Source organism: Pseudomonas sp. BS3767, from assembly GCF_900099665.1.
Taxonomy (GTDB): Bacteria; Pseudomonadota; Gammaproteobacteria; order Pseudomonadales; family Pseudomonadaceae; genus Aquipseudomonas; species Aquipseudomonas cerasi.
Map to the genome: position 1 here is coordinate 1 of NZ_FNCX01000014.1, position 57,190 is coordinate 57,190.

Below are 57,190 nucleotides of genomic sequence, written 5' to 3' on the forward strand. Positions count from 1 at the left end.
TCAGGGCTGTAGCACACGACACGGCTGCGTCGGCCTTTGGTCGTTTCTGCGCGCACTGAAATGAGTCGATGGGCGAGATCCAGGTCTTCGATTCTCAGGCCCACCAGTTCGGCACGACGGAGCGCACCGCAGTACGCCAACGAGAGCATAAGTCGATCACGAATAGACGACCTAGTCGCGATGCTGAGAAAGTAACGCCACTGCTCATCCGTGGGGATGTCGGGCAGCTTTATCAGGCGAGGCACCAGCCCTCTCACAAAGCCTGAATGTCCAGGGATCTGACACAGGCGGCCGTGCTGGCCGCGAGGTACCGGATTCTGTGCGCAACGCCCCTGAAACACCAGGTGGTCGTACCACAGGCGGATCGCGGTGAGGCGCTGGTGCAAGGTCGAGTTCGCCACCGCGTTTTCCTGGCCCGGTAATAGCCGCCGGATGTAGAGGGTGACTTGCTCGAACGTGACGGATTCAGCCTCCAGACCAGAGGCTTCGCAGTGGCCCAGGTAATGCGCCAGACCCCGCGCATACGCATCGAGCGTCGCCGGTGCACGGCCCAGGTTACCGAGCAGTTGCAGCCACTCGTTAACACTGGGGTAGCGGTTTAGCATCACTGCATAGGAGGGGGTGGAAGTCATGGGTGTCTCCCCAGAGCGTCAGAGGGTTGAGCCAAGCGCACGAAAAAGCATTCCACCTAACTTACTACAGGGCGTAATTGCTGCTGAAAACCTTGATCCCGTTGCGGCGCAGCAGTTCTTTGATCTGGAAATAGGGCGCGCCCATTTTTACAAACGGCTTGGCATCGTAACTTCGAGCTATGACACAACCGTCGTTATTGCTGAGTACCACGATGGGCGTCTTCTCCAGATCTGGACGAAAAACACGCTCGCAGCTGGCATAGAAGCAGTTGCAATCGATAAGCGCGAAAATAGGCTCATGCTTTTCCATGACGGCGCATGCTGTAGTTCACTACGCCCCAGATGACGAGGTTGTCACCCTCAAGGATGTGCTTGGACGGGTAGGCACTATTTTCGGATTGAAGTTTGACAACCCCATCCATCATGAAGAGCCGCTTGCAAATCGGCTCCGAATTGTTAAGCGCTGCCACGACGATCTCTCCATGCTCGGCAGTGCGACTGCGATCGACGACGATCAGATCCTTATCAAAAATACCTGCCCCAATCATGCTGTCTCCGAGAATTTTCGCCAGGTACACATGCGGTGCTCGTACCTCGGCCAGCTCGTCCAGGGACACGTGCTTCTCGATGTAATCGACAGCGGGAGAGGCAAACCCAGCTGGCACCTGAAATGAGTAAAGCGGTAGCTTGATACCCCCTTCAGACAACGGACCAAGAATGACTACGCTCATGAGGAAGACCTTTCGATAAAGTTAGCTGTATAGATATACAGTTAACTCTTTGACCCGCGCGCGGTCAATCGTACTGAAGGGCATTTTCGACGAGTGACATTAGGGGTGACATCATGTGCGGACGCTACTCGATCTACGAATCCATGGACCACTACCTCAAGGAACTTGCCCCAGAGCAGCTCGTGATCAATGGTTACGACCTCCGCCCCATAGAGCGCTACAACGTGGCTCCTAGCACTCGGGTTGAGATCATCCGTCACACCGATGAGGGCCTAAGTGTCGACAAGGTTCGGTGGGGGTGGGAGCCCTTCTGGGCGAAAGGCAAACGACCGGCCCCAATCAACGCTCGAGTCGAAACCGTGATGACGGGAAAGTTCTTCAAAGAGCTCTGGCCTAGCGGCCGGGCAGTTGTCCCAGCGAACGGGTGGTTTGAATGGGTGAAGGACCCGGATGACCCCAAGAAAAAGCAGCCCTACTTCATCCGCCTTAAGAGTGAAAAGCCCATGTTTTTTGCTGCGTTGGCCCAATTGCACAGAGAGATTGAGCCGCATGATGGCGACGGGTTCGTGATCATTACGTCGGCAAGCGATTCGGGAATGGTGGACATTCATGATCGCCGCCCGGTGGTACTGACGGCAGCAGATGCACGGGAATGGCTTGATTCCGAAACTACACCGCAGAAAGCCGAAGCGTTGGCAAAAGAGCACTGCAGGATTGTTGACGATTTCGAATGGTTCCCGGTTGATCGCGCAGTGGGGAACGTGCGGAATCAAGGACCGGAGCTCATCCAGCCCGTTGAGCTTTGACTGCCCCACGCCTTTGACTTCGACCCGACAAACGGCTGTCCATCTTCGTCCACCCCGAAAGGGGCTAAATGGGCTGAAGCAAATGGCAGAGCGAAGGGTTTGAATGGAATGGGGGAATAAGGGTAAGTGCCTTACCCGAAAGGGCCGGCGAGTCCGCCGGAAATGGATGCCGAAAGGGCTCGAAAGGCATTTTCAATAAAAAAGAAATTCACAATAAATGTTACTTAACAGTCACTTGGAGGCTACATTTTTTTACGCGAGCGTGGCAACATCCAATTCTGTCACTGTTTGGATCCCAGCCAATCAAGCGACGGCTATGTATATAACCTTTCCAGGATGGATATAGGTTTCGACTTGTCACGCTGAGCCATATAAAGCAAAAGGCCCACCAATGACTTCATCATGGGTGCCTAAATGCTTAGTTTCTTCACGCGAAGAAAAGCGTCTCCGATATCGTCCAATGCTGCTGCAGGCTTTTTCAAACCAGAATCTCCCGACGCGTTGCTGTCGACTTCCCGACGGCGCCAGTTGATTGAAAACATCTGGCAGCGGACCTCTCTGCCGCGTGAGCAGTTCGAGACGCTTTACATGCAGGCATTCAAGAGCTACGCAGCCTTGGTGCAGCATCTCCCTGCCTCTGAAAATCATCACCATGCATATCATGGTGGCATGCTGGATCACGGTCTCGAAATCGTCGCCTACGCATTGAAGATAAGGCAAATGTATCTGCTCCCCATCGGAGCGCCCCCCGAGTCGCAGGCGGCTCAGTCAGAAGCATGGTCTGCAGCATCGGCCTATGGTGCGCTCGTCCACGACTTGGGCAAGATTGCGGTAGACGTCAAGGTTGAACTCGCGGATGGCACTATCTGGCATCCATGGCACGGGCCTATGGATCAGCCATACCGATTCAAGTACGTGAAAGGTCGAGACTATCGGTTGCATGGAGCCGCTTCGTCGCTGATCTACTCCAACGTGATTCCGGCGAAGGCATTGGACTGGCTCAGCGGGTTTCCCGAGCTCTGGTCTCAACTCGTGTTCGCGTTCGCTGGTCAGTATGAGCATGCCGATATCCTTGGTGAAATTGTCTCCCAAGCTGACCAGGCTTCCGTGGCACAGGAACTCGGAGGCAATCCTGGCCGGGCGATGTCCGCGCCCAAACAGTCTATCCAAAGGCAGCTGGCTGAAGGCCTTAGGATGCTCGTGGCGGATAAATTCAAGTTGAACCAGCCTGACGGCCCCTCAGACGGATGGCTGACTCAGGAAGGCTTGTGGCTTGTCAGCAAGCCAGCCGTAGATCAGCTCCGAGCTCTTCTACTGTCTCAGGGTATCGAACACGTCCCCTCGTCCAACGCCCCTATGTTTGACCTGCTCCAGGATCAGGCCATCATTCAGCCCAACGGAGAGGGAAAAGCCATTTGGAAGGCCAGCATCGACAATGGTCGTGGCTGGAAGAACACGTTCACAGTGCTGAAAATAGCGCCGGCACTGATCTGGCCAAACACTAATGATAGACCTGAGACGTACACAGGCACGCTGACCGTGGAATCTGCACCAATGGCGGATGACAACGAGTCAGCTCCTGCAGGAGGCGACGAATCTCAACCGGTGAACAGCAAAAATACGCCAGAAGCACCAGCAGCGCGGCCTGCACCTAAGCAAGCACCTGCTGCAGCAAAAGATTTTGATGCGCTGGACGAACTGCTCGATCTGTTCCCGGACCCGGTAGCGACAGCACCGACTCAACCAACACCCGAGCCGGCAGGCGATGATGATGATGATCATGATGATCAGATTCCGTTTTTGCCCCCTCCTCCGGCAGCTACCCGTCTTAGCCAACCTCGGCAGCTTGTGGGAGATAAGGCAGAGAACCACACAGCCCTAGTCGAAGAGCCGGCAAAAGTCTCGCCGGAAGGTGGCTCAAGCCACGGCTTGAATTTCCTCACCTGGCTGAAGGGGGGCGTGATCTCCCACAGGATCATCATCAATGACGCCAAGGCACGTGTGCATACCGTGGATGGCACTGCGTTCCTGGTGAGCCCGGACATATTCAAACGTTACGCACTTGAGCACCCAGATATAGGGCGTGAGGCTAAAGAGCGTGATCTGGAAGCTTGGCAGGTCGTTCAGCGTTCTTTTGAGAAGCTGAAAAAACATCGCAAGACTGGCGCAGGCCTGAACATCTGGACATGTCTGGTCAAAGGACCACGAAAAAGCAAGCAACTGCGGGGCTATCTGCTCATAGAGCCTACCGACGTTTTCAGCGAGGTGCCCTATGACAACCCGGTCATCAGCTTGGCAGAATTGGTAGACAAGGACACATCTGAATGAAACCGATGACGCTTCCGGAACTGACCCAGGAATATGTACTCACTCATGATCTTAGGCCCGACACCGTCAAGATCTACTGGGCTGCCACAAAATCCTATGTCAGATTCTTCGGCGACTGCCTTGCCTGTGAGACGACCCACCGCGACATGCTTGACTGGCGTAGGTCTGAGCTTGAGCGGATCTCCAAGCGCAGCTGGAACACGTATTCCAGCCATTTGCGCACCATATACGGTTATGCAATTGAGCACGGTCTGCTGGATCTGGTTGTTAACCCACTTAAAAACACGCGTGTGATGCCGCCCAAGCGCCCAAAAAAGACAGTTGCGAACGACGCAAGCGTCCGCGCTCGTAACTGGCTGAGGATGCTGGCGGCAGAGGAGCGTGCCACCGCTAAACGGACAGAAATAACACCTGCCTGGTTCTGGCTGTGCGTGTTCGAAACTTTCTACTACACGGGGATCAGGCTCAATGCGCTGCTATGCCTGAGATATGCGGATGTATACCTGCGCGACCGACTGATCAGAGTCAGAGGCGAAACGGAGAAGACTCATCGTGAGTTCCTGATTCCTATCCCGGACGGCCTGATGGCTCAGCTAGAAACGCTTATGCACGCAGCGAAGGCCTTGAGGTTCCAGCCTGGTGACCAGTTGTTCAACGTAAACAGATTTTCAGGCCACTACCGCCGCCACGAGATGAACTCCAACCAAGTTGAGGCGATGTATAAAAAACTCACTGCGATGACCGGCATACGCATGACGCCTCACCGCTTCCGACACACGATCGCCAGTGAGCTAATGACGCTACCGGAGCGCAACATCTATCTGACCAAGAAATTGCTGAACCACTCGAATATAGCTACCACGATGGATTACATCGAACCCGACTACGACATGATGCGGGAGGTGATGAATGAACGAGGAAAGCGGCCGGCCAAAATCAGCTACATGGCAAAACCGGATGCGACGCTGCGTGCTGATAGACACCGATCAATATCTGCTCCAGTTAAGGACTTGACTCCGTCGACTACGACTCGCGAAACAACTGCAAAAGCCGAAAGCGCAGCTGTCCGGGCCTTGACCAAGCCCCGCGCACTGCCTAAACCGGTCTCTACCATGAGCCCATCAACTGCTCCAGATGCCAGGACAGCGAACCGCGACGAGACGCCCTCACCCGCTAGTGACCGCGACACCGCAGTCAGCCAGCTACCTTTAGGCTGCTCCAATCCAGAAGATCTGTTGAGAAGCTTGGGAGAACTCACCAGGTGGGTACAGAACAACATTGCCGGCGGTGGAACTGGTGCTGAACCAGCAATTGAGGAAAGACCTGTCCCAAGCCAGGATGCTCGGCAGCTACGCCCGGAAATGCTGGAACTGGCCGGATGGATCGGCAGGTCGGGAACTTAAGTCTATGTAATCAATCACTATTTAGAGCGCAGTTATTCGGTCATGCTGTGCCGCGCCGAGACTATCGTCGGGAGAGGACGATTTGCTCCGGCGCGATTTCGCGTCAGGGAGATGATGCAAAACCATCAACGACCGATTAGCAACTCCAATGCGAGGTCAAACTCCGTGATTGATTCGATAATTGTCCGCACTGTAGCGCGATCAAATTCATGGTCTCGTTGTGAATCGTGCACTCCGCTGTTGAGATAACCCCACTCAATGCTCCCCGCACCAACACCTAATAAACGGTCAAGTGCGGTTACGACATTTGTGGTGGCGGGGTACTGAACCGCAAGGCGGGCCAAAGCCGACCGCAGCTTGGTACATTTATTATTAAGCTCCCACTGTGCGCGTGGACCTCCGAGCTTCAGCTCAATGCGACCATCAGCCCGTCGGCCAAGCCAATTCCAGATACGGTCAGTCAGGCTCTCCAGCGCTGGACGCGCTTGACGCAGCGCCTCCCGTTTTTCGTCCACCGCAAACGCCTGTTGGGCCAGCAGAACATAATTCTTTACCGGCGGATCGCTATCGACGCGAAGCTGATGCTCACCGTGGTGCGGAAGAAACTTGTAACGCTTTATGGCCGAAGCGCGCCGCGCACCAAGCTCTTGTTGGATGCGGTGCAGAAACTCTTCGGCATGGGATGTAAGGATGACTTGCTTGCCATCTAGAACACCGTCCTCGAAGAAAGTGCGCCATATACCGTCGCGATGTTCATCATCAATCGCATTGACGACGTCGTCGAAGATAACAACAGGGCATCGCTGTTCGATATTTTTGGCGAGCAATATCGCTAGGCCCAAGCACTTGATGTGACCTTCGCTCAAAACGATTAGTGCGTCATATCGGGTGCCTGGTTCGGAGACGAACTCTACATCGATCCTGCCGTTTTCTGCCACTGGCAGCCAAAGTGCATGCAGCAAATCACCGGGCGAATCACCACGATTGAATGCGTTGTATAAATTTCGGGTCTGTTCCCCCATCCCTTGAAGAAGAACTCCCGGTAGTGCAGCCACGTACTCCTGGATCACCGGCAGAAAACCGTCATAGGCTGCTTTGATACGGTGATGTTTCGCGACAACTGACACTTCTTGAGTTGCAGCTTGGATCAGTTCGAGGTTCGTTTCATCAAATTGGGCTACGGTCTGATGGGCTGCCGCCAAGTCTTGGTCAGCTGCTGCTCGCAACGTCCTTAACCGTTCGACATCCAATCGATTCTGGTCAAGCCTTTCTCGCTCCTCGGCAAGCGCAATACGTTGCGCGTTCGCTTCACGAGCTTGGGTATCAAGCCCTTCGATAATCTCGGCAATGCGAAGTAAGCCCTTCCATGCGAGCTGCTCACCCTCAACCCATTCGGCCAACCAGGAACCACCAAAAGCTAAGGGTAATAAAGGCAGACTATGCGCGCGTAGATCTTGTAAACATACGGTTGCTGCGACGCTTACTACCCTGTGCATCTCTTCCCATAGCGTTCGGACTGCGTCGCTTAACTCAGCGCGCAGGTTGCTCTCACGCTGCTGAAGGGTGGCTAGTTGAGCGAGTTGCTCGATGCCAGCGCGCGCCTTCGTGAAAGGGTTTTGGGCGACCGTGGCCAACCCGGTCCCGCATGCTGGGCAGGTAGTAGCCCCTTCGGCTAAGGCCAGCACCGCTTCGTAAAGTTTGGCGTATGACACCTCACTTGCACGAGCGGAGAGCTGGCCAGATGCCTCATTCCACAAGTCCTGAGCGCGACATGAATCTGCAAGTAACGCGAGCAGCCTGTCTCGGCTTATCCCATGGACGGTGGGCGAAACGGCATTCAGTTGCGCTTGAACATAAGGCAGCCGCCCCTGATTCTGGGGCGTACCAAGCAGCCATTCTACACAGGACAAATAGGTGGACCCTGGCGACATGCGTTGCGCGAGCAAGCACTCTTGCTCCTCGATACCCGCAATTCTTTGAGGATAAGCAGCGATGCCCTGCTCGGAACTAGAAAGCTGAAGTCGACGCAATGTCAATTGAGAGGCTTGAGCGCCGACAAGCATCAGATCCTGATCAAGTGACGGATTGAAGCCACGAACGAACTCGGCGAACTGCTCCATACCAAACAGTGTCGCGATAAGCTGACGCTGATCTCCGGGAGTGCGTGCTGCGATGCGGGCGAAGTCATCAAGGCGATTTTTTTCGATAAAGCAGAAACGGTACTTCGCCTCATCGGGCTGCACGACCCTATCGCCGTCTGCGTCTCTGGACGAGAGCACCGGTGGAATATGCCGACGTAAACGAGCATTGTTGCAATACTGCCGTTGGTCTAGGCGCTTGACTTGGGCTTCGCTGATGGACCCTAGCATCGCAACTTCTAGCGCCTCGAAAAAACTGCTCTTACCGGTGCCGTTGGCTCCGTATACCAATGTGATGTCGTGGCTGAGGTCGAAGGCCTCCGGACGCATAAAACCACGGAAAGGTCCGACCTGTAGCTGGTGCAGACGCCCAAGCTCTGAAACAGCGTCTGCCTCGCGAGGATTTTCCTCGTAAGCGACTGGCATCTGAGCCAAATGCGCAATAGCTAAAGGTGCCAGACGTGTAGACCGCCCTCGGCGTGCCGCACCGACCGCGGCAAGTGGCTCAAGATGATTGAGCACCAGGAGCGCGAGCCGGCGCACGTCGTCGTGCACCTCACGCTGGGACAGATATGTTAGGAACCGATGGTACTCCGACTGAATGCTCGCCATGCCAATATCCTTTTAAGCAATGATGAAGCCAAGGTAATGTGGGGGAGTGGTGTTAATCGCACCTGCGCGACTTGCGCCGGTGAGCTGTTGATTCCGTCCGGTGTAAGAGGTTACAGACTTCTATGCAAAAAATTGATCGGCCGAGCCTCGCAGTCTCTATTGCAGAAGCGCCTCTGCTCTCCAACGCGAATAGAAGCAGCATATGGCTTGGATGATGGTATGCATAGCGGGCGGATGCTGTCAGCCAATCATGCACAGTTCGGTATGCAGGTGCACTGACGCTTGCTGACTAGCACGTTCACCTGTGTCCGGATGCTGAGCTGGGCTTGAGAGAAAACTCAAAAATACTCAATCTGCCATTATCAGCAGATGCATCGCGGTGCCGATTATTTAATTATCAGGCCTAATGACTGCTTCATATGGGCCGATACACGCGCAGCACAGCATTTTTTGCCAAAAAAAACGCCCCGTACACAAGCTTTCGCTTGGTACGGGGCGCTCCAATTTGACATCACAGCTTGCTGGCGCTATGTTTCGCGACAGACGGCTGCTTGTTTGGGTATAAGACCCCTCATACGGTAAAGCCTGCCTCAAACTGAGACATGAACACCCATCAAGGTCCTAAAGATACAGCCACAACAGTGTTTGGTCGGGGTAAGGGGATTCGAACTCCTGACATCCTGCTCCCAAAGCAGGCGCGCTACCGGACTGCGCTATACCCCGGTAAATCAAGGCACCTCAACCAGCTGCCTGCGACCTGATACGAGTGGCATCAGATCTTTAAGATTCGGCTCCAAGGTGAACCTTGGAACCAAAAATGGTGGGTCGTGTGGGATTCGAACCTACGACCAATTGGTTAAAAGCCAACTGCTCTACCAACTGAGCTAACGACCCAAATATGGTCGGGGTAAGGGGATTCGAACTCCTGACATCCTGCTCCCAAAGCAGGCGCGCTACCGGACTGCGCTATACCCCGACTGAAACTGCATTGAACCTTGCGAAATCTGGCTCCACGACCTGGACTCGAACCAGGGACCCAGTGATTAACAGTCACTTGCTCTACCAACTGAGCTATCGCGGAACTATCGATTTCAGATTCAACTTTACAACCTGTCGCCTTGAAATCAGCTTGCTGTTAACTCGTTGATTTCAATCTCATCGACCTTTCCGCTTCGTTTGTATCGTTGCGTTCACGTCTCTGAGGCGCGCTATTCTACAATTTTAAAAACACCTGTCAACCCTATAAATTGCTTTTTAAGACAATGATTTGCGATTTTTTTTCAGATCGCCTCTCGGGCCTGATTCTACTGCTGACCACGCCTCAAAAAAAGGCCCTCGGTTCGAGGGCCCTTCTATAGAGCGTTGACGAGCGCTGTCAGACAAACGTGATCTCGTCGTCGACCACCTTGCCGGTGATGGTCGTACCGGGCATGAAGCTGCCCGAGAGGATCATCTGCGCCAGCGGGTTCTCGATCCAGCGCTGAATCGCCCGCTTCAGCGGCCGTGCGCCATAGACCGGGTCGTAACCAACGGCGATCAGCTTGTCCAGCGCCTCGGGGCTCAGGGTCATCGACAGCTCGCGCTCGGCCAGACGCTTGCGCAGGCGGCCCAGCTGGATGTCGGTGATACCGGCGATCTGGTCACGCGCCAGCGGTTCGAAGATCACCACTTCGTCGATCCGGTTAACGAACTCCGGACGGAAGTGCGTACCGACTGCGTCCATCACTGCAGCACGCTGCGCCTCACGGTCACCGACCAGCTCCTGGATCTGCGCAGAGCCCAGGTTGGAAGTCATGACGATCACGGTATTGCGGAAGTCCACCGTGCGCCCGTGGCTGTCCGTCAGACGTCCGTCTTCAAGCACCTGCAAGAGGATGTTGAACACATCGGAATGCGCCTTCTCGACCTCATCGAGCAGAATCAGCGAATACGGTTTGCGACGCACGGCTTCGGTCAGGTAGCCGCCCTCTTCGTAACCAACATAGCCTGGCGGCGCACCGATCAGGCGAGCCACGGAATGTTTCTCCATGAACTCGGACATGTCGATACGCACCATCGCCTCTTCGGTGTCGAACAGGAATTCGGCCAGCGCCTTGCACAGTTCGGTCTTGCCCACGCCGGTCGGGCCGAGGAACATGAAGGATCCGCTCGGACGGTTAGGGTCGGAGAGCCCGGCACGCGAACGACGCACGGCATTGGAGACGGCGACCACCGCTTCTTCCTGGCCGATCACCCGGTTGTGCAGCAGGGTTTCCATGCGCAACAGCTTCTCGCGCTCGCCTTCGAGCATCTTCGACACCGGGATACCGGTCCACTTCGACACGACCTCGGCAATTTCTTCCTCGGTCACCTTGCTGCGCAGCAACTGGTTTTCCGGCTTGCCGTGCTGGTCGACCATTTGCAGGCTGCGCTCCAGGTCGGGAATGATCCCGTACTGCAACTCGGCCATGCGGTTCAGATCGCCACGGCGGCGAGCGGCTTCCAGCTCCTGGCGAGACTGTTCGATTTTCTGCTGGATCTGTGCCGAGCCGGTGACCTCGGCTTTTTCCGAGGTCCAGATTTCTTCAAGGTCCGCGTACTCAAGCTCAAGACGCTGGATTTCACCCTGAAGTTTTTCCAGGCGCTTGATCGCCGCCTCGTCTTTTTCCTTTTTGAGGGCCTGAGCCTCTACTTTCAGCTGGATCAGGCGACGCTCAAGGCGGTCGAGCACTTCAGGCTTGGAGTCGATCTCCATGCGAATGCGGCTGGCCGCTTCGTCGATCAGGTCGATGGCCTTGTCCGGCAACTGGCGGTCGGTGATATAGCGATGGCTCAGCTTGGCCGCTGCGATGATCGCGCCGTCAGTGATGGCGACCTTGTGGTGCACTTCGTAGCGCTCCTTCAGGCCACGCAGGATCGCAATGGTGTCTTCTTCGCTTGGCTCGTCGACCAGGACTTTCTGGAATCGACGCTCAAGCGCCGCATCCTTCTCTATATATTGGCGGTACTCGTTGAGCGTGGTGGCGCCGACACAATGCAGCTCGCCGCGCGCCAGTGCAGGTTTGAGCATGTTGCCAGCGTCCATCGAGCCTTCGCCCTTGCCCGCGCCGACCATGGTGTGCAGCTCGTCGATGAACAGGATGATCTGGCCTTCCTGCTTGGACAGTTCGTTGAGCAGCGATTTGAGGCGCTCCTCGAACTCGCCACGGTACTTGGCACCGGCGATCAGCGCGCCCATGTCCAGCGACAGCAAGCGCTTGCCGCGCAGGCCATCGGGCACTTCACCATTGATGATGCGCTGCGCCAGGCCCTCGGCAATGGCGGTCTTGCCCACGCCTGGTTCGCCGATCAGCACCGGGTTGTTCTTGGTGCGGCGCTGCAGGACCTGAATGGTGCGACGAATCTCGTCATCACGACCGATCACCGGGTCGAGCTTGCCCTCTTCGGCACGCTTGGTCAGGTCAACGGTGTACTTGTCCAGCGCCTGACGCGACTCTTCGACGTTCGGGTCATTCACGGCACCTTCGCCGCGCAGGTTGTTGATGGCGTTTTCCAGAGCTTTCTTGCTGACGCCCTGCCCCAGCAACAATTTGCCGAGCTTGCTGTTCTCGTCCATTGCCGCGAGCAGCACCAGCTCGCTGGAAATGAACTGGTCGCCTTTCTGCTGCGCCAGACGGTCAGCCTGATTGAGCAGGCGCGCCAGATCCTGCGACATGTTGACGTCGCCGGTCGGGTTCTGGATTTTTGGCAACCGATCCAGCTCTGCACTCAGTTCCTTGCGCAGGCTGTTGATGTCGAAGCCTACCTGCAACAGCAAAGGCTTGATGGAACCGCCCTGCTGCTCAAGCAGCGCCTGCATCAAGTGCGCAGGTTCGATGGCGGGATGGTCGAGGCCAACGGCCAGCGACTGGGAATCGGATAACGCTAACTGTAATTTACTGGTCAATCTGTCGATACGCATTAGTCACCTTCCTTTAATGCAGGCCGGAGCAATGAACACACCTATAAAGAAAACCTGCTGAATAGCCAGTTAGATGCGGACGATTCTGCGCGTTTCAAGCGGGCCGGGGTTGATACAGATCAGACGAGTGTTCAGGCAAGTCTAGCTGGAATGTGCAAAACAGCCCGGCAATCAGGCGTGTTCGATCCAGATCAGCGAAGCGAAGCGGCCAGTGCGCGCGGCACGCCTGTAGGAAAAGAAGCGCGGGTCGGTGAAGGTATCCAGCCCGCCGCCATACACGGCAGAGACACCTTGGGCTGCCAGTCTTAACCGGGCGAGCGCATAGATGTCGGCCATGAAACGATCAGGATTCGAACTGGCGACAAACGCAGCGGCTGTCTGCGGGTGGCTGGCGGTAAAGGCCTCGCGCACCTCGGGACCGACTTCGAACGACGGCTGGCCGATGGCCGGCCCCAGCCAGACCATGATGTCTTCGGCAGCACTCTGCAGGCTGTCGGCCGTCGCTTCCAGCACCCCGGCCACCAGCCCACGCCAGCCGGCATGCGCGGCAGCCACACGCGTACCGTCACGACGACAGAACAGCGCGGGCAGGCAGTCGGCGGTCATGATGGTGCAGGCCACGCCAGGCGTGCTCGTCCAGCTGGCATCGGCCTCGACGACGCGGGATGGATCGGCAGGTACGACGTCTACGCCGTGCACCTGCTTCAACCAGGCGGGCTGAGCCTTGAGACTGGCGGTCAGGCGCTGGCGATTGCTCGCCACGGCCTGCGGGCTGTCATCGACGTGATCGCCCAGATTGAAGCTGTCGAACGGAGCCAGGCTGACCCCACCCGAGCGAGTGGTAACGCAGGACTTGATCTGTGCTGGCGCAGGCCAGTCAGGTATCAGCCAGTCATTCACCCGATGAACGCCTCGCGATCCTGCTTGAGCAGGGACAGCAACCAGACGAAATCGTCCGGCAATGGCGATTCCCAGCTCATGCGCTTACCGGTGGTCGGATGATCCAGCTCCAGGAAGCGGGCATGCAACGCCTGCCGCGGGAAGGTCTTGAGCGAATCGACCATGGTCAGGCTGGCCGCTGGCGGAATACGGAAACGACCGCCGTAGGCAGGGTCGCCGACCAACGGATAGTTGATATGCGCCATGTGCACGCGAATCTGGTGGGTACGCCCGGTTTCCAGCTTGACCCGTACATGGGTGTGCGAACGGAAGCGCTCCAGCACGCGGTAATGACTGACCGCCTGCTTGCCGCCCTCCATCACCGCCATGCGCTGGCGCTGCTGACCGTGACGGCCGATGGGCGCGTCGATCTTGCCGCCTGCGGTCACCACGCCGATCACGATGCACTCGTAGATACGGCTGACACTGCGACTCTGCAACTGGGTAACCAGCTGTGTCTGCGCCTGAATGGTCTTGGCGACCACCATCAGGCCGGTGGTGTCCTTGTCCAGACGGTGCACGATGCCGGCACGCGGAACATTGATGATGTCCGGCACGTGGTGCAGCAGGGCGTTGAGCAGCGTGCCGTCGGCATGACCGGCAGCCGGGTGCACCACCAGCCCTGCGGGCTTGTTGATGACGAGGATCTGGTCGTCTTCATAGATGATGTCGAGTTCGATGTCCTGAGCGACCCATTCACCCTGGGCCTCCTGCTCGGCAATCAGCTCGAGAACAGCGCCACCGTGCACGATGTCGCGAGGGCGCAGAACGCCTCCGTCCACAGTCAGGCGGCCGTCCTTGATCCAGGCGGAAAGGCGCGAGCGCGAGTGCTCAGCGAATAATTGTGCGGCGACTTGATCGAGGCGTTGACCGCCCAATTCGGACGGCACCTCTGCGCGAAGTTCTATATTTTCGGACATGACCAGACTAGGTGGCGGCTAGCCTTTGGTTTCGGCAGCGCGCTTGTGGTTAAATACGGCGTCTTTTGTCCCGCCGGTATCGCGGGGCGCTCATCATAACAGGACGGCCCCGCCCAAGACAGCAGGCCGTTATAGGGACGCAAGCCGCCATGCAAGTGAAACACCTGCTGCTGATCGCCATCCTCGCATTGACTGCGGCCTGTTCGTCGAAGGAAGTCATCGACGAAAACCTCAGCGAAGTCGAGCTGTACCAGCAGGCGCAGGCCGACCTGGGAAATAACAGCTATAACAGTGCCACTGAGAAGCTCAAGGCGCTGGAATCTCGCTATCCGTTCGGTCGCTACGCCGATCAGGCTCAGCTCGAGTTGATCTACTCGAACTACAAGAATGGTGAACCCGAAGCAGCCAAATCCGCTGCCGAGCGTTTCATCCGCCTGCATCCGCAGCACCCGAACGTCGACTATGCGTATTACATGAAGGGCCTGACCTCCTTCGACCAGGACGTGGGCCTCCTGGCGCGCTTCCTGCCGCTGGACCAGACCAAGCGTGACCCGGGTGCTGCGCGTGACTCGTTCAACGAATTCGCCCAGTTGACCAGCCGCTTTCCGAACAGTCGCTATGCGCCTGACGCCAAGCAGCGCATGATTTACCTGCGCAACCTGCTGGCGTCCTACGAAATCCACGTAGCCGACTACTACCTGACCCGTCAGGCCTATGTCGCCGCCGCCAACCGTGGCCGCTATGTAGTGGAAAACTTCCAGGAGACGCCTTCGGTCGGCGACGGTCTGGCGGTGATGGTCGAGTCCTATCAGCGTCTGCACCTTGACGACCTGGCTGCCACCAGCCTGGAAGTGCTGAAGACCAACTACCCGAACCACCCGCAACTGGCTGACGGCAAGTTCACCCCGCGTGAAGCCGAGGCCGATAACCGCTCATGGCTGTCGAAAGCGACCCTTGGCCTGATCGACGGCAGCGCTCCGCTGCCACCGGGCCAGACCCGCGCCGATCAGGACATGAAGAAGCAGTACCAGGACGCCAAGGATTCCATTCCGAAAGAACTACTGCCGGAGAATCAGGCCGAGCTGGACGAACAGGCGGAAAAAGACGCCGAAGCGAAAGGCACCAAGAGCCGTTCGTGGTTCAGCTACATGACCCTGGGTCTGTTCGACTGATCCTGAGTGCATAAAAAAAAGAGGCCTTCGGGCCTCTTTTTTTGTGCATCAATTTTGCCCCTGTGCGCCCGCTCGCGGCTTGGCTACACTGCGCCATCGTCAATCACTAAGCTGGTAGTCATGGTTCGCTTACTTATGTGGGTCGCGTTGATCGCGGCGTTGGTCTGGTTCGTCAAGCGTCTGATCAATCCCCCCAAGCCGAAATCCCGCGCCGAGCCGCCTGAACTGGCTTCGACACCCATGGTGCGATGCGCGCAGTGTGGCGTTCATCTGCCGCAGGATCGTGCGCTGAGCCAGGCACAGCAATGGTATTGCAGCGAGGCACACCGGCTGCAGGGCCCCGCGGCACGTGACCGCTGACTCACCGTCCCTTGTCAGCCCGCAGGCGCAGCGGATTCTGCGGCTGTACCACCTCTATCGACTGACCATCGGCGTCGTACTGGTCCTGTTGATTTCCAGCAGCCTGGAAACCGAGCTGCTGCAACTGGCCAACCCGAACCTGTTCCGCTCGGGCTGCTGGTTGTATCTGGTGTTCAACATTCTGGTCGTCGTGCTGCTGGAACGCCCCAGCCGTCAGGCACAGTTTTTCGGCCTGGCGATGACAGACGCGATCATGCTCTCCGCGCTGTTCTATGCAGCCGGCGGGCCCTCCAGCGGTATCGGCAACCTGTTGATTGCCTCGGTAGCGATCAGCAATGTGTTGCTGCGCGGCCGTATCGGCTTGTTGATCGCTGCGGTTTCGGCCATCGGCATCATCTACCTGACGTTCTACATCAGCTTCGGCACACCCTCGGTTTCCAACGACTACGTACAGGCTGGCTCGCTGGGCGCCCTGTGCTTCGCCGCCGCCCTACTGGTGCAGGCGCTGACAGCGCGCATGCAGGTCAGCGAGGTACTGGCCGAGCAGCGTGCGGCGGATGTCGACAGCCTGGAGGCACTCAACGCACTCATTCTGCAACGCATGCGTACCGGCATTCTGGTGCTGGATGCCAACCATCAGGTGCTGCTGGCCAATCAGGGGGCCTTGCACCTGCTGGGCCAGGAACAACTGGTCGGCCAGCTCATCGACACCTGCTCGCCACAACTGGTCGAACGCCTGCGCCAGTGGCTCGTCAATCCGATCATGGTGCCGCGCAGCATCACCACCGCCCCCGTGGGTCTGGTACTGCAACCGAGCTTCGCCAGACTCAACCGTGGCGATCAGCGTCAGACGCTGGTTTTTCTCGAAGACCTGTCGCAGATTGCTCATCAGGCGCAGCAGCTCAAGCTTGCCGCACTGGGACGCCTCACCGCCGGGATTGCCCACGAAATACGCAACCCGCTGGGTGCCGTCAGTCATGCGGCGCAGTTGCTTAATGAATCGGAAGAGCTCAGTGCAGCGGATCGACGCCTGGGGCAGATCATTCATGAGCAGTCGGGACGCATTGATCGGGTCATCGAAAATGTCCTGCAATTGTCGCGCAGGCGCGAAGCACAGCCCGAACTGCTCGACCTGAAAACCTGGCTGGAACACTTTGTTGCTGAATTTCGCAGTTCCGCTGCGCCCAATCAGTCGATTCATGTCGACATAAGCCCCGGCACGCTGACAACCCGCATGGATTCTGGACAACTGACGCAAATCATGACCAACCTGTTGCAGAACGGCCTGCGCTACAGCGGCAAAAATCATCCATCAGCACAGGTCTGGCTGAAACTGCACAATGACCCCAGAAGCGAGCTGCCTACGCTGGAAGTGCTGGACGACGGGCCGGGGGTCAGCGAGCAACACCTGAGCAAGATCTTCGAACCGTTTTTCACCACAGAGAGCAAAGGCACCGGCCTTGGTCTATATCTGTCACGTGAACTGTGCGAAAGCAATCAGGCGCACCTGGAATATGCGCCCCGCCCCACGGGTGGCAGTTGCCTGCGCATTACCTTCGCCCACCCGTTCAAGACGAGCTGAGCATGACCCAACGGCAAAAAATCCTGATAGTCGATGATGAGCCGGATATTCGCGAACTCCTGGAGATCACGCTGGGGCGCATGAAACTCGACACCCGCAGTGCCCGTAACGTCGCCGAAGCGCACGACTGGCTGGCCCGCGAACCGTTCGACATGTGCCTGACCGACATGCGTTTGCCTGACGGTAATGGCCTTGAGCTGGTGCAACACATACAGCACGGCTACCCCCACGTGCCGGTGGCGATGATCACTGCCCACGGCAATCTGGACACGGCGATCAACGCGCTGAAGGCCGGGGCTTTCGACTTTGTGACCAAGCCGGTCGACCTCGGCAGGTTGCGCGAGCTGGTCAATAGCGCGCTGAGCCTGCCCGGCGCACCACCGACGCGAAGCATCGACAACCGCCTGCTGGGCGACTCGCTGGCAATGCGTACCTTGCGCAATCAGATCGGCAAGCTGGCCCGCAGCCAGGCGCCGATCTACATCAGCGGCGAGTCGGGCAGCGGCAAGGAGCTTGTAGCGCGTCTGATCCACGAGCAGGGTCCGCGCATCGACAAACCTTTCATACCGGTGAACTGCGGCGCCATTCCTTCCGAGCTGATGGAGAGCGAATTCTTCGGTCATCGCAAAGGCAGCTTCAGCGGTGCCCACGAAGACAAGCCCGGTCTGTTTCAGGCGGCGCACACAGGCACGCTGTTTCTCGATGAGGTCGCCGACCTGCCGCTGGCCATGCAGGTCAAACTGCTGCGCGCCATTCAGGAAAAATCCATCCGCAGCGTCGGCGGCCAGCAAGAGCAGATTGTCGACGTACGTATTCTGTGTGCCACCCACAAGAACCTGAATGCAGAGGTCGCGGCCGGTCGGTTTCGTCAGGATCTTTATTACCGATTGAACGTGATCGAAGTGCGTGTGCCCCCGTTGCGCGAGCGCCGTGAGGATATCGACCAACTGGCAGCCAGCGTGCTCAAGCGCCTTGCCGGGAACGGCGCACAACCCGTCGCACGCCTGAACGCGCAGGCGCTGGAAACGCTGAAGAGCTACCGCTTCCCCGGTAACGTGCGCGAACTGGAAAACATGCTGGAGCGCGCCTACACGCTGTGCGAGAACGATGAAATCCACGCCAGCGACCTGCGCCTGACAGAGTCCGCCAGCCCTCAGGAGAGCGACGGCCCGAGCCTGGCCGACATCGACAACCTTGAAGACTACCTGGAAAGCATCGAACGCCAGCTCATCCTGCAGGCACTGGAAGAAACACGCTGGAATCGCACTGCGGCGGCAGAAAGGCTCAGTTTGTCGTTCAGGTCACTGCGCTATCGCCTGAAGAAGCTGGGCCTGGATTGAATGCGTTGCGCGGCGAAAAACGTGTGACGCAGAGCGTCACGAAAGGCGTTCCCACGCGGGAGCGTGCGGAACGATAGGTGCGCGAGAGAACACCATCGTGCCCCACGCTCCGAATGACCGAGAGGATGGCTAGCCTGCCAGGCGCCCCGCAGGCGCGTAGGGTGCGGGGTCGATGATGGGCTCGCGGTCCAGCAGCAGGTCAGTGATCAACTGGCAGGACGCCGGAGCCAGCACCAGACCGTTGCGGTAATGCCCGCAGTTGAGCCACAGGCCGTCAAAACCTTCCAGCGGGCCAATGAACGGGATGCCCTCAGGCGAACCAGGGCGCAGGCCTGCCCATTGGGCGACGGGCTCGGCGTGGGCCAATGGCGGAAGCAATTCGACGGCCGACGCCTTCAAACTTTCCAATGCGGCCTGCGTAGTGGTTTTGTCGAACCCTTCATGCTCCAGGGTGCTGCCGATCAGGATATGCCCGTCGCGACGCGGGATCGCGTAGCGCCCTTTCGCCAGCACCATGCTCGACAGAAAGTCCGATGCACACTTGTAGAGAATCATCTGGCCTTTTACCGGCTCGACCGGCAGTTCCAGACTCAGGGTTTTGAGCAACTCGCCGCTCCACGCACCCGCCGCCAGAATCACCCGATCACCGGTGATATCCCCTGCAGACGTCTGCACACCCGAAATCCTGCTGCCTTCACGGGTAAAGCCGCTGACTTCACAGTGCTCGCGAATCTCGACATTGGGCAATGCCAGCAAGGCGGCCTTGAGCGATTTGACCAGACGGGGATTACGTACGTTGGCCACATCGGCCATGTAGATCGCCCGCGAATAGCCCTCACCCAGCACCGGCACGGCATCATTCACCGCCGAGATATCCACGCGGTTCAACGAACGTTTTTCGCGGGCAGCCCATTCAAGCGCAGACTGCTCGTCATCAAGATCGAGCCAGTACAGGCCGGTCCTGTGCACTTCAGGGTCGATACCGGTCTGTGCGAGCAAACGCTCGGCGAGGTGCGGGTAGAAATCCTGCGACCAGTGCGCCAGCGCGGTGACCGCAGTGCTGTAGCGCCACGGGTAAAGCGGCGAGACAATCCCGCCGCCTGCCCAGGAAGACTCCTGGCCAACGCCCGAACGATCCAGCAGCACGACGCTGACCTGCTCGGAGGCGAGATTGAAGGCGGTCAGCAGACCTATGACGCCACCGCCTACGATGACTACTTTCTGCTTGGACATCTTGGTCTCGTGACAAGGAAACGGTTTAGCGGCCCCAACAATCTTTGGCAGTGACGCCGCTGGTTGCGCCCGTGTTGGTACGCGCCCCGGTGTTAGTGATCACGAAACTGCCGCACTTGTCGCCAGCCATAAGCGTACCTGCGCGAGGGTCAGCTGTCAGGGTGAAGTCGGTGGCAGTTAGGGTCGGCGTTATACTGTAGTACGTATTACCTCCGCTCACGGTGGCCCCTACGTAAGTGGCCGCTCGTGAATAATACCGCTCCAGCGCCTGGCTTTGCTCGGACAGCAGGCTGGCAATCGCCGACCGCTGGGTGCGCTTCACGTATTCGGTGTAACTGGGGTACGCGATGGCCGCCAGAATACCGACAATCGCCACGACGATCATGAGTTCGATCAACGTAAAGCCCCTGGATGTCACTCGCATGTCTAGTTTCCCTATTGGATTTGTCGCCACATGATGCGCTGGAAGACGTTAGCGCTACCGCCCTTCTCAGTAATCTTGGTGGGCGGGCCGCCGCTGGAGTCAATCACGTACTTGTTATCGTTGGCCCCATTGGTACCGGCAACGATAGAAGCCACTACCGGGATACCGGTACCGATACCGAGACCGCCAATGATCAAATCCGAAGAGTTGATATCGCCGTCATTGTTGGTATCCAGTACCTGGTAATTAAGCATGCTGCCAGTCGCGGCGTTCAGCTCGAACAAGCGCCCGGTCCCGGTGCTTTCGCAAGGGTCGGTAGAGTTGACGGCTGCCGTGGTGAAGATGATACGACCGCGAGAGGTTTGTGCCGGATAGATAATCCGCTCGCCGACATAGGGGGCCGTGGTTGCCAACGGCAGGTACCAGCCTTTCTTGGTGCCCCAATCCACATCATTGGAAGTCGTGGTGTAATACGTATTGCCACTTCCGACTACCGTCCCGTTAATGGCCTGGGGCTGCAGATTGGCCTCAACGATGTTGCCTGAACCGTTGTCGCCATCCCAGATGGCATAGAAATCCTGCAACGAGCTGGTCTGCTTGTCCGCAGTTTCGCTGAATTTCCCGGTACCGAAATACACGATCTTGCCGTTGAGTGGATGGTCCAGCAACAAGGGCTGAACGGTAATCGACTGACTGGCTCCCTGAGGTGCAGTGAACAGGGGTGAGCCATTGAAAGCGACTTTCCAGCTGGATGCTGCGGCCCCGCTCATGTCGAACTTCCACAGGCGGCCCTTGAGATCGCCCGCATAGGCTGCTTGAACGACATTCTGCGAATTGACCCGAAGTTTCACCGAAGACAACCCGTTATCCGTTTCGCTGCCAGTGACCGGAGTCGGAATTTCGGCAATGAACTGTCCGGTGTTGGCGTTGAGTACATACAGAGACGCCCTCCCGGTAAAACTGCCGTAACCGTTGCCCACAACAACGATCCCGGTGCCATCGGCCATACGTGCTACATCCGGCTTGGAGTAGGTGTATCCAAGGTTGTTGAACTTGTTGTTGGTGTCTGAAGTGTCGGGAGCCTTGACCTCCCACAATGCCCCGATGCTGTCTGCCGAACCTTCGAAAAGCTTGATCGCAAAAAAAGCCTTGCCGCCAGCGCCCAGCCCGGAATACGCCACCGTGCGCCATACACTCCCTGCGGATGCCTGCGTATCGAAGACTGCAATCTGACCATCCACCGTGAAACGGTGAACGCCGGAACCGTAGGAAGAGGATGAAATGGTCGCCAATGAACTCAGAGACGTGGACGGCATATACGCGTATTTACGCGCACCGGAGCTGGCGTCGATCACATTGAAGAAGCCATCGTTGGCGTTGGCCAGCAGACTGGAACTCATGTTGCTGGACTTGGCAGAAAGGTACGTCGTGTAAGTGGTGTCGCCGAGCAAATCAGACGCCGTCTTCTCTGTCGGCAGCCCGGCACCCAATGATGAATTGACGATATCGCCCAAGAGCGTGGCACGAGTACGAAGCTTGGCATTGGCCGTGCCTTTGGCCCAGGCAATAACCTCCGCGCCGGTCACTCCGCTCGGCAGCGTAGCGGTAAAGGCATCGCGTTGCGCCTGCGTGAAATTCAGAAAATCCAGAGTGATTTTCGTCGGTGTCGCCGCTGTGCTCCATGACTCGAACACAGGCGCCTTGGTGCTGCTGGTGATCGTGGTATCGGTGGTCCAGACAGGGGCGCTCAGCGCTCCTGTCGTAGCGTCCAGATTGTAAGCCTTGATCGTGCCATGCCAGTCCGTCGGGTCATAAAGCGTCTGGTAGAAGCGGCTGCCCGCCTGAAGGGTAGACGAGTTTGCCACGCCACCGCCGCCCGAACCGGCCTTGGCATAGATATCGCTCAATGCGAGGTTCAAGGCGTTGTTCAAACCGGCGCTGTCATTGGTCTGGAAATACTTGCCGTGCCCATGGTTATTGTCAGCAGCGTCTATCAGCATCTGGTTGGCGGCGGTGAAACCAATGGTGTAGGTAGTCATGTTCTGTTGAGAGAAGCCGTCTGTGTCCCAACTTTTCTTGGTCAGGTCAGTGGCAGGTGTACTGCTCGCTCTTCGCATGTCGATGTCATAGGCGAACTTGGCGAGGTCGTCCAGATAAAGCGTATCGCCCTCACCATCACCATTAAGATTGGCCCCGTCATTGGCCGCATTCAAGTCCCAATTGGGCAGTGAGCGTGAGGTATTGAGTACATCCTCCGGATCGTTGGTCGGGAACGTCCGATCGTATGTCGGCAAGCCGTCAGTGATCACCACGCCAAAGTTTTTCTGGCACCGGTACTGTATAGGGCTGGTGTAGGTCGTCGGTGCCCCGCTATAACCGTAATACGGGGTCATGCCCCGAAAGTAGCGGGTTATCTCATAATACGTTTCGGCCAACGGCGTATTGGAGTCGCCTCGCAGTGCATTGATGGCCGCATTGAGGGCAGTGACATTATCGTTTGCATCAGCCTGGCTGACACCGCCGTTGTTGTAAGGGTTACTGGCGACAGGGGACAGGTCTGCAACAGGTCTGGAAATCTTCCCTCCACGCCCGGGATCAGCGTTGGTCGGCGGGTTGAACCCGGCCAGACCGATTCTCAGGGATTTGTTGTTGGCAACGAGGTTCAATGAAACGTTGCGCGCGACATTGATACGGTAATCGTTGGGAATGATGTTATTGACGGTGAAGTCTTTGGTAGTTGTGTTGGCGGCCCGCGTCAGGTCAACCAGATAAGAGAGGTAATCTGCAGTGTAGCGAGTGGTGCTCTCGTTGCCGGCCGGATCGGGCAACTTCAGGCAGTAACCCACGTTGTCACGCGCAACGTAGGTGTAATCGCTTCTGCACGTGTAAGGCCCGGCAGAGTCCAGCGAGAGCGTGTCGTCGCCCTGAATGGAGACGCCTCTGCAGTTAAAAAGACCGCATGACCCAGGCTGCGCATAGATAATCGAGGGACGATTGGTCACCGTCGGATCAAAGCCGGCGGCCCAGATGATGTTGTACATACTCCCGGAGTTATCCACCAGTAGCATCAGGTTAGGCGGCACGGCCGACGCACTGAGCAACGGTACTTGTGCTGGCGTAAACGCATACACGGGCGTAAGGGCATAAAAAGCCAAAAGCGCACCGCCGAGATACTTCAGGCTGCGACGGAGTTTCTCAGCAATTGGCATAAATACTCTCCAGCACCGTGCGCGACGTGCCTTGAATAGCGACTGATGTCACGCGATAGAGCGTTACTGTCCCGGTACAGATCGGTGGCCGATTCACAGGTGTCGCCGTGGTCCCCAGATTCTGTACACCGTAAAAGCCACCACCTGCTGCCAGCCAGCTCACCCCGGACGCCCCCACTCCCGCGGCGGTCAGCGTGGTTGATTCAGCGGGTGGGGCGCAGTTTGTACACTTGGCCAGCGTGTATCCGGCCACCTTGATCGAAGACTCTCCCAGCCTTAATGCCGCTTCGGCCTTCTGGAAGGATTGATTGCGCAGGGTGACGCTTCCCGCCATCTTTTCCTGCAGCGTGGCGTTCTGCATGGAAGAGATACCCAGCAGAGTGAGCAGCAGCAGAAACACCAGACTGACCAGCAACACCATACCGCCCTGCCGTGCAGGGAAAGCCTGTATCGATTTGAATCGCACGATCCTGTTCATGCCCGGCCCGTTCAAAAGCGATTACGCAAGTAAGCGACAACGTTGTACTGCTGAGGCTTGACGATGCCGTTCTGCCCATCCTGCAGCGTCAGGCTGATACGCACACTGCGCACAGCGTCGGCGTTGGCCTTGGTAACAGCCGTGGTATAGGACATCGGGTTACCCGTCATGCCGAAAGAAACACTGAAGTCCGCGACGTTCTGCAACAGCGGCTGCGGAGTGCCATCCGTGCCATATTTTATGGTCAAGTCTGTTCCGCTGAGCGTGTAGACCAACTGCCGCAACGGAAAGGCCGTCTGCCCCGTATCTGGCGCACGAGTACTGGCGTAAAGCTGCGTCTTGGACTGACAGTCTGAAACGATGGTCCAGGTGGGCGTACTGCCTGTGGTCCCCACGTCGGCAGTCACCAGCGTCAGCGTCCTGCTCGGATTATCCCAGAGAATTGGAGTATCCAGTGCGATCGGCCACGGGATAGCAGGAGATACAGGCGTGTAGTTTTTGAAGCTCAGGCAGCCATACATGCCGGTCATCCTGATTTCCTGAATCAGTTTGCTCAGCAGGAAACGCGCATCCTCCTGCATCCGCGCTGCGGCATTCTGGCTCTGGTAGGTGCCTCTGGCAGCCGTGAATATCTGCACGATACCCAGGCTGACCACCAGCCCCAAGACCAGCGCCACCATGATTTCGACCAGACCGAAGCCTCTGGAAAGCTTTCTCATGGGTTGACCCCGATCCGCGAGGTCAGTGTAAAACTCCGGTTGGTCGGGCTGCCGGTCGTGTTCCCGGTTGCCTGATTGCTTGATCCCGCAGCCCTTGTGTCGCTCCAGCCGATGTTAATGGTCACTTCAGGAGCTCCGGTGATATCAATGCTGCCGGTACCGCTCGAGCCTGCAAAGTTGATGATGTTGCCTCTGAAATCAGAGAGATCCTGCGCTCTGGCATCGTTCGGATTGGCCGCTGGCGCCGCATCCAGATTCGCCAAGGCATAAGTCGCCAGTACATTGGTCGACCCATTGGCACTGGCATTACCATCAACATTGGCACGGATGCGGTCCATCATGTCGTAAGCAATGAAGCTCGCCTGACTGCTCATGGTCGCGCTGTCGGTGTACTTGAGCGCGTTGAGCTGAATGGCCGCGGCGCCCAGCAGGCCGATGGCCAGAATCAATACCGAGACCAGTACCTCGATCAAGGTCATACCGGTCTGGCGATATCGGGTTTCACCAGCCATTAGCAGCCTCCACCCAAGGTGATACGACCGGTCAGACAGACCTTTATGGTTTTGCTAATGGTGCCTCGGGTGTAAGTCATGGTCACCGCCGCAGCCGGGGCAATGAGCGCGCCCAAGTTGTTGAAATCAATTGCTGTGGCATTGTTATCGGCCACCAGCGTGGCGCCGCTGCTCATGGCCGCTATTTTTCGCAGCGCAGTGGGCGTCGTCTGAGTATCGGAAACCAGATACACCTGCAATTCGTTGGTCCACGCCGTCCCGCTGGTCGGCGCTATACGCACCGCCACTCCCCTGTTTATCGCCTCGAGTCGCGCATAGTTGAGCGCCCGCTGCAAATCGCTGAGTTCGGTATCGGCCTTGTTGCTCTGGATGGAGCTGGTGAAATTCGGGATAGCGATAGCCGCCAGGATGCCCACCAGGGACACAGTGACTAACAATTCGATGAGGCTGAATCCCTTGGCTATATGACGCATTGAGTGTCTCCTAGACGTTACGACTATAAGGCAGCAACGCCGCTGGAAAATCCATAGCGGGACGTACGGTTGTTTTGCGACGACGAACGCCCGCAGTGTGTTGAAACGGCGGTTTCCAGGGAGGAAAGCATATGAAGCATGCAGGATTCACACTGATCGAATTATTGATCGTCGTTGCACTGGTGGCCATCCTGGCCAACGTCGCAACCCCCTCTTTCAAGGAACTCATCGATTCCAGCCGAGGCCTTGCGACCGCCCGGGAGCTGGCCAGCGGCATTCGTTCGGCGAGAGCGGCCGCAATCACACGCAACCAGATCGTTACGCTTCATGCCATCGAGAACGACTGGAGCAACGGCTGGCGGATCATACTCGACGCAGATGGCAAAGGTCCCGACGAAAACGATCCGGTGCTGATCGAACGCGCCAATGGCGGCACAACGCGAGTGGTCGATAACCGCAAGCGTGTAGAGGAAATCAGTTTCAACGGTTTGGGGACGTTACGGCGCAGAACCGCCAGGACGTTGCACATTTGCTCTGCAGACCAGCCGGTGAGCAACTATCGAGTGATAGTCGCACCGGCCGGCCGCGTGAGAGTCGAGGACACGAAAATCGATGCAGCGCTGTGTGGCTGAATAGCCTCAGAGCAGCGACTTGACGCGCAATTCCTTGGGCATGGAGAAGGTGATGTTCTCCTCGCGGCCGGCAAGCTCATCCGCACCGGTCGCGCCCCAGGCCTGCAATTGCTGGATCACGCCGCGCACCAGCACTTCGGGGGCCGAAGCGCCCGCAGTTATACCAATACGCTCTACACCGTCGAACCAGCCCTGTTGCATGTCTTCGGCGCCGTCGATGAGGTAGGCCGGAGTGGCCATGCGCTCGGCCAGCTCGCGCAGGCGATTGGAGTTGGAGCTGTTCGGGCTGCCCACCACCAACACCACATCGCACTCATCGGCCAGTTGCTTGACCGCGTCCTGACGGTTTTGCGTGGCGTAGCAGATGTCGTCCTTGCGCGGCCCGCCAATGGCCGGAAAGCGCTTGCGCAAGGCATCGATCACCCGGCTGGTGTCATCCATGGACAAGGTGGTCTGGGTCACAAAGGCCAGGGCTTCAGGGTTGCGCACCTGCAGGCTGGCAACATCCTCTTCGTCCTCGACCAGATAGATCGCACCACCATTGGCGGCATCGTACTGGCCCATGGTGCCTTCGACTTCCGGGTGACCGGCGTGGCCGATCAGGATGCACTCGCGGCCGTCGCGGCTGTAACGGGCGACCTCGATATGTACCTTGGTCACCAGCGGACAGGTAGCATCGAACACTTTCAGACCACGGCCTGCAGCTTCGGTACGCACAGCCTGGGAGACACCGTGGGCGCTGAAGATAACGATGACGTCGTCCGGCACCTGATCCAGCTCTTCGACGAAGATCGCACCGCGAGAGCGCAGGTCTTCGACGACAAATTTGTTGTGAACAACTTCATGGCGCACATAAATCGGCGGACCAAACACTTCCAGAGCGCGATTGACGATTTCGATCGCGCGGTCCACTCCGGCACAAAAGCCGCGGGGGTTGGCGAGTTTGATTTGCATGCGGTGCCTCATGGTTGGTACGGGGTAGCCCGGCCTGGGCCGGGCTCGACGGCGAAGGTCAGGAAGCCAGAATCGCCTTCACTTCGAAGATTTCCACTTCAAAGCTCAGAGTTTTGCCTGCCAGCGGGTGATTGAAGTCAATGGTGACCTGATCATCATCGAATGCTTTCACCACGCCGGGCAACTCGGTATTGGCGGCGTCATTGAAGATCACCAGCAACCCTTCGGACAGTTCCATGCCCACGAACTGCGAGCGTGGCATGATCTGCACGTTTTGTGGGTTGGGCTGACCAAAGGCGTTTTCCGGCAGAATCTCGACGGTCTTTCGGTCACCCGCCTTGAAGCCGAAAATCGCCATTTCGAAGCCTGGCAGCAGGTTGCCATCACCGACCTTGAAGGTGGCTGGGGCCTTTTCGAAGGTGCTGTCGACGGTATCGCCGTTTTCCAGACGCAGGGCGAAGTGCAGAGTGACCTGCGTATTCTGACCGATGCGCAGCTCGTTGGACGAGCCTTGAGTCGAAGATTGCTCAGTCATTGACGGTCTCTCCGGTTTTCTTGCTCTTGAACATGTCCAGCGCCAGCATGATTGCCCCGACGGTGATGGCACTGTCCGCGACGTTGAACGCCGGGAAGTACCAGCGGTTCTGCCAGTGGACCAGAATGAAGTCGATCACGTGGCCCAGCACGATACGGTCGTAGAGGTTGCCCAGTGCGCCGCCCAGTACCAGCGCCAGTGCAACGGCCAGCCACGTGTCGTCACGCCCCAGACGCTTGAGCCAGACGACCAGCACAGCGCTGACCACCACTGCGATCAGGGCGAACAACCAGCGCTGCCAGCCGGCACCATCAGCCAGAAAACTGAAGGCGGCACCGGTGTTGTAGGCCAGGGTCCAGCTGAACAGATCCGGAATCACGATGATCTGCTGGTACAGGGTCAATGCGTTCTCGAAGTAATACTTGCTGGCCTGGTCAATGACCAGAACCAGCACGCTCAACCACAGCCAGGCCAGACGGCCAAACGAGGCGTTAGGCATAGTGACGAACCTCGCCTGCACCGCTGATGTTGTCTACGCAACGACCGCAGATTTCCGGATGCTCGGGGTTTACCCCTACATCCTCGCGGTGGTGCCAGCAACGGGCGCATTTGGCATGACTGGACTTGAGCACTTTCAGTTTCAGGCCGGCAACTTCGGTGACCACGGCATCGGCTGGCGCGGACGCGAGCGGCGCCACACTGGCTGTCGAGGTGATCAGCACGAAGCGCAGCTCGTTGCTCAGTTTCGACAGGTCAGCCACCAGCGACTCCTCGGCATACAGGGTCACTTCAGCCTGCAGGTTGCCGCCAATGGCCTTGGCAGCGCGCAGGTTTTCCATTTCCTTGTTGACCGAGGTCTTCACCGCCATGATCCGCTCCCAGTAGGCGCGGTCCATGTCAAAGTCGGCAGGCATTTCGGTCAGGCCTTCGTACCAGGTGTTGAGCATCACCGATTCATTGCGCTCGCCGGGCAGGAACTGCCACAGCTCGTCGGCGGTGAACGCCAGGATCGGCGCGATCCAGCGCACCAGCGCTTCGGAGATGTGGAACAGTGCCGTCTGGCATGAACGACGCGCGGTGCTGTTGGCCGCCGTGGTGTACTGACGATCCTTGATGATGTCGAGGTAGAAACCACCCAGCTCCTGCACGCAGAAGTTGTGGATCTTCGAGTACACGTTCCAGAAGCGGTATTCGCCGTAATGCTCTTGCAGCTCGCGTTGCAGCAGCAGGGTGCGATCCACGGCCCAACGGTCCAGCGCGAGCATTTCCTCGGCAGGCAGGATATCGGTCGCCGGGTTGAAGCCCGTCAGGTTGGAGAGCAGGAAGCGTGCAGTGTTGCGGATACGACGGTAGGCGTCGGCGCTGCGCTGCAGGATCTGGTCGGAAACCGCCATCTCGCCGGAATAATCGGTTGCCGATACCCACAGACGCATGATGTCGGCACCCAGCGAGTCGTTGACCTTCTGCGGCGCTACCACGTTGTTCAGCGATTTGGACATCTTGCGGCCGTTCTCGTCGACCACGAACCCGTGGGTCAGCAGCTCGCGATACGGTGCGTGATCGTCCAGCATGCAGCCGGTCAGCAGTGAGGAGTGGAACCAGCCGCGATGCTGGTCCGAGCCTTCCAGGTACAAGTCGGCACGCGGACCGCTTTCATGGCCCATCGGGTGCGAGCCGCGCAGCACATGCCAGTGCGTGGTGCCCGAGTCGAACCAGACGTCCAGGGTGTCGGAGATCTTGTCGTACTTGCCGGCTTCGTCACCGAGCAACTCGCTGGCGTCGAGCTTGAACCAGGCCTCGATGCCCTCTTTCTCGACACGCTGCGCCACTTCTTCCATCAGCTCGACGGTACGTGGGTGCAGGTCGCCGCTTTCCTTGTGCAGGAAGAACGGAATCGGCACGCCCCAGTTGCGCTGACGCGAGATGCACCAGTCAGGACGGTTGGCGATCATCGAGTGCAGGCGCGCCTGCCCCCATGCCGGAACGAATTCAGTGTCTTCGATGGCCTTGACCGCACGCTTGCGCAGGGTCTCGCCGCTTTCAGGCTGCTTGTCCATGCCCACGAACCACTGCGCCGTGGCGCGATAGATCAAGGGCGACTTGTGGCGCCAGCAGTGCATGTAGCTGTGGCTGATGGTTTCGGTGTCCATCAGGCTGCCGACTTCGACCAGCTTGTCGATGATGTTCTGGTTGGCCTTGAAGATGAACTGGCCACCGAAGAACTCCAGCGACTCGACATACACACCGTTGCTCTGCACCGGGCTGATGATGTCGTCGTTACTCAGGCCATATTGTTTGCAGATAGTGAAGTCGTCTACGCCATAGGCAGGCGAGCAGTGAACGATCCCCGTGCCCGCACCCAGTTCGACGTAGTCAGCCAGATAGACTGGCGACAGGCGGTCGTAGAACGGATGGCGGAAATTGATCAGCTCCAGCGCCTGACCGGTGGTGGTCGCGATGACCGTGCCTTCCAGCTTGTAACGGGCCAGACAGCTTTCGACCAGTTCGGCGGCCAGTACCAGCAGTCTGTCGCCGACATCGACCAGCGCGTATTCGAATTCAGGGTGGACGTTCAGCGCCTGGTTGGCCGGGATCGTCCACGGTGTGGTGGTCCAGATCACGATGGACGCAGGCTTGCCCAGCGACGGCACGCCGAATGCAGCGGCCAGTTTTGCTTCGTCGGCGATCGGGAACGCGACGTCGATGGTCGAGGACTTCTTGTCCTGATACTCGACTTCGGCTTCAGCCAGTGCCGAGCCGCAATCGAAACACCAGTTGACCGGCTTGAGGCCCTTGAAGACGAAACCGCCCTTGACCATCTCGGCCAGCGCGCGGATTTCTCCGGCTTCGTTGGCGAAGTTCATGGTCAGGTACGGGTTGCTCCAGTCGCCGAGCACGCCCAGACGGATGAATTCGGACTTCTGGCCTTCGATCTGCTCGGACGCATAGGCGCGGCACAGCTCACGCGTACGGTCTGCGGAGAGGTTCTTGCCGTGGGTCACTTCGACCTTGTGCTCGATCGGCAGACCATGGCAGTCCCAGCCCGGCACATACGGGGCATCGAAGCCAGCCAGGGTCTTGGAGCGCAGGATCATGTCCTTGAGAATCTTGTTGACCGCATGACCGATGTGAATATTGCCGTTGGCGTACGGAGGACCGTCGTGCAGAACGAACTTGGGACGATCCTTGCCAATCTCGCGCAGCTTCTGGTACAGGCCAATGCTGTCCCAGCGCTGCAGAGTTTGCGGCTCGCGCTGGGGCAGGCCGGCCTTCATAGGGAAGGCGGTGTCCGGAAGGTTTAGCGTGGCTTTATAGTCAGTCATTTCAGGCTCTTGTTTAGCGGTTAGCCATGCCAATGGGCACGGGCGGCGGCGACGTCCGCATTGATCGCCGTCTTGAGCGCCTCCAGTGAGGCGAAACGCTGCTCATCACGCAGCTTGTGGTGGAAAGCCACCGTCAAACGCCGGTCATAAAGATCGCCGGCAAAATCCAGAAGATGCACTTCAAGGTGGGCACTGCCATCACCCGTTACCGTCGGGCGCACACCGATGTTGGCGACCCCCGGCCAGGCTTTGCCATCGATCTCGGTGCTGACCAGATAGACTCCGCTCAGCGGTACACGACGACGCTTGAGTTGCACGTTGGCGGTGGGCGTACCCAGCTGACGTGCCAGCTTCTGGCCGTGCAATACCCGCCCGGCTATCTGGAACGGACGACCGAGCATGCGCTCGGCCAGGGCAAAGTCCGACGCAGCCAAAGCCTTGCGCACCTTGGTACTGCTGACACGGATGCCATCTATTTCAACGGTCTGCGCCGCTTCTACGGTAAAACCATACGTCGTGCCGGCCTGTTGCAGGAAGTCGAAGTCACCGACCCGGTCGAAGCCAAAACGAAAATCGTCGCCCACTTCAAGGTGTTGAACACCCAGACCGTCGATCAGCACGGTTTCGACGAAACTGGCCGCGCTGAGCTTGCACAGACGCTGATTGAAGGACAGGCAAAGTACCCGGTCAACGCCTTCGGCACTGAGCAGCTCGAGCTTGTCACGCAGACGGGCCAGACGGGCCGGCGCCGTTTCGGGCGCAAAAAACTCACGCGGCTGCGGCTCGAAGATCACTACACAACTGGGCACACCCAGTTCGACTGCACGCTCGCGCAGACGCGCCAGGATAGCCTGGTGGCCGCGATGAACGCCGTCGAAATTGCCAATCGTGGCGACGCAGCCCCGATGTTCGGGGCGCAGGTTGTGAAGGCCTCTAACCAGCTGCATAACGCACTTCTTGCTCATAAAGTGGCCGATTATAACCACACACGGCCGTGGACGACAGGCAACACACCAAGACCGGATGAAGGTTCTCGGCGTGTGGCGACAAAAACCGAAGGTCAACCGCTGCGACGCGCCCTACATAATGGCTTTGCGGGCGAAATCCCTGAGGCGGAAGCCTAATAAAAGAAGCATGGCGAAATAGGTCACGACGCCGGCTGCAACCAGCGCACCCAGACGCAGAAAACGCTCCAGCATATGACCTTCGTCCCATGCAGGCATGACATGCATGAGCCCCAACAGCACCGCCGACATCATCGCGACGGCAATTACCAGCTTGAACAGGAACTTCGTCCAGCCAGGCTGCGGCTGAAACAGATCCTGCTTGCGCAACTGCCAGAACAGCAACCCGGCATTGATGCACGCCCCCACACTGATCGCCAGCGCCAGACCGGCATGCTGCAAGGGCACGATGAAGGCCAGGTTGAGCAATTGAGTCACTATGAGGGTGAAGATCGCGATTTTCACCGGGGTGCGGATATTTTGTTGAGCATAAAAACCGGGGGCCAGCACCTTGATCAGGATGATCCCCAGCAACCCGACCGAGTAGGCGACCAGCGCACGCTGAGTCATGGCCGCGTCGAGCGAGTCGAATTTACCATACTGAAACAGCGAAACGGTCAACGGTTCGGCAAGCAGCCCCAGCGCCAGCGTGCAAGGCAGAACCAGCACGAAACACAGTCGCAGGCCCCAGTCGAGAATCCGCGAGTATTCCTGGCGATCCCGCTGCGCGTAGGTTTTGGACAGTATCGGCAGCAGAATCGTCCCCAGCGCCACACCCAGCACGCCGGAAGGCAGCTCCATCAGGCGGTCGGCGTAGTACATCCATGACACCGAGCCGGCGACGAGGAACGAGGCAAAGATCGTGTTGATGATCAGAGAAATCTGACTGACAGAAACGCCAAGGATGGCAGGCAGCATCTGTTTCATTACCCGCCATACTCCGGTGTCGCGCAGATTCAGACGCGGCAGCACCAGCATGCCGATCTTTTTCAGGTGCGGCAGTTGGTAAAGCAGTTGCAGCAGGCCACCGACCAGAACCGCCCAGCCCAGCGCCATGACCGGCGGATCGAAATACGGCGTCAGGAACAGCGCGAAGAAAATCATGCTGACGTTGAGCAGCGTAGGCACGAACGCCGGCACCGAGAAGCGGTTCCAGGTATTGAGGATCGCGCCGGCCATCGAGGACAGGGAGATCAGCAATATATAAGGAAAGGTCACGCGCAGCAGGTCCGAGGTGAGCGCGAATTTCTCGGGGGTGTCGACAAAGCCGGGCGCGGTGGCCCAGATCACCCAGGGCGCAAAAATCACCCCGAGCAGCGTCACCAGGGCCAGCGCCAGGGTCAGCAGTCCGGTGACATAAGAAATGAAGGTACGCGTCGCCTCCTCCCCCTGCTGGCTCTTGTATTCGGCCAGGATCGGCACGAATGCCTGGGAAAAGGCACCCTCGGCGAAAATACGGCGCAGCAGATTGGGCAGTTTGAAGGCGATGAAGAACGCATCCGTGGCCATTCCGGCCCCGAAAGTGCGCGCGATAATGGTGTCGCGAACAAAGCCCAGAACCCTGGAAACCATGGTGATAGAGCTGACGGCGGCGAGTGACTTGAGTAGATTCATTGAAAGAGTTGTGCGCCTCGGCAAAGGATGGGCGATAAAGCCAGCCATTTATGCAATACTTCGCGCCGCAAAAATGCCCGAAGCAAAGGCCGCGAGTTTACAGGTCACAGGCCGGAAATAAATCCTCCAGTCAAATGTAGCAACCACTCAGCGGAACACCTTAACTGCCCTTGACAAGACTTCAACTCATCGGCATGATTCGCGGCCTATTTTGTTTGCTATTTCACAAAGTCTTTCGAGGAGCTCGACGGTGGCCAACACACCTTCCGCCAAAAAACGTGCAAAACAGGCTGAGAAGCGTCGCAGCCACAACGCCAGCCTGCGTTCCATGGTTCGTACCTACATCAAGAATGTAGTTAAAGCCATCGACGCAAAAGACGCAGAAAAAGCGCAAGCCGCTTATGTTCTGGCTGTTCCTGTTATCGACCGTATGGCCGATAAAGGCATCATCCACAAGAACAAGGCTGCTCGCCATAAAGGTCGTCTGAACGGTCACATCAAGGCTCTGAGCCTTGCTGCTGCAGCCTAAGCGACCCGCTTGTTAAAAAACCGACCTCAGGGTCGGTTTTTTATTGCCTGCTGGAAAGTAGCCGGTGCAACGGAAACTTGTGATGCAGAGCGTCACGACAGGCATTCCCACACTGGAGCGTGAGGAACGATAATTCAACTATCGTGCGACGCTCCGCATCGGCATGCCGTTCTGGACGCTCTGCGTCCACCCCTGAGCCACATCAAGGCGCGGGCGCGGTTGTCCATGGCAGGATAGGAATGGCGGTCACGGCATTCTGCGGGCTGCCTTCGATGACCCGGTCGCTATAGACCAGGTACACCAGCGCATTGCGCTTCTTGTCGAAGAAACGCACCACCTGCATGGTCTTGAAGACCAGCGAGGTACGCTCCTTGAACACCTCGTCGCCGTCCTTGAGGGTTTCCTTGAAACGGATCGGCCCGACCTGACGACAGGCGATAGACGCCTCGGCACGGTCCTCGGCCAATCCCAGACCGCCCCTCACGCCACCCGTCTTGGCGCGTGACAGGTAGCACGTCACCCCGTCCACCTTGGGATCATCAAACGCCTCGACCACAATTCGATCGTTGGGCCCGACCATCTTGAACACGGTCGACACCTGACCGATCTCTTCGGCCGAAACCAGCACCGGCATCAGCAACGCGGCCGCTAATAAACCTTTAATGAAACGCATCAAATAGTCCTTTTTTGCAGCCTTGAGTCAGACGAGGATCAGGTTATCCCGATGAATCAGCTCGGGCTCGGCCATATAGCCCAGCTCGCGCACGATGGATTCGGAAGAGTGACCAATGATTTTCTGGGCTTCGATGGCACTGTAGTTACTCAGGCCACGAGCGATCTCGCGACCGTCCGGGGCGACGCATACCACCATCTCGCCACGCCGGAAGCTGCCCTGGACCAGTTTGACGCCCACCGGCAGCAGGCTTTTCTGATCCTTGGCCAGCGCCGCAACCGCGCCATCATCCAGCACCAGCGTACCGCGGGTCTGCAGATGCCCTGCCAGCCACTGCTTGCGCGCTGCGAGCATGCCACGCTCAGGGGACAGCAGCGTACCCAACCGCTCGCCACCCTTGAGTCGCGCCAGAACGCGCTCGATGCGCCCACCGACGATGACAGTATGCGCACCGGAACGCGCCGCCAGACGCGCTGCACGCAGCTTGGTCTGCATGCCGCCGCGACCCAGCGCACCGCCCGTACCACCCGCCACTGCATCCAGCGCCGGATCATCGGCACGCGCTTCGTAGATCAGCTGCGCCTCCGGGTTGTTGCGCGGATCAGCGTCGAACATGCCATCACGGTCGGTCAGGATGACCAACAGATCAGCCTCGACCAGATTGGCAACCAGCGCAGCCAGCGTGTCGTTATCGCCAAAACGGATTTCGTCGGTAACCACCGTGTCGTTTTCGTTGATGACCGGCACAACCCCAAGCTCGACCAGCGTGCGCAGGGTGCTGCGGGCATTCAGGTAGCGCTTGCGGTCCGACAGGTCATCGTGGGTCAGAAGGATCTGCGCGGTATGCCGGCCATGCTCGGCAAAGCTCGACTCCCACGCTTGCACCAAGCCCATCTGACCGATGGCCGCAGCAGCCTGAAGCTCATGCATGGCACTGGGTCGGGCCGTCCAGCCAAGACGGCTCATGCCGGCAGCCACCGCCCCGGAAGACACCAGTACCAGCTCGACACCCGCCTCGTGCAGCGCCACCATCTGCTTCACCCAAACACCCATGGCGTTGCGATCCAGGCCCTTGCCATCAGCCGTCAGCAAGGCACTGCCAATCTTCACAACCCAGCGCTGGGCGCCCGTCACTTTGCTGCGCATCTTCTTCCAACCCTAGCCAGAGATTTTCAAATTCGGGATACAAAAACGCCGCTAACAATCGTAGCGGCGTTCAAGTTTACTTCAAGCGATCAGTCACGGACGTAAATGATTTCCGGACCGTCTTCATCGTCCACGTCTTCCTCATCCCAGTCATCGTCACCGATGTCATGAACGCTCTTCACGCCACTGCGACGCAGGGCACGCTGATCGTCCAGTGCCTGCAACTGGGCACGGGCTTCATCTTCGATGCGCTGATCGAGCTCGGCCAGCTCTTCAGCGTAACCAGGCTCTTCGGCGATACGCTGGCTGCGCTCTTCGAGGTAACGCATGATGTCGCGAGTCAGCTGCTCGGTGCCTTCTTTGGCAATTGCCGAGATCACGTAAACAGGGCCGGTCCACTCCAGACGATCGACGATTTCCTGCTTGCGCGCCTCCTGCTCTTCTTCAAGAATCTGATCGCACTTGTTCAGCACCAGCCAGCGATCACGCTCGGCCAGCGACGGGCTGAATTTCTCCAGTTCGTTGACGATCACTTCTGCAGCATCCGGAGCACTGCTTTCATCCAGCGGCGCCATATCGACGAGGTGCAGCAACAGACGAGTACGCGCCAGGTGCTTGAGGAAGCGAATCCCCAAGCCTGCGCCGTCGGATGCACCCTCGATCAGACCTGGAATGTCAGCAACCACAAAGCTTTTCCAGCGATCGACACTGACCACGCCGAGGTTCGGCACCAGCGTGGTGAACGGATAGTCGGCAACCTTTGGCTTGGCCGCAGACACCGAACGGATGAAGGTGCTCTTGCCCGCATTGGGCAGGCCCAGCAGACCGACGTCGGCCAGCACTTTCAGCTCGAGCTTGAGATCACGCTGATCACCCGGCTTGCCCGGTGTGGTCTGGCGCGGAGCGCGGTTGGTACTGGACTTGAATCGGGTGTTGCCCAGACCGTGCCAGCCGCCTTGGGCAACCATCAGGCGCTGACCATCCTTGGTCAGGTCACCGATGATTTCCTGAGTAGTAGCGTCGATGATGGTGGTCCCGACCGGCACACGCAGCACCAGCTCTTCACCCTTGCGACCGGTGCAGTCGGCGCTGCCACCGTTGGAGCCGCGCTCGGCGTCGAAGTGACGGGTGTAACGGTAGTCGACCAGCGTGTTCAGGTTGACGTCGGCGACCATGAAGATCGAGCCGCCATCACCACCATCACCACCGTTGGGACCACCGTTCTCAATGAATTTTTCGCGACGGAAGCTCATGCAACCGTTGCCGCCGTCACCGGCTTTTACTCGAATGGAAACTTCATCTACAAATTTCATAACGCACGCCTCCCGCCACAGGGACGAGCAGAACCACATAAATTACATAAGACTCTTGCAAAAATGAGCGTTGCGATACCGATCAGAAACCAGCGACCCCACGGGTCAACATCACAACAGCCCGCACAAACAGTTTTGCAAGAGACTCACCTGCCTCTCTACCTCTACAAACAAAAAAGCCCCGTCGCAAGACAGGGCTCTTAAGCTACTGCGTGATTACGCTGCGGAGACTTCAGTCTTCGGAACGATGCTCACGTAGCGGCGACCGAAGGCGCCCTTGACTTGAAACTTGATCACGCCTTCCACTTTCGCGAACAGGGTGTGATCTTTACCCATGCCAACGCCGTAGCCAGCGTGGAATTGGGTGCCGCGCTGACGCACGATGATGTTGCCAGGGATGATAGCCTGGCCGCCATACATCTTCACGCCAAGGCGTTTGGCTTCTGAGTCGCGCCCGTTACGGGTACTACCACCAGCTTTTTTGTGAGCCATGAGTCAATTCTCCAGTTGAGGATTAGGCTGAATTAAGCCTGAATACCTGTAATTTTGATCTCGGTGTACCACTGGCGGTGGCCCATACGCTTCATGTGGTGCTTACGACGACGGAACTTGATGATACGAACCTTATCGTGACGACCTTGCGAAACCACTTCAGCCACAACGGTAGCGCCAGCAACAACTGGAGCACCGATATTGACGTCGTCGCCATTGCCAACCAGCAGAACGCGGTCAAACGTGACGGATTCGCCAGTAGCGATTTCCAGTTTTTCAATTTTCAGGTATTCACCTGGGGCGACTTTGTACTGCTTGCCACCGGTAACAATTACTGCGTACATGGTATTTCTCCGAAAATCCTGCTCACCCAGCTCTTTATAAGAAGAGTATCGGCTGGCATGGCTGCATGGGGCTGGAACGGCCCGTTTGCATTGCGTAAGGCAGGTGCTGCCCAGGAAAGTTAGGGTGCGCGATTGTACGCAAGGCATTCGCGTGTTGCAAGAGGCGCCTCGTCATACCTTGACACGCTCTACCCCGCGACCTAGCATGCGGCGCAACCTATCCGGAGCACGTGTCGCTGATGCAACCCCAAGCCTTCTACCGCGCGGTGGCGGACGACTTTAGTGCCGTTGACCTTATCATCAAAAAGCAACTGACGTCGCGCGTACCGCTGGTCTCGAAAATCGGTGATTACATCACGTCGGCAGGTGGCAAGCGCCTGCGCCCGTTGCTGGTGCTGCTGTGTGGCAAGGCACTGGGTCGCGAAGGCGATGACGTTCGCCTGCTCGCCGCCACCATCGAATTCCTGCACACCGCTACCCTGCTGCATGACGACGTTGTCGACATGTCCGGCATGCGTCGCGGTCGTTCCACTGCCAACGCGCTCTGGGGCAATGCGCCCAGCGTATTGGTGGGCGACTTCCTTTATTCGCGCTCGTTCGAAATGATGGTCGAACTGGGCTCGATGGAGGTCATGAAGATTCTGTCCAAGGCAACCCGCATCATCGCCGAAGGCGAAGTGTTGCAGCTCTCGAAGATTCGTGACGCCAGCACCACCGAAGAAACCTACATGGAAGTGATTCGCGGCAAGACGGCCATGCTGTTCGAAGCCTCGACCCACAGCGCCGCGGCCCTGTGCAACGCCCCCCAGGAACAGAGCGAAGCACTGCGCACGTTCGGCGATCATCTGGGTGTGGCCTTCCAGTTGGTGGATGACCTGCTGGACTACCGTGGCGATGCCGAGACACTGGGCAAGAACGTCGGTGACGACCTCGCCGAAGGCAAGCCGACCCTGCCGCTGATCTACACCATGCGTGAAGGCAGCCCGGAACAGGCCGCACTGGTTCGTCAGGCGATCCAGAAAGGTGGTCTGGAAGATCTGGAAAGCATACGCAACGCAGTGGAAAGCGCCGGCGCCCTCGATTACACCGCACAGCTCGCCCGCGACTACGCGGCCCGTGCCATTGCCTGCCTGGACGCACTGCCGCCCAGCGAGTACCGCGACGCACTGGTCGAACTGAGCGAGTTTGCAGTCGCCCGCACGCACTGACAGTTGCCCGGTAAAAAGCCCGTCCAGCGTGACGGGCTTTTTGTTGCCCGGGTGAAAACCAATTAATCGCCGGACACGCACTCAAGACCTCAGCGCGCGTAGTCCTCAAGCTTCTCCTGCATGAAATCCAGAAAGCACTGAATCCTCAGTGCCAGTCGAGAGTTGCGGTAATACACCGCATGGATCGGCTGACGATAGCCGCTGTTGGCCTCCTTCAACAGACAGACCATCCGCTCCTCGCGCAGGTCATCACAAGTCATGAAATCGGACAGGCAGGCGATGCCCACGCCCTCTAGCACCAGGTGGCGCAAGGTGTCACCGCTGGATGCCGAGATGGAGGGCTTGATCGGCAGGCGATCGCCCCCGGCATGGCGCAACGGCCACTGATTGAGGACCTCTACATGGGTGAACCCCAACAGCACGTGCTGCGCCAGCTCTTCTGCAGTTTTGGGACTGCCGTGGCGCTGCAGGTAAGCCGGGCTGGCCACGATATTCAGCAGGCAACTGCCCAGTGAGCGGGCATGCAGGGTCGAGTCGGACAGCGCACCGATGCGGATGGCGATATCCGTGCTTTGCTCAAGCAGGTCGATGAACCAGTCATCGCTGTTGAGCTCCAGCTCGATATGCGGATAACGCTGACGAAACTCTGCCACGTGCGGCACGATGGAATGCAGCATGAACGGTGACGCGGCGTTGATACGCAAGCGCCCGGCGGGCGTCTGCCTGGAGGAGGAGAGCCGTTCTTCGAGGCTTTCCATCTGCTCAAGGATGTGACGCGCACGCTCCAGAAAGAACTTGCCCTCCTCGGTCAGGTCCATGCGCCGCGTAGTGCGGTTGATCAGCGTGGTTTCCAGCTTGGCTTCCAGACGCGACAGGGTGCGGCTGACGCCTGAGGGCGTCTGGCCCATTTTCTCGGCTGCGGCGGAGATCGAACCGCTTTCGATAACCGAGACAAACACCTGTAACTCATCGGATCGGGCTTTCATTGTTGTCCCCTGCTCAACACTCAGGGGATATTAACGCTGTTCAGTGCAAAGGTTGCGCTCACTGCGCAGCAAACACCTTGGCCAGATGAGCCTGGTAACGCTGCACGTCTGCTTCGACATTGGGCATTTTCATTACGTCCACTGCCAGAAACGTCGGCAGGCCGGTCATGCCCAAAAACTCGTTGGCCTTGTGAAACGGGAAGTAGACCGCATCGACACCTTTGGCTTCAAAGAAGTCGGACGGGTCGTCGAAGGCTTTCTGTGGCGCATTCCAGGTTGCCGAAATCATGTACTGTTTGCCATGCAGCAAGCCGCCGCTGCCGTATGTCTGCGATGCATCCGAACGCGTACGGCCGTCATTGGCATACAGGCTGCCGTGGCCCTCGGTGAACACTTCATCGATGTATTTCTTGACGGTCCAGGGCGCCCCCATCCACCAGCCAGGCATCTGCCAGACGATGACATCGGCCCAGAGAAACTTCTGCACTTCCTCGGCCACGTCGTAGCCGCCGTCAATGAAGGTTTGCTTCACATCGAAACCGGCACGGTCCATGAACGCTACGCCCGCCTCGTGCAGGGTCGCGTTATAGCGGCCTTCCGAGTGCGCAAACTGTTTACCGCCGTTGAGGAACAATACTTTTTTCATGGCTGATCTCTCGCAACCCGACCCCGCCCGTCTTGAGGCTGAGGTGGAGGTGATTAATGGATGAGCCGAGAGTAAAGAGATGTGCGTCCATGAGTAAGACAGCAAAGGGCAAAATACTCTTGCTTCACAGTCACGAATGACAGGAAGACTATTGACCGAAATGCGTGAACAGCTAAAGGGTTTACCCCATCAGGCTCAACCCTTTATCAGCAGATGCAGCCCCAACAGCCCCATACCGATGAAGAACACACGCTTGAACAGTACCGCGCTGATTCGCTGACGCAGCCACTGCCCCAGCAGCATGCCCAACAGGGCCGGAATCAGCGCCAGCGTGGATGCGCCCAGTTCCGCGCCGCCCAGCGTGCCGTTCCACGACAGACCCGCCGCCAGCGCCAGCGTCGAGACGGTGAAGGACAACCCCAGCGCCTGGACCAACTGGTCACGCTCAAGCCCCAGCGCCTGCAGATAAGGCACCACGGGAATCACGAATACCCCGGTGGCCGAAGCGATAACCCCGGTGATCAAACCGCACAGCGGGCCCAGCCAGCGCTCGGCAGCGGCAGCAACCCTGAAGGTCGGCAAAAACAGCCCGCTCAGTGCGTAGAGAAACAACGCGCCACCCAACGCGCGGGTCATTGAATGACCGCCACTCATGCCCAGCCAGAACGCCCCGGCCAGGGTGCCGATGAAAATCATGCTCAGCATCGGCCATAGCCGCTTCAGCAAAGGTCGCAGATTGCCACCCGTTGCCAGTTGCCAGACATTGGTGAACGTCGACGGGATGATCAGTAGCGCCGCAGCCTGCGCCGGCAGCATGGCCAGTCCCAGCAACCCCATTGCCACGGTGGGCAAGCCCAGGCCGATGACACCCTTGACCGTTCCGGCCAGCAGAAAGGTGCCGATCACCAGAGCCGAAAGGCCCCAGCCCAGCGTTTGATAGAAATCGAGAATCGAGTGCATGGCGTCCCTTGCCAGATGGATAGAGGTCGAGGCTTAACCTTTTACTGAGCGCTCGCGCAGGTAGGCCAGCACTTGCGCTTGATCACCTGCGAACTCGATACGCGCCGCCTTGTGTTCGCGCTGGTAAGCGTACATCGGGTCGTAGTACTCGCCGAGCAGCCCTTCGATCCAGCCACGGTGCAGATCAACCGCACCGCAGCGCTGCTGTTCTTCCAGCGCCGACTGCATAAGGCCCGACAGTCGCTGGTGACGCTCGCCGCCGAGGCGTTTGTGAATGTTGTTCAGGCTTTGCAACAGACGCTCGGCGAATAGGCCAAAGCCTTGCTCTTCGCCCTTGACGGTGATGAACTCTGCGCAGAGGTTGGTCACGTAATCATCGAGAATCCGCTCGACGCGATTCTCGAAGCTGTCTTCCAGCCAGACCATCGCGCAGCCCTGCATCGCCTGGTGCAGTTCCAGCGGCACGTTGCAACTACCGACCAGACGGCTTTCATCTTCCACAACGAATTGTTCGATACCGGCTGCGCGCTTCTTGAGCAGGTCGATGGCCAGCCGGTTCTCGAAGTCGATCTGCGCCGGTTGCCCGGTGGCACGCTTGCCGAAGCTGGAGCCGCGGTGGTTGGCGATGCCTTCCAGGTCCAGGCTGTTGCGCAGTTGCGTCAACACTTCGGTCTTGCCCGTGCCGGTCATTCCGCCGAGCACGACGATCTCGCATTCGCTCACCGCCTCGTGCAGGGTATCCAGCAGGAACGTGCGCATCGCCTTGTAGCCGCCAAGAACCCGTGGGTAGTCGACCCCGGCATCCTTCAGCCAGCGCTGTACCGTCTGCGAGCGCAGCCCGCCGCGAAAGCAATACAGGTAGCCATCCGGATTGGCCTTGGCGAACTCGACCCACGCATTGACGCGTTCATCCTTGACCTGACCACAGACCAATTGATGCCCAAGCTGGATAGCGGCGTCCTGGCCGTGTTGCTTGTAGCAGGTGCCGACCTTCTGCCGCTCGATGTCATTCATCAGCGGCAGGTTGATCACACCAGGAAAAGCCCCCTTGGAAAACTCCACCGGAGCACGAGCGTCCATCATCGGCACGTCGTTGAGAAACAATGCGCGGTAGTCGCTGCTGTTGTCGGCCATCAGAACACCTCGACGGCGTGGGTCTGTCGCTCGTGCAGGGTGCCGATAGGGTTGAGCAACAGACCCAGTTCGGCGGCCACGATCAGAAACTCGGCTTCACCTTCAGGGCTGACCGCGACCAGCAGACCGCCGCTTGTCTGCGGGTCACACAACAGGTCACGCTGGGCGTCGGTCAGTGTGCCGATCCTGTCGCCGTAACTTTCAAAATTGCGCAATGTGCCGCCCGGCACACAGCCCTCGGCAATGTAATGCTCGACGCCGGGCAGACGCGGTACAGCAGCGTAGTCCAGACGCGCGGTCAGACCTGCGCCGTCCGCCATTTCAACCAGATGCCCGAGCAGGCCGAAGCCGGTGACATCGGTCATGGCCTGCACTCCGTCGAGCTTGCCGAAACGGCTGCCCGGCTTGTTCAGGGTACACATCCAGTCACGCGCCAGACCGATGTCTTCATCGCGCAACCTGGATTTCTTCTCGGCGGTGGTGAGGATGCCGATGCCCAGGGGCTTGGTCAGGTACAAGGTGCTCCCCGCCAGGGCAGTGTCGTTGCGTTTCATGTGCTTTTTCTGCACCACGCCGGTCACCGCCAGACCGAAGATCGGCTCCGGCGCGTCGATGGAGTGCCCGCCCGCCAGCGGAATACCGGCAGCGTCGCAGACGGCACGACCACCGCGAATGACTTCACGCGCCACTTCTGGCGGGAGGATATTGACCGGCCAGCCGAGGATGGCGATGGCCATCAGCGGATCGCCGCCCATCGCATAGATATCACTAATGGCATTGGTCGCGGCGATACGGCCGAAGTCGAACGGGTCATCGACGATGGGCATGAAGAAGTCCGTGGTCGAGACCACGCCGCGCTCGTCATCCAGCGCATAGACCGCTGCGTCATCACGCGAGGCATTGCCAACCCAGAGTCTGGGGTCGAGGTTCTGAGCGCCGCTGCCAGCGAGGATCACGTCCAGCACCTTGGGGGAAATCTTGCAGCCACACCCTGCTCCATGACTGTACTGGGTCAGGCGGATTGGCTCATTCATTGCGACACTCTCGGTTACCGGGAAACAGGCTGTGGAGTCTAGGGGCTGTTCCCTTATCAGCGCAAACCGCGTCGTGCGCCGATCGTGCATTCGGGCGATGAATCTGCCGAACTGGCCTTTCTCGCCATGCCTCTTATAATCCCCGCGCATCACCACCGAATCCTGTGAAGCGCCGCCTGCTCGTGCTGGCGGGCGTCACGTTATCCTTTTCCGCTATTGAACCGGAGAACCTCCATGCTCAAGCGTACCCTGGCGCTCGCCGCCGGCCTTGCCCTGTCCTTCTCCGCCCTGACCAGCCACGCTGCCGACACCCTGCGCGTCTCGGCCATTCCCGACGAAGCGCCCACCGAACTGCTGCGCAAGTTCAAGCCGCTGGGTGCTTATCTGGAGCAACGGCTGGGCATGAAAGTCGAGTTCGTTCCAGTCGCGGATTACCCGGCAGTGGTCGAAGCGCTGGCCACTGACCGGCTCGACATGGCCTGGCTGGGCGGCTTCACCTTCGTTCAGGTCAACCTCAAGACCGGTAATGCGGTGCCACTGGTACAGCGTGAGCAGGACGCCAAATTCACCAGCAAATTCATCACCTCCGATCCGGACGTGAAAAACCTGGCGGACCTCAAGGGCAAGACGTTTGCCTTCGGCTCGGTGTCCTCGACATCCGGCAGCCTGATGCCGCGTTATTTCATGCTCAAGGAAAACATCAAACCAGAAACGTTCTTCAGCCGCGTCGCCTATTCCGGTGCGCATGACGCAACTGCCGCGTGGGTTCAGGCGGGCAAGGTCGATGCAGGCGTGCTCAATGCCAGCGTCTGGGACAAACTGGTCGCCAGCGGCAAGGTCGACACCAACAAGGTTCATGTCTTCCAGACCACACCGGCTTATTTCGACTACAACTGGACCGTGCGCGGCAGCCTCGACCCGGCACTCGCAGCGAAAATCAAACAGGCCTTCCTTGATCTCGACCCGACCAACCCGGAGCAGAAGGCGATCCTCGACCTTCAGGCCGCCAGCCGCTTCATCGAGACCAAGCCCGAGAACTACAAAGGCATCGAAGAAGCCGCACGCGCTGCCGACCTGCTGAAATGACCTTGCGTCTGTCCGGCATCGAGCTGCGCCACAGCGACGGCACACTGGCGTTGCGCGGCCTGGACCTGAGCATTGATCGCGGCGAGCGGGTGGCGATCATCGGGCCATCCGGTGCGGGCAAGACCACGCTGCTCAACCTGCTGGCCAGCGCTCTGCCGCCCAGTGCCGGGCAACTGCAGGTGCTGGGGGCTGATCCCTGGCAGCTCTCCAGCACACGACGCCAGCGCCTGCGCAGCCGCATTGCGCTGATTCATCAGGCACCGCCGTTGCCAGCGCGCCAACGGGTGGTCACTGCGGTGTCGGCGGGCAGGCTTGGTCAGTGGGGGCTGGGCAAAAGCCTGCTGAACCTGCTGCATCCCCTCGACATCAGCGGCACCCGCGAGGTGCTGGCACGTCTGGACCTGGCAGACAAATTGTTCGAGCGTTGCCAGCAGTTGTCCGGCGGACAGCTGCAACGTGTCGGCATTGCCCGCGCCCTGTATCAACAACCCGAACTGCTGCTGGCCGACGAGCCGGTTTCGGCGATGGACCCGCGCCTCGCCGATCACACCCTGGCGCTGCTGTGTCAGCACGCCATCGAGCACAACGTGACGCTGGTCGCCAGCCTGCATGCGGTGGAACTGGCGCTGGCACATTTTCCGCGGGTCATCGGGGTGCGCGACGGGCGAATTCACTTCGACCTTGCCGCCAGCGAGGTCGGCCGGGAGCATCTCGACACGCTGTATGCCAACGAACAACTCAGCCCTCAGGCGGTTTCGGATGCGGCTGAAACACGCTGGACGCCACGATGCTGAGTCGGGATCAGCGCGACCCGGCGGCAACGCCACGCCTGTTGCTGACGTTGCTGGCGGTCGCCCTGCTCTGGCCGGGCATTCGTCTGGCCGAACTGAATCCGCTGGTACTGCTGCAAGCCGATAATGCGCGGACGATGGGCAGCTTTCTCTCCGGGTTCTGGCCGGTGGCGCACTCTGCGGAATTCCTCGGGCTGCTGCTGGATGCGACGCTGCAAACCCTGGCGATCGCGACGGCCGGCATTGCCCTTGCCTTGCTGCTGGCCGTTCCGGCAAGCCTGCTCGCCAGCAAAGCGCTGTCGTTGTCGGCCGCCTCACACGGAGGCCGCCCCGGCTGGCTCGGCCAATGCCTGCGCTGGCCGACACGCGGAGTATTGATCTTCCTGCGCAGCGTGCCGGAAATCGTCTGGGCGCTGCTGTTCGTGCGCGCGGTCGGCCTGGGCCCGGCGGCCGGCGTGCTGGCCATCGCCATCACCTATGCGGGCATGCTCGGCAAGGTGTACGCGGAGATTTTCGAATCGGTGGACCAACGCCCGGCCCACGCGCTGCTCCAGGCAGGCAGCGGTCGCCTGGCCGCGCTGGCTTACGGCATCCTGCCCAACGCGGCAGCCGAATTGACGTCCTACACTGTGTACCGCTGGGAGTGCGCCGTGCGCGCTTCGGTGGTCATGGGTTTCGTCGGCGCAGGCGGACTGGGTCAGCAGATCGACCTGTCGATGCGCATGTTCGCCGGTGACGAAGTGGCGAGCATGCTGCTGACCTTCCTGCTGCTGGTGCTGCTCGCCGACCAGCTCAGCCGCTTGCTGCGCAGGCAGTTCACATGAAGCGCGCAGGCAATCTGCTGCTGGTGCTGACGATGATTGCGGCAGTGATCGCATCGTTTGTGTACCTCGGCCTCGACCTGTTCACCTTGGGCAGCCACGACAACCTGACGCAGATGGGCCGTTACGCGCTGCGCTTCATGAGCCCGGACCTGAGCGCCCCTCATCTGCAGGCAATCGGCCAGGGCACCCTGGAAACCCTCGCCATGTCTGCACTCGGCACATTGCTGGCCGCCATTGCAGGTTTGCTCCTGGCACTGCCCGCTGCCGGACGCTTCGGCTGGTTCCTGCGCAGCCTGAGCCGCCTGCTGCTCAATGCGCTGCGCGCCATTCCGGAACTGGTGTGGGCCGTGTTGATGGTGCTGGCTGCCGGGCTAGGCCCCAATGCCGGCACGCTGGCGCTGGCACTGCACACCACGGGCGTTCTGGGCCGTCTGTTTGCCGAGGCGCTGGAAAATACCGCGCCACAACCCGCTGCAGCGATTCGTCTGCAGGGCGGCAGCGCCTGGCAGGCGTTCAGCTACGGCACCCTGCCCAACCTCTGGCCACAGCTGCTGGCGTATACGCTGTATCGCTGGGAGAACAACATTCGCATGGCCAGCGTGCTGGGCTTTGTCGGCGCGGGCGGTCTGGGGCAAATGCTGTATGTCAGCCTCAGCCTGTTTCAGGAAGCGCAGGCCAGTACCGTGATTCTGGCGATGCTGATACTGGTGTTGGCCGTCGACGCTTTGAGCGGTTGGAGCAGGCAGCGTTGGGTGCGTAACTGAGCAGACCTTAGAACGCAAAACGCCACGACCCTGAAGCTCAGGGCCGTGGCGCGATTAGCAGCGTGACTCAGTAGCCGAGCGACAACCCGGTGTTGCGACGCGGGTCGTTGGCACCGTAGAAGCGGTTGTTACCGACCGGTTTGCCACCCAGCGAAGGCGCGCCCACCAGAATCGCCGCCACATGATTGAGCGGCTGCGGACCTGCGAACTTTTGACCCCAGCTCTGGAGTATTTTCAGCGTGTCAGGGCTGACCGCGAAGGTATCGATGTTGGTTTCCTCAGGCTGCCATTGCTGGTGGAAACGCGGCGCATCCACCGCTTCCTGAATGTTCATGCCGTAGTCGATGACGTTGAGCATGGTCAGCAGCGTGGCGGTAATGATGCGGCTGCCGCCCGGCGTGCCGACGACCATCACAGCCTTGCCGTCCTTGGTGACAATGGTCGGGCTCATCGACGACAGCGGCGTCTTGCCCGGCGCGATGGCGTTGGCTTCGCCCTGCACCAGTCCGTACATGTTGGGTACGCCGACCTTGACGGTGAAGTCATCCATTTCATCGTTGAGGATCACGCCGGTCTTGCTGGCCATGACGCCCGCGCCGAACCAGTTGTTCAGGGTGTAGGTCACCGAAACCGCATTGCCCCATTTATCGACAATCGAATAGTGGGTGGTGTTGCTGCCTTCATGGGGCGCGACGCCGGGTTTGATCTTGCTCGAGTCACCGGCCTTTTGCGGATCGATGGCTGCGCGCAGCTTGGCGGCATACTTGACGTCCAGCAGGTGCTCGACCGGATTCTTGACGAAGTCCGGGTCGCCCAGGTAGCTGTTGCGGTCCGCGTAGGCGTGACGCATGGCCTCGATCTGATAATGCATGCCCTGCGCCGAGCGGAAGCCCAGCTCTTTCATCGGGTAGCCTTCGAGGATGTTCAGAATCTGGCAGATGACCACACCGCCGGAGCTCGGAGGCGGTGCCGAGACCACATGGTAGCCACGGTAATCACATTCGACCGGAGCCAGCTCGCGGGTCTTGTAATGGTCGAGGTCCGCCTGGGTGATGATGCCCTTGCCGGCCTGGCTGGAATCGACCAGCGCCTTGGCAACCCAGCCCTTGTAGAAACCGTCGCTGCCCTTCTCGGAGACTTCCTTGAGGGTCTTGGCCAGGTCTTTCTGCACCAGTTTCTGACCGACCTGCATCGGTTCGCCCTTGTCGAGGAAGATCGAACCGGAATCGGCCATGTCCGCCTTGAATACATCCGTGGCGCTCGACAGCATGTCGACATCGCCCTGACCCAGCACAAAACCTTCCTCGGCGAGCTTGATCGCCGGAGCGATGACTTCCTCACGCTTGCGGGTACCGTACTTGCTCAGGGCCATTTCCATACCGGAGACGGTGCCAGGCACGCCGACGGCCAGATGGCCCTTGGCACTCAGATCAGGGATGACCTTGCCGTCCTTATCCAGGTACATGTTGGCAGTCGCGGCCAGCGGTGCCTTTTCACGGAAGTCGAGGAAGGTCTTGCGCCCGTCGGCCAGCTGGATGGTCATGAAACCACCGCCGCCGAGGTTGCCGGCAGCGGGATAGACCACCGCCAGCGCGTAGCCGACCGCTACGGCCGCATCGACCGCATTGCCGCCAGCCTTGAGTACATCGACACCCACGTGGGTAGCCAGGTGCTGAGCCGTCACGACCATGCCGTTTTCGGCAGCGACCGGCGCTTGTGACGCCGCGAATGTGGGGGAATACGCGACAATCAGTGCCGTCGCGATCAACGATCTGGCGAGGGGTTCGAACTTCATGGTCGATCTCTTCTTTTTCTGGGTCAGGGACGTTTGATGAGTGAAGCGCCAGCCTCCAGGCGAGGATGCGGCACTTCTCATCGAAGCGTACCGAGCATCCCTGCGCTGATCTGACGGGGTCCAAAGTAGCCGGTTCTGCCACGTTTTCCTAATGTAAAAACCGGATGCACAGCAACGCCCCACTGATTCCCGACACGGGTGACGCCTAGGCTTTCGGGCGATACCCCTCAATGATCGCCGAGAAGTCCTTGCCGCCATCACCGCGCAGGCTCATGGCCTGGTACAGCTGTTGCGCCACTGCGCCGAGGATGACCGGTTGATGCGCAGCGCGCGCGGCCTCGGTTGCAAGGCCCAGGTCCTTGAGCATCAACTCGGCACCAAAGCCACCGCTGTAACCGCGCGACGCGGGAGCGGTTTCGACGATGCCGGGCCACGGGTTGTAGGCCTCCGAACTCCAGCAACGACCGGTCGAGGTATTGATGATGCCGGCCAGCACTTGGGTATCGATACCCAGTGCATTGCCCAGCGCCATAGACTCGGCCACGCCGATCATGGAAATCGCCAGCAGCATGTTGTTGCAGATCTTGGCAATCTGGCCGGTGCCCACGTCACCACAATGCACGATGTTGCGGCCCATCTGTTCCAGCACCGGTTTGAGCACGGCGAAATGCCCGGCAGAGCCTCCGACCATGAAGGTCAGGGTCCCGGCCTGCGCCCCACCGGTGCCGCCCGACACCGGCGCATCGCCCAACACCACGCCTTGCTGCGCAGCTACAGCGGCGATGTCGCGGATGGTCTGCGGGTCGATGGTGCTGCAATCAACCGCCGGGACGCCTCGTGCGATGCCTTTCAGCACGCCGTCGTCGCTCAGGTACACGCTGCGCACATGTGCCGCTGCGGGCAGCATGGTGATGACCAGCTCACTGCCCTGAGCCGCCTGTGCGGGTGAGTCACTGACCTGTGCGCCCAGCTCGGCGAACTCAGCCAGTACGCTCTTGTTGAGGTCGAACACCTGCAAGGCGTGACCGGCTCTGATCAGGTTGCGGGCCATGGGCGCGCCCATATTGCCCAGACCGATAAATGCGATGCTCATTATTGTTCTCCCGAGCGAATTGACCGCCAGCGCTCAGCGCAGATTGATCGTGGTGTTCACGCCATCGTTGACGCTGTCGTCATCGAACCAGCGACTGGTGACGGTCTTGGTCTGCGTGTAGAACTGCACCACCTGTTTGCCGTACGGGCCCAGATCGCCCAGTTTGGAACCCCGCGAGCCGGTAAAACTGAAAAACGGCACCGGCACGGGAATCGGAATATTGATCCCGACCTGCCCGACATCAATCTCGCTTTGAAACTTGCGTGCCGCCGCACCGCTCTGGGTGAACAGCCCGGTGCCGTTGCCGAACGGGTTGGCGTTGACCAGCGCGATAGCCTCATCGAGGGTATCGACTTCCAGCACCACCAGCACCGGCCCGAAAATTTCCTGGGTGTAGATCTGCATGTCGGTGGTGACGCCCGAGAACAAGGTCGGCCCCACGAAGTTGCCGCCCTCGTAACCCGGAACCGAAACCTCCCGACCATCCAGTTCCAGCGTCGCGCCTTCACGCACGCCGCTCTCGATCAGATCCAGAATGCGTTGTTTGGCCCTTCGTGAAATCACCGGCCCGATGTCAGTGCCCGGTTCCTTACCGGCATTGACCTTGAGAGTCTGCGCCCGTGCCTTGAGGTCGGGCAGCCACTGTCTAGACGCGCCGACCAGCACCACTACAGAGGTCGCCATGCACCGCTGACCCGCCGCACCGAAACCCGCGCCCACCAGCGCGTTCAGCGTTTGCTCACGGTTGGCATCGGGTAGCACCACGGCATGATTCTTCGCCCCCATCATTGCCTGCACCCGCTTGCCATGCCGACCGGCCAGATCGTAGACATGCGTGCCGACCGCCGTTGAACCGACGAAGGAAACAGCCTTGATGTCCTTGTGCGTGCAGATCGCGTCCACCACCTCCTTGCCACCATGCACCACGTTGAGCACACCGGGCGGCACCCCCGCCTCGATCGCCAGCTCGACCAGCAACAGGGTCGACAGCGGATCCTGCTCAGAAGGCTTGAGCACGAATGTATTGCCGCAGGCGATCGCCATCGGAAACATCCACAGCGGAATCATCGCCGGGAAGTTGAACGGCGTGATCCCGGCGCACACGCCGATCGGCTGGCGCAGGGTATAGGTGTCAACGCCACTGGCGACGTTCTCGGCAAACTCACCCATTTGCAGCGTGCCGATCGAACAGGCGTGCTCGACCACTTCCAGGCCCCGAAAAATATCGCCCTCGGCATCGGCCAGCGTCTTGCCCTGCTCGGCACTGAGTACCGCCGCGATACGCTTGGAGTGCTCGCGAATCAGCGCCTGCAGCTTGAGCATGATGCGCATACGCACACCAATGGGTGTTTCACGCCAGGTTCGATAGGCCGCGTGAGCAGCTGCGACAGCGGCGTCCACTTCACTGGCCGTGGCGAATGGCACCTGGGCGAGGACTTCCTGAGTGGCGGGATTGAAGATGTCTTGCCATTCGCTGCTTTGCGAGTCGGTCCATTCGCCGTTGATCAGCAGTTTCACGCGAGCAATCGAGGTCGTCGTGTGGTTCAGTGAGGCATTCATTTCAGCGATTCTCCCTTCAGCAAACCACGCATCCACAGCTTGTGCAGAAGGATGAGCGTGGCCTCCCGGCAGTCTTGTTTTTGAATTGGTCAGGGGGCGTGCTTTGGAGTATAGATGTGCAAACTTCTAACAAGAACGAAGATAAAAGCAGGGTCAACATGCAAAAAAACATCACCTCCCTGGGGCTGTTGAACTGGGATGACCTGAAGTTTTTCCTTGAGGTGGCACGCACCCGAAAAGTCAGCAGCGCGGCCCGGCGTCTGGGCGTTGACTACACCACCGTGTCGCGGCGCATCAACTCGCTGGAAACCTCACTGGGCACACTGCTCTTCGAGAAATCGCGCAACAACGGCTTCATCATGACCGCCGAAGGTCAGCGCCTGCTGGGTTATGCCGAGTCCATCGAAAGCACACTGCACATGGCTTGCGAACAGGTTTCCGGGTCCAGCGTCGCGCTATCAGGGCATGTGCGCATGGGCTGCACCGAAGGCTTCGGCAGCTTCTTCATCACCCCGCAACTGAGCCACTTTCTCGACAGCTACCCGAGCATTTCGCTGGACATCCTGCCGCTGCCGCACTTCATCAGCCTGTCGAAGCGCGAGGCGGATATCGTCATCGCCCTGGAGCGCCCCGAACACGGTCCTTACGTGTGTTGCAAACTCTGCGATTACAGCCTGGGTCTGTACGCCACCCAGGCCTACCTCGACAACCACTCGCCCATCGAACACAAAGCGGACCTGAGCGAGCACGTCTTCATCAGCTACGTCGACGACCTGGCGTTCAGCTCCGAGCTGCTGTACATGAGCAACCTGCTGCCCAACGCCCAGGCACAGCTGCGCAGCACCAGCGTCATCGCCCAATACACCGCCGCCCTTCAGGGCCGCGCACTGGCCATCCTGCCATGCTTCCTCGCCGCTCAAGACCCACGGCTGCTGCCGGTGCTGAGGGAGGAAGTGAACATTACTCGTCAATTCTGGATGTACTGCCGGGAGGACCTGCGCAAGTTGAAGCGGATCACGTTGCTGTGGGATTACATTCGGGAGGTGACGGAGTTGAATAAGGGGTTTCTGTTGGGGGAAAACCGCGCTATTCGCTTCCTTCAATGACAGATTTTCGAGGGATCAGGTGGCCTTATAGTAGCGGGGCAGACCGGAGTTGGCGGTTTGTCACACTGATGCTGGTTCGCAACCATTGAGGTCACCCCGACTCTTCGATCAGATTCTCAAGGTCCTTCGCAAAACTAAGATTTCCCCTACATACCGCTTTTTGCGCTTCCGGTAGCCTCCCACGCGTCAACTAAACGCTGGTTGTCTACGGATCAAAACGCAGGGAGGGGATGCAATGATTTCTTCAGCCCGATTGGGCGACAAGCACGCCTGCCCATTACCGGGGCACGGTACAACGCCTATCGCTTCTGCATCCGATGACGTCAACATCAACGGCATGGGCGCGGCACGTGTGGGGGATACCTGCGGGTGTGGCGCGGTCATCACTACAGGCTTTCCTTCCATTCTGGTGAATGGCCGTCCTATGGCCCACCTAGGAAGCCCCACCAGTCACGGCGGGACAATCATCACGGGCTCAGGCAATGTGGGTGGCGGCTTCGTCATGGGCGACGCTGGTGGCGCGCCCCTTATTAACTTCATGGTGCTGGGGGCCTTCCGGCCAGACGGTTCCGTGGACGACGAGAAGATGGCGACCTTGCTGGCTGACCCGAAGCTCACGGAGAAAGCCTTGGCGGCGAACGCTTTGGTAGGCCCTGAGGCCGCTGGTGAGAAGTCAGATGCGCAGCCTGAGTCAAAAGCGGAACCTGTTGTTTGCAAACACCCTGACAGGATGGAAGAGCTGGCGACATACATTGCGGACGAGATGAATCGCAATATTCATCACCCTTCTGTTTTGAAAATGAAAAAACTGCTCAGTTATGACGTTGCCGAAGAGACTCGCAAGCAAATGGACCTGCCTTGGTATGCTCAAGTTGGCGCGACGAGCCCCCAAACTATTGGCGCAGCAAATGGCGCTGCTGCGTTGGTGATTTGGACTGAGCGTGTAGGGCAGTATAGGGATTGGGACCACAAGCCGAAAATCCATAAGAAGTTCGGTGGGTATTACCACAAGCAAGGAGAGTACGAGTATTTTTATGATATTTGGTCTAACATCCACTACGGATATGTTGGCCGCGCAGGCGGTCTTTCAGAAAGCGTGCTTGCCGACGGTGCGGGGTTAGAGCAGATAGTCTCAGACTCTGTCGGGGCGATCAGTGACATAACAAAACCACAGGTAAGCAGAAAACACCGGGGGCCTCAACGTGCCGAGAACGTAGAGGGACTCCGCGCCTGGGACGACGATCCCGACCGAATATCTGTCGGGATCGGGATTAAACTCTTTAACCTGCACCCTCATGGTGGCATAACATCGAAAATGATAATGAAAGAGGTTCTTTCGGTTGCACCACAAGCATGGGGAGCAGGTGTCATTGATCATCAATGTGAGAAAACTTAAGTTGCGTCATGCAGTTTTGTTCGCGCTTATAGCTCTGCTAACGGCTTGGTATGCTGCTACCCCCAGCGTAGTTATTCATTACTCCAAAGAAGCTACGGATGAACTTCGTTTAGTATGGGATACGCAACACCAAATTCATAGAGAGAGGATGCTTCCGGGAGAAGCGTCATCTGATGTTGGTCATCTATTCCCCGATGAAGATTTTTTTATGGTTTTCTTTTGGGGCCCCATCAAGGGCCATATGAGATGTATCGACATAACGCCCAAGCGCTGGGCTACGTTAGATATATACCTAACGGAGTCGGGTAGAGTCGACATTAACAAAACATCTCCCGCCATTATTGAACGCTTGAAAAAATGTGAGGGCGAACCTGATCCTTTCCGGCACTAAGGTGCCCTTAGAACCTAAGGCTGCCGCTAGGGAGTCAGAGGCGAAGCCTTAGCCAAAAGCGGAACCTGTTGTTAGCAAACACCCTGACAGGATGGAAGAGCTGGCGACTTATATTGCTGGAGAGATGAACGCCAACATCAATAGTCCAGAAGTTCGTCAGATGAGAGACCTCAATAGCTTCGATGCGGCGGCAAAGATGAAGGAGTATGAGGCGCTTCCATTTTACCTGCGCCTTGGTCCCGGCCCGGATTTCTGCAGCATGGCGGCCGGTATGCAAGCAAAGGCTTTTGCTATCTGGGCAGAACGTGTTGGTCAGAATCGCCCGTGGGACCACAAACCGATACTCGCCGCGAAATACGATGGCGTCGTCTACCACAAACAGGGCGATTACGATTACTTCTATGACATCTGGTCGAACATTCACTATGGATACGTCGGGCGAGTTGGTGGGCTTTCCGAAAGCATCCTTTTGGATGGCGCAGGTGCTGAGCAGATCGTTTCAGACACACTCAGGAAAGCAGTCGAGGTCCTACAGAAACCGAAAGAGGAAAGAAAACTTTCGGGGCCTAATCGCTCGGCCGACATTGATGGACTCCGAGCATGGGACGACGCCCCAGACCGGATTTCGATTAGCATTGGGATCAAGCTGTTCAGCCAAAACCCCACAGGTGGAATTACGGCACAAATGGTAATGAAGGAAGTTCTTGCAGTAGCACCTGGAGCATGGGGAAAAGGCATCCGTGAACACAAATGCAAGCAAAACTAAAACCGGGTATGGCCGTTGGCTGCTTGTTGGCCTATTGGTCGGCCCTATCGCTTTTTGGTACTTAGCTTCTCCAGTCGTGGCAGTAAATTTTTCTCATGAAGGAAAGGAAGAGTACCGATACATCTGGAACACTCAGCATCAAATCTATAAGGGTGACATGCCCGCAGGTGGCGGCTCAGCGGTCGAGTGGGGCCAAATCTTCACTGATAAAGATTTCTTCATGAGGTTCGATTGGTGGACCGACAAGGGATTTCAGAGGTGTTTCTACGTAACACCGAAATGGGGGCGGATGATAGACATCTATCTTGATGATATCGGCAGGATCGACACGGCGAAAACGGCGCCTGAGGTCATTGCTCGTCTGAAACAGTGTCCTGGGCGAGCAGACCCCTTCCAGCCCTGAGGCGTGCTACCCGCGCCACGTCAAACTCGGCACAGCCAATGAGTAAACACAGAAGATACTCCCATGGCTGCCTTGGTAGGCCGAGCCGATAGCTGACTCCTCCATTAACTCTCGCACAGCAGCCGCGCAACCCACCCGGGCAGATGGTTATCATGCCGGTGATAGTGCTTTACCAGTCAACGCCCCCCCCACAGGCCCCCCTTTGTGCAGGAAATACGAAATGAGCATTGATTGGATCAACTTCACACCCTGGACGTCATTATGCGGAGGAGCCTTGATAGGGCTGGCCGTCAGCTTGTTCGTTCTCGCGAATGGTCGTATTGCCGGCATCAGCGGCGTGTTGGGGGCTTTTTGCAATTGGGCAGTGAAGGCTGGGGCGAGAAGGCGCTGTTCCTGCTTGGCCTGTTGATTTCGCCATTATTGTGGGCGGCGTTCACAGCGTTGCCGGAGATAGAGATTAATTCAGAATGGCCCGCTCTGGTCATCGCGGGCCTGCTCGTTGGCGTGGGTACCCGTTACGGTTCGGGCTGTACGAGTGGTCATGGTGTGTGCGGGATATCCCGCTTGTCTCCTCGCTCCATCGTGGCGACGCTATGCTTTATGGCTACCGGATTTGCGACGGTATACGTCAGTCGCCATGTACTGGGGGTCTGAAGATGCTCAAGGTGACCGCATTTTTTGCAGGCTTGATATTTGGCTTTGGTCTGCTTTTGGCTGGCATGGCAAACCCTGCCAAG

50 protein-coding genes, 4 tRNA genes and 3 pseudogenes (1 of these 57 cut by a window edge) are annotated in these 57,190 nt (G+C 58.6%); 20 read left to right on the plus strand and 37 right to left on the minus strand.

The features are described from left to right. The 3 genes and pseudogenes from xerC (BLR16_RS27045) to BLR16_RS27055 form a co-directional block, all read right to left on the minus strand. Positions 1-632: site-specific integrase (xerC, locus tag BLR16_RS27045; protein ID WP_170846053.1), on the minus strand; the 632-nt coding region annotated here is incomplete at its 3' end. Between the two features lie 67 nt (positions 633-699). Next, positions 700-942 (minus strand): annotated as a pseudogene (locus tag BLR16_RS27050) (DNA polymerase V subunit UmuC); the annotation flags it as partial. Next, positions 929-1,363, minus strand: coding sequence for a LexA family protein (locus BLR16_RS27055; protein ID WP_003318766.1), 435 nt, complete (start codon positions 1,361-1,363; stop codon positions 929-931). The pseudogene BLR16_RS27050 and the gene BLR16_RS27055, both read right to left, overlap by 14 nt. Positions 1,364-1,476: 113 nt before the next feature. On the opposite strand from BLR16_RS27055, the gene BLR16_RS27060 reads away from it, so the two are divergent. The 3 genes from BLR16_RS27060 (at position 1,477) to xerC (BLR16_RS27070) (ending at position 5,900) form a co-directional block, all read left to right on the plus strand. Next, positions 1,477-2,169, plus strand: coding sequence for an SOS response-associated peptidase family protein (locus tag BLR16_RS27060; RefSeq protein ID WP_092194652.1), 693 nt, complete (start codon positions 1,477-1,479; stop codon positions 2,167-2,169). A 414-nt stretch (positions 2,170-2,583) separates the two neighbouring features. Then, positions 2,584-4,497, plus strand: a complete 1,914-nt coding sequence (mobH, locus tag BLR16_RS27065) for a MobH family relaxase (protein ID WP_092194658.1) — start codon at positions 2,584-2,586, stop codon at positions 4,495-4,497. Further along, a complete protein-coding gene (xerC, locus tag BLR16_RS27070; RefSeq protein WP_092194654.1) occupies positions 4,494-5,900 on the plus strand; it encodes a site-specific integrase in 1,407 nt (468 codons plus the stop codon). The genes mobH and xerC (BLR16_RS27070) overlap by 4 nt, the downstream gene beginning before the upstream one ends. Before the next feature lie 125 nt (positions 5,901-6,025). Here the strand turns inward: xerC (BLR16_RS27070) and BLR16_RS27075 are convergent, their stop codons facing one another. From BLR16_RS27075 to rluD, 8 genes are all read right to left on the minus strand, one after another. Next, a complete protein-coding gene (locus tag BLR16_RS27075; RefSeq protein WP_092194656.1) occupies positions 6,026-8,650 on the minus strand; it encodes an AAA family ATPase in 2,625 nt (874 codons plus the stop codon). Between the two features lie 646 nt (positions 8,651-9,296). Further along, positions 9,297-9,373 (minus strand) — tRNA-Pro (locus BLR16_RS27085). Between the two features lie 95 nt (positions 9,374-9,468). Then, positions 9,469-9,544, minus strand: a tRNA-Lys gene (locus tag BLR16_RS27090). A 5-nt stretch (positions 9,545-9,549) separates the two neighbouring features. After that, a tRNA-Pro gene (locus BLR16_RS27095) sits at positions 9,550-9,626 on the minus strand. Positions 9,627-9,655: 29 nt separating this feature from the next. Next, positions 9,656-9,731, minus strand: a tRNA-Asn gene (locus BLR16_RS27100). A 294-nt stretch (positions 9,732-10,025) separates the two neighbouring features. Beyond that, entirely contained in the window at positions 10,026-12,590 is a 2,565-nt protein-coding gene (gene clpB / locus BLR16_RS27105; protein ID WP_044310104.1) for an ATP-dependent chaperone ClpB, read from the minus strand. Between the two features lie 171 nt (positions 12,591-12,761). After that, positions 12,762-13,490 carry a peptidoglycan editing factor PgeF gene (gene pgeF, locus BLR16_RS27110; RefSeq protein WP_074809100.1) on the minus strand — a complete coding sequence of 243 codons (729 nt, stop codon included), beginning with the start codon at positions 13,488-13,490 and terminating at the stop codon, positions 12,762-12,764. Next, on the minus strand, positions 13,487-14,449 hold the full coding sequence (gene rluD / locus BLR16_RS27115; RefSeq protein WP_002551999.1) for a 23S rRNA pseudouridine(1911/1915/1917) synthase RluD: 963 nt from the start codon (positions 14,447-14,449) through the stop codon (positions 13,487-13,489). Before rluD ends, pgeF begins: the two co-directional genes overlap by 4 nt. Before the next feature lie 149 nt (positions 14,450-14,598). On the opposite strand from rluD, the gene BLR16_RS27120 reads away from it, so the two are divergent. From BLR16_RS27120 to BLR16_RS27135, 4 genes are all read left to right on the plus strand, one after another. Next, entirely contained in the window at positions 14,599-15,621 is a 1,023-nt protein-coding gene (locus BLR16_RS27120) for an outer membrane protein assembly factor BamD (protein ID WP_003371138.1), read from the plus strand. Positions 15,622-15,741: 120 nt separating this feature from the next. Further along, positions 15,742-15,981, plus strand: a complete 240-nt coding sequence (locus tag BLR16_RS27125; protein ID WP_032609810.1) for a PP0621 family protein — start codon at positions 15,742-15,744, stop codon at positions 15,979-15,981. Continuing rightward, positions 15,971-17,563, plus strand: a complete 1,593-nt coding sequence (locus tag BLR16_RS27130; RefSeq protein WP_060708650.1) for a sensor histidine kinase — start codon at positions 15,971-15,973, stop codon at positions 17,561-17,563. The genes BLR16_RS27125 and BLR16_RS27130 overlap by 11 nt, the downstream gene beginning before the upstream one ends. A 2-nt stretch (positions 17,564-17,565) precedes the next feature. After that, positions 17,566-18,903 carry a sigma-54-dependent transcriptional regulator gene (locus tag BLR16_RS27135; RefSeq protein WP_044310107.1) on the plus strand — a complete coding sequence of 446 codons (1,338 nt, stop codon included), beginning with the start codon at positions 17,566-17,568 and terminating at the stop codon, positions 18,901-18,903. A 129-nt stretch (positions 18,904-19,032) separates the two neighbouring features. Here BLR16_RS27135 and thiO read toward each other — a convergent pair whose 3' ends face one another. From thiO to BLR16_RS27170, 7 genes are read right to left on the minus strand one after another with little or no spacing between them, the layout of a single operon-like run. Beyond that, complete coding sequence (thiO, locus tag BLR16_RS27140; RefSeq protein ID WP_003371129.1) at positions 19,033-20,136, minus strand: glycine oxidase ThiO; 1,104 nt, start codon at positions 20,134-20,136, stop codon at positions 19,033-19,035. Between the two features lie 25 nt (positions 20,137-20,161). After that, complete coding sequence (locus BLR16_RS27145) at positions 20,162-20,560, minus strand: type IV pilin protein (RefSeq protein ID WP_003371127.1); 399 nt, start codon at positions 20,558-20,560, stop codon at positions 20,162-20,164. 11 nt (positions 20,561-20,571) lie between these two features. Further along, positions 20,572-23,769 (minus strand): pilus assembly protein, encoded by a 3,198-nt coding sequence (locus BLR16_RS27150; protein ID WP_003435656.1) that lies wholly within the window; start codon positions 23,767-23,769, stop codon positions 20,572-20,574. Further along, positions 23,756-24,247: a pilus assembly PilX family protein gene (locus BLR16_RS27155; protein WP_003371123.1), complete on the minus strand. Its 492-nt coding sequence runs from the start codon at positions 24,245-24,247 to the stop codon at positions 23,756-23,758. Before BLR16_RS27155 ends, BLR16_RS27150 begins: the two co-directional genes overlap by 14 nt. An 11-nt stretch (positions 24,248-24,258) precedes the next feature. After that, the gene (locus BLR16_RS27160; RefSeq protein ID WP_072367032.1) at positions 24,259-24,966 is read right to left on the minus strand and encodes a PilW family protein; all 708 of its coding nucleotides are present in this window, start codon (positions 24,964-24,966) and stop codon (positions 24,259-24,261) included. Further along, positions 24,963-25,478, minus strand: a complete 516-nt coding sequence (gene pilV / locus BLR16_RS27165; RefSeq protein WP_054082202.1) for a type IV pilus modification protein PilV — start codon at positions 25,476-25,478, stop codon at positions 24,963-24,965. The genes BLR16_RS27160 and pilV overlap by 4 nt, the downstream gene beginning before the upstream one ends. Further along, positions 25,478-25,951, minus strand: coding sequence for a GspH/FimT family pseudopilin (locus BLR16_RS27170; RefSeq protein ID WP_002551984.1), 474 nt, complete (start codon positions 25,949-25,951; stop codon positions 25,478-25,480). Before BLR16_RS27170 ends, pilV begins: the two co-directional genes overlap by 1 nt. 131 nt (positions 25,952-26,082) lie before the next feature. On the opposite strand from BLR16_RS27170, the gene BLR16_RS27175 reads away from it, so the two are divergent. Further along, positions 26,083-26,583 (plus strand): GspH/FimT family pseudopilin, encoded by a 501-nt coding sequence (locus BLR16_RS27175; RefSeq protein ID WP_003371117.1) that lies wholly within the window; start codon positions 26,083-26,085, stop codon positions 26,581-26,583. A gap of 6 nt (positions 26,584-26,589) precedes the next feature. Here the strand turns inward: BLR16_RS27175 and ispH are convergent, their stop codons facing one another. The 6 genes from ispH to murJ all read right to left on the minus strand — a co-directional run bounded on the left by ispH (position 26,590) and on the right by murJ (position 34,013). Continuing rightward, positions 26,590-27,537, minus strand: coding sequence for a 4-hydroxy-3-methylbut-2-enyl diphosphate reductase (gene ispH / locus BLR16_RS27180; protein ID WP_003318785.1), 948 nt, complete (start codon positions 27,535-27,537; stop codon positions 26,590-26,592). 58 nt (positions 27,538-27,595) lie between these two features. After that, positions 27,596-28,072, minus strand: a complete 477-nt coding sequence (locus BLR16_RS27185; protein ID WP_003371112.1) for an FKBP-type peptidyl-prolyl cis-trans isomerase — start codon at positions 28,070-28,072, stop codon at positions 27,596-27,598. After that, complete coding sequence (lspA, locus tag BLR16_RS27190) at positions 28,065-28,571, minus strand: signal peptidase II (protein WP_003371110.1); 507 nt, start codon at positions 28,569-28,571, stop codon at positions 28,065-28,067. The genes BLR16_RS27185 and lspA overlap by 8 nt, the downstream gene beginning before the upstream one ends. Continuing rightward, entirely contained in the window at positions 28,564-31,395 is a 2,832-nt protein-coding gene (gene ileS, locus BLR16_RS27195; protein ID WP_074809097.1) for an isoleucine--tRNA ligase, read from the minus strand. The genes lspA and ileS overlap by 8 nt, the downstream gene beginning before the upstream one ends. A gap of 20 nt (positions 31,396-31,415) precedes the next feature. Next, a complete protein-coding gene (ribF, locus tag BLR16_RS27200; protein WP_003371105.1) occupies positions 31,416-32,342 on the minus strand; it encodes a bifunctional riboflavin kinase/FAD synthetase in 927 nt (308 codons plus the stop codon). A gap of 132 nt (positions 32,343-32,474) precedes the next feature. Beyond that, the gene (murJ, locus tag BLR16_RS27205; protein WP_003371103.1) at positions 32,475-34,013 is read right to left on the minus strand and encodes a murein biosynthesis integral membrane protein MurJ; all 1,539 of its coding nucleotides are present in this window, start codon (positions 34,011-34,013) and stop codon (positions 32,475-32,477) included. Positions 34,014-34,263: 250 nt separating this feature from the next. Here murJ and rpsT point away from each other — a divergent pair, with 250 nt between their 5' ends. Further along, positions 34,264-34,542, plus strand: coding sequence for a 30S ribosomal protein S20 (gene rpsT, locus BLR16_RS27210; RefSeq protein ID WP_003344603.1), 279 nt, complete (start codon positions 34,264-34,266; stop codon positions 34,540-34,542). 202 nt (positions 34,543-34,744) lie between these two features. Here the strand turns inward: rpsT and BLR16_RS27215 are convergent, their stop codons facing one another. The 5 genes from BLR16_RS27215 to rplU all read right to left on the minus strand — a co-directional run bounded on the left by BLR16_RS27215 (position 34,745) and on the right by rplU (position 38,510). Continuing rightward, entirely contained in the window at positions 34,745-35,215 is a 471-nt protein-coding gene (locus tag BLR16_RS27215) for a CreA family protein (RefSeq protein ID WP_003435634.1), read from the minus strand. A 27-nt stretch (positions 35,216-35,242) separates the two neighbouring features. Further along, entirely contained in the window at positions 35,243-36,361 is a 1,119-nt protein-coding gene (gene proB / locus BLR16_RS27220; protein WP_003371097.1) for a glutamate 5-kinase, read from the minus strand. Between the two features lie 89 nt (positions 36,362-36,450). Beyond that, positions 36,451-37,674: an Obg family GTPase CgtA gene (gene cgtA / locus BLR16_RS27225; RefSeq protein WP_002551973.1), complete on the minus strand. Its 1,224-nt coding sequence runs from the start codon at positions 37,672-37,674 to the stop codon at positions 36,451-36,453. 216 nt (positions 37,675-37,890) lie between these two features. Next, complete coding sequence (gene rpmA, locus BLR16_RS27230) at positions 37,891-38,166, minus strand: 50S ribosomal protein L27 (RefSeq protein ID WP_002551972.1); 276 nt, start codon at positions 38,164-38,166, stop codon at positions 37,891-37,893. Between the two features lie 32 nt (positions 38,167-38,198). After that, on the minus strand, positions 38,199-38,510 hold the full coding sequence (gene rplU, locus BLR16_RS27235; RefSeq protein WP_002551971.1) for a 50S ribosomal protein L21: 312 nt from the start codon (positions 38,508-38,510) through the stop codon (positions 38,199-38,201). Between the two features lie 239 nt (positions 38,511-38,749). Between rplU and BLR16_RS27240 the strand changes: the two genes are divergently transcribed. After that, complete coding sequence (locus tag BLR16_RS27240; protein ID WP_003344609.1) at positions 38,750-39,718, plus strand: polyprenyl synthetase family protein; 969 nt, start codon at positions 38,750-38,752, stop codon at positions 39,716-39,718. A gap of 89 nt (positions 39,719-39,807) precedes the next feature. Here the strand turns inward: BLR16_RS27240 and BLR16_RS27245 are convergent, their stop codons facing one another. From BLR16_RS27245 to selD, 5 genes are all read right to left on the minus strand, one after another. After that, positions 39,808-40,704, minus strand: coding sequence for a LysR family transcriptional regulator (locus BLR16_RS27245; protein ID WP_003371091.1), 897 nt, complete (start codon positions 40,702-40,704; stop codon positions 39,808-39,810). 58 nt (positions 40,705-40,762) lie between these two features. Continuing rightward, positions 40,763-41,350: an NADPH:quinone oxidoreductase MdaB gene (locus BLR16_RS27250; protein ID WP_003371089.1), complete on the minus strand. Its 588-nt coding sequence runs from the start codon at positions 41,348-41,350 to the stop codon at positions 40,763-40,765. A 195-nt stretch (positions 41,351-41,545) separates the two neighbouring features. Next, positions 41,546-42,310: a sulfite exporter TauE/SafE family protein gene (locus tag BLR16_RS27255; RefSeq protein WP_003371087.1), complete on the minus strand. Its 765-nt coding sequence runs from the start codon at positions 42,308-42,310 to the stop codon at positions 41,546-41,548. Positions 42,311-42,343: 33 nt separating this feature from the next. Beyond that, the gene (gene mnmH / locus BLR16_RS27260) at positions 42,344-43,444 is read right to left on the minus strand and encodes a tRNA 2-selenouridine(34) synthase MnmH (protein WP_003371085.1); all 1,101 of its coding nucleotides are present in this window, start codon (positions 43,442-43,444) and stop codon (positions 42,344-42,346) included. Beyond that, positions 43,444-44,478, minus strand: coding sequence for a selenide, water dikinase SelD (selD, locus tag BLR16_RS27265; RefSeq protein ID WP_060708646.1), 1,035 nt, complete (start codon positions 44,476-44,478; stop codon positions 43,444-43,446). Before selD ends, mnmH begins: the two co-directional genes overlap by 1 nt. 234 nt (positions 44,479-44,712) lie before the next feature. Here selD and BLR16_RS27270 point away from each other — a divergent pair, with 234 nt between their 5' ends. The 4 genes from BLR16_RS27270 to phnE are packed head-to-tail and all read left to right on the plus strand — an operon-like array spanning position 44,713 to position 47,943. Then, complete coding sequence (locus BLR16_RS27270; RefSeq protein ID WP_003371080.1) at positions 44,713-45,564, plus strand: putative selenate ABC transporter substrate-binding protein; 852 nt, start codon at positions 44,713-44,715, stop codon at positions 45,562-45,564. Beyond that, the gene (locus tag BLR16_RS27275) at positions 45,561-46,358 is read left to right on the plus strand and encodes a phosphonate ABC transporter ATP-binding protein (protein WP_074809095.1); all 798 of its coding nucleotides are present in this window, start codon (positions 45,561-45,563) and stop codon (positions 46,356-46,358) included. Before BLR16_RS27270 ends, BLR16_RS27275 begins: the two co-directional genes overlap by 4 nt. Next, on the plus strand, positions 46,352-47,179 hold the full coding sequence (locus BLR16_RS27280) for a PhnE/PtxC family ABC transporter permease (protein ID WP_003371075.1): 828 nt from the start codon (positions 46,352-46,354) through the stop codon (positions 47,177-47,179). Before BLR16_RS27275 ends, BLR16_RS27280 begins: the two co-directional genes overlap by 7 nt. Further along, on the plus strand, positions 47,176-47,943 hold the full coding sequence (gene phnE, locus BLR16_RS27285) for a phosphonate ABC transporter, permease protein PhnE (RefSeq protein ID WP_003371074.1): 768 nt from the start codon (positions 47,176-47,178) through the stop codon (positions 47,941-47,943). Before BLR16_RS27280 ends, phnE begins: the two co-directional genes overlap by 4 nt. Positions 47,944-48,010: 67 nt before the next feature. Here phnE and ggt read toward each other — a convergent pair whose 3' ends face one another. The 3 genes from ggt to BLR16_RS27300 form a co-directional block, all read right to left on the minus strand. Continuing rightward, a complete protein-coding gene (ggt, locus tag BLR16_RS27290) occupies positions 48,011-49,738 on the minus strand; it encodes a gamma-glutamyltransferase (protein ID WP_054082196.1) in 1,728 nt (575 codons plus the stop codon). Between the two features lie 205 nt (positions 49,739-49,943). Continuing rightward, the gene (gene mmsB, locus BLR16_RS27295) at positions 49,944-50,831 is read right to left on the minus strand and encodes a 3-hydroxyisobutyrate dehydrogenase (protein ID WP_003371068.1); all 888 of its coding nucleotides are present in this window, start codon (positions 50,829-50,831) and stop codon (positions 49,944-49,946) included. Between the two features lie 33 nt (positions 50,832-50,864). Then, positions 50,865-52,391 (minus strand): CoA-acylating methylmalonate-semialdehyde dehydrogenase, encoded by a 1,527-nt coding sequence (locus BLR16_RS27300; protein WP_074809094.1) that lies wholly within the window; start codon positions 52,389-52,391, stop codon positions 50,865-50,867. Between the two features lie 158 nt (positions 52,392-52,549). On the opposite strand from BLR16_RS27300, the gene BLR16_RS27305 reads away from it, so the two are divergent. The 6 genes and pseudogenes from BLR16_RS27305 to BLR16_RS27335 all read left to right on the plus strand — a co-directional run. Continuing rightward, a complete protein-coding gene (locus BLR16_RS27305) occupies positions 52,550-53,497 on the plus strand; it encodes a LysR family transcriptional regulator (protein WP_003403558.1) in 948 nt (315 codons plus the stop codon). A 235-nt stretch (positions 53,498-53,732) separates the two neighbouring features. Beyond that, on the plus strand, positions 53,733-54,893 hold the full coding sequence (locus BLR16_RS27310; protein ID WP_074809092.1) for a polymorphic toxin type 44 domain-containing protein: 1,161 nt from the start codon (positions 53,733-53,735) through the stop codon (positions 54,891-54,893). Positions 54,894-55,297: 404 nt separating this feature from the next. Continuing rightward, a pseudogene (locus tag BLR16_RS27320) lies at positions 55,298-56,050 on the plus strand (polymorphic toxin type 44 domain-containing protein); the annotation flags it as partial. Continuing rightward, the gene (locus tag BLR16_RS27325; RefSeq protein WP_072367026.1) at positions 56,025-56,453 is read left to right on the plus strand and encodes a hypothetical protein; all 429 of its coding nucleotides are present in this window, start codon (positions 56,025-56,027) and stop codon (positions 56,451-56,453) included. The pseudogene BLR16_RS27320 and the gene BLR16_RS27325, both read left to right, overlap by 26 nt. A gap of 220 nt (positions 56,454-56,673) precedes the next feature. Beyond that, positions 56,674-57,107, plus strand: a pseudogene (locus tag BLR16_RS27330) (YeeE/YedE family protein). Positions 57,108-57,109: 2 nt separating this feature from the next. Further along, on the plus strand, positions 57,110-57,190 hold the 5' portion of the coding sequence (locus BLR16_RS27335; protein ID WP_003371057.1) for a DUF6691 family protein. It continues 336 nt past the right edge of the window; only the first 81 of its 417 coding nucleotides appear in the window; it begins with the start codon at positions 57,110-57,112; its stop codon lies beyond the right edge, outside the window.

What these genes read in the sequence shown, in the direction of transcription:
- lspA (WP_003371110.1), bottom strand. Translation starts at nt 28,571, where the DNA reads ATGCCTAACGCCTCGTTTGGCCGTCTGGCCTGGCTGTGGTTGAGCGTG.
- selD (WP_060708646.1), bottom strand. Translation starts at nt 44,478, where the DNA reads ATGAATGAGCCAATCCGCCTGACCCAGTACAGTCATGGAGCAGGGTGT.
- mobH (WP_092194658.1), top strand. Translation starts at nt 2,584, where the DNA reads ATGCTTAGTTTCTTCACGCGAAGAAAAGCGTCTCCGATATCGTCCAAT.
- BLR16_RS27240 (WP_003344609.1), top strand. Translation starts at nt 38,750, where the DNA reads ATGCAACCCCAAGCCTTCTACCGCGCGGTGGCGGACGACTTTAGTGCC.
- BLR16_RS27255 (WP_003371087.1), bottom strand. Translation starts at nt 42,310, where the DNA reads ATGCACTCGATTCTCGATTTCTATCAAACGCTGGGCTGGGGCCTTTCG.
- ribF (WP_003371105.1), bottom strand. Translation starts at nt 32,342, where the DNA reads ATGCAGCTGGTTAGAGGCCTTCACAACCTGCGCCCCGAACATCGGGGC.
- proB (WP_003371097.1), bottom strand. Translation starts at nt 36,361, where the DNA reads ATGCGCAGCAAAGTGACGGGCGCCCAGCGCTGGGTTGTGAAGATTGGC.
- pilV (WP_054082202.1), bottom strand. Translation starts at nt 25,478, where the DNA reads ATGGCTGGTGAAACCCGATATCGCCAGACCGGTATGACCTTGATCGAG.
- BLR16_RS27120 (WP_003371138.1), top strand. Translation starts at nt 14,599, where the DNA reads ATGCAAGTGAAACACCTGCTGCTGATCGCCATCCTCGCATTGACTGCG.
- ggt (WP_054082196.1), bottom strand. Translation starts at nt 49,738, where the DNA reads ATGAAGTTCGAACCCCTCGCCAGATCGTTGATCGCGACGGCACTGATT.
- BLR16_RS27125 (WP_032609810.1), top strand. Translation starts at nt 15,742, where the DNA reads ATGGTTCGCTTACTTATGTGGGTCGCGTTGATCGCGGCGTTGGTCTGG.
- BLR16_RS27250 (WP_003371089.1), bottom strand. Translation starts at nt 41,350, where the DNA reads ATGAAAAAAGTATTGTTCCTCAACGGCGGTAAACAGTTTGCGCACTCG.
- ileS (WP_074809097.1), bottom strand. Translation starts at nt 31,395, where the DNA reads ATGACTGACTATAAAGCCACGCTAAACCTTCCGGACACCGCCTTCCCT.
- BLR16_RS27150 (WP_003435656.1), bottom strand. Translation starts at nt 23,769, where the DNA reads ATGCCAATTGCTGAGAAACTCCGTCGCAGCCTGAAGTATCTCGGCGGT.
- cgtA (WP_002551973.1), bottom strand. Translation starts at nt 37,674, where the DNA reads ATGAAATTTGTAGATGAAGTTTCCATTCGAGTAAAAGCCGGTGACGGC.
- BLR16_RS27185 (WP_003371112.1), bottom strand. Translation starts at nt 28,072, where the DNA reads ATGACTGAGCAATCTTCGACTCAAGGCTCGTCCAACGAGCTGCGCATC.
- rpmA (WP_002551972.1), bottom strand. Translation starts at nt 38,166, where the DNA reads ATGGCTCACAAAAAAGCTGGTGGTAGTACCCGTAACGGGCGCGACTCA.
- mmsB (WP_003371068.1), bottom strand. Translation starts at nt 50,831, where the DNA reads ATGAGCATCGCATTTATCGGTCTGGGCAATATGGGCGCGCCCATGGCC.
- clpB (WP_044310104.1), bottom strand. Translation starts at nt 12,590, where the DNA reads ATGCGTATCGACAGATTGACCAGTAAATTACAGTTAGCGTTATCCGAT.
- BLR16_RS27160 (WP_072367032.1), bottom strand. Translation starts at nt 24,966, where the DNA reads ATGAGAAAGCTTTCCAGAGGCTTCGGTCTGGTCGAAATCATGGTGGCG.
- BLR16_RS27075 (WP_092194656.1), bottom strand. Translation starts at nt 8,650, where the DNA reads ATGGCGAGCATTCAGTCGGAGTACCATCGGTTCCTAACATATCTGTCC.
- BLR16_RS27145 (WP_003371127.1), bottom strand. Translation starts at nt 20,560, where the DNA reads ATGCGAGTGACATCCAGGGGCTTTACGTTGATCGAACTCATGATCGTC.
- BLR16_RS27310 (WP_074809092.1), top strand. Translation starts at nt 53,733, where the DNA reads ATGATTTCTTCAGCCCGATTGGGCGACAAGCACGCCTGCCCATTACCG.
- BLR16_RS27155 (WP_003371123.1), bottom strand. Translation starts at nt 24,247, where the DNA reads ATGAACAGGATCGTGCGATTCAAATCGATACAGGCTTTCCCTGCACGG.
- BLR16_RS27060 (WP_092194652.1), top strand. Translation starts at nt 1,477, where the DNA reads ATGTGCGGACGCTACTCGATCTACGAATCCATGGACCACTACCTCAAG.
- phnE (WP_003371074.1), top strand. Translation starts at nt 47,176, where the DNA reads ATGAAGCGCGCAGGCAATCTGCTGCTGGTGCTGACGATGATTGCGGCA.
- murJ (WP_003371103.1), bottom strand. Translation starts at nt 34,013, where the DNA reads ATGAATCTACTCAAGTCACTCGCCGCCGTCAGCTCTATCACCATGGTT.
- BLR16_RS27270 (WP_003371080.1), top strand. Translation starts at nt 44,713, where the DNA reads ATGCTCAAGCGTACCCTGGCGCTCGCCGCCGGCCTTGCCCTGTCCTTC.
- rluD (WP_002551999.1), bottom strand. Translation starts at nt 14,449, where the DNA reads ATGTCCGAAAATATAGAACTTCGCGCAGAGGTGCCGTCCGAATTGGGC.
- BLR16_RS27215 (WP_003435634.1), bottom strand. Translation starts at nt 35,215, where the DNA reads ATGCGTTTCATTAAAGGTTTATTAGCGGCCGCGTTGCTGATGCCGGTG.
- BLR16_RS27275 (WP_074809095.1), top strand. Translation starts at nt 45,561, where the DNA reads ATGACCTTGCGTCTGTCCGGCATCGAGCTGCGCCACAGCGACGGCACA.
- thiO (WP_003371129.1), bottom strand. Translation starts at nt 20,136, where the DNA reads ATGTCCAAGCAGAAAGTAGTCATCGTAGGCGGTGGCGTCATAGGTCTG.
- ispH (WP_003318785.1), bottom strand. Translation starts at nt 27,537, where the DNA reads ATGCAAATCAAACTCGCCAACCCCCGCGGCTTTTGTGCCGGAGTGGAC.
- xerC (WP_092194654.1), top strand. Translation starts at nt 4,494, where the DNA reads ATGAAACCGATGACGCTTCCGGAACTGACCCAGGAATATGTACTCACT.
- BLR16_RS27280 (WP_003371075.1), top strand. Translation starts at nt 46,352, where the DNA reads ATGCTGAGTCGGGATCAGCGCGACCCGGCGGCAACGCCACGCCTGTTG.
- BLR16_RS27245 (WP_003371091.1), bottom strand. Translation starts at nt 40,704, where the DNA reads ATGAAAGCCCGATCCGATGAGTTACAGGTGTTTGTCTCGGTTATCGAA.
- rplU (WP_002551971.1), bottom strand. Translation starts at nt 38,510, where the DNA reads ATGTACGCAGTAATTGTTACCGGTGGCAAGCAGTACAAAGTCGCCCCA.
- BLR16_RS27305 (WP_003403558.1), top strand. Translation starts at nt 52,550, where the DNA reads ATGCAAAAAAACATCACCTCCCTGGGGCTGTTGAACTGGGATGACCTG.
- BLR16_RS27170 (WP_002551984.1), bottom strand. Translation starts at nt 25,951, where the DNA reads ATGCGTCATATAGCCAAGGGATTCAGCCTCATCGAATTGTTAGTCACT.
- BLR16_RS27135 (WP_044310107.1), top strand. Translation starts at nt 17,566, where the DNA reads ATGACCCAACGGCAAAAAATCCTGATAGTCGATGATGAGCCGGATATT.
- BLR16_RS27175 (WP_003371117.1), top strand. Translation starts at nt 26,083, where the DNA reads ATGAAGCATGCAGGATTCACACTGATCGAATTATTGATCGTCGTTGCA.
- BLR16_RS27300 (WP_074809094.1), bottom strand. Translation starts at nt 52,391, where the DNA reads ATGAATGCCTCACTGAACCACACGACGACCTCGATTGCTCGCGTGAAA.
- mnmH (WP_003371085.1), bottom strand. Translation starts at nt 43,444, where the DNA reads ATGGCCGACAACAGCAGCGACTACCGCGCATTGTTTCTCAACGACGTG.
- BLR16_RS27055 (WP_003318766.1), bottom strand. Translation starts at nt 1,363, where the DNA reads ATGAGCGTAGTCATTCTTGGTCCGTTGTCTGAAGGGGGTATCAAGCTA.